This is a genomic window from Virgibacillus halodenitrificans JCM 12304, from assembly GCF_001310895.1.
Classification (GTDB): Bacteria; Bacillota; Bacilli; order Bacillales; family Amphibacillaceae; genus Virgibacillus_Q; species Virgibacillus_Q halodenitrificans.
The window spans coordinates 1-57,671 of sequence record NZ_BAZS01000019.1 but is presented as its reverse complement, the minus strand read 5'-3'; the positions used below and the strand labels follow the sequence as shown (position 1 = coordinate 57,671).

At 36.0% G+C, this 57,671-nt stretch carries 61 protein-coding genes and 1 pseudogene (1 of these 62 running past the window's edge); 16 read left to right on the top strand and 46 right to left on the bottom strand.

The genetic code is table 11. The annotated features are described in order from the left end of the window. The 8 genes from JCM12304_RS11165 to JCM12304_RS11130 all read right to left on the bottom strand — a co-directional run. Window positions 1-1,599: the 5' portion of a stage V sporulation protein D gene (locus JCM12304_RS11165; RefSeq protein ID WP_060680401.1), read on the bottom strand. The gene continues 342 nt to the left of window position 1, outside the view; the window shows 1,599 of its 1,941 coding nt (coding positions 1-1,599); its start codon is at window positions 1,597-1,599; the stop codon falls past the left edge of the window. Window positions 1,600-1,801: 202 nt separating this feature from the next. Continuing rightward, window positions 1,802-4,024 (bottom strand): penicillin-binding protein, encoded by a 2,223-nt coding sequence (locus tag JCM12304_RS11160; RefSeq protein WP_060680399.1) that lies wholly within the window; start codon window positions 4,022-4,024, stop codon window positions 1,802-1,804. Window positions 4,025-4,041: 17 nt separating this feature from the next. Continuing rightward, window positions 4,042-4,416: a cell division protein FtsL gene (gene ftsL, locus JCM12304_RS11155; RefSeq protein ID WP_019378526.1), complete on the bottom strand. Its 375-nt coding sequence runs from the start codon at window positions 4,414-4,416 to the stop codon at window positions 4,042-4,044. Then, window positions 4,416-5,393: a 16S rRNA (cytosine(1402)-N(4))-methyltransferase RsmH gene (rsmH, locus tag JCM12304_RS11150; protein ID WP_172675284.1), complete on the bottom strand. Its 978-nt coding sequence runs from the start codon at window positions 5,391-5,393 to the stop codon at window positions 4,416-4,418. The genes ftsL and rsmH overlap by 1 nt, the downstream gene beginning before the upstream one ends. Before the next feature lie 43 nt (window positions 5,394-5,436). Beyond that, window positions 5,437-5,868 carry a division/cell wall cluster transcriptional repressor MraZ gene (mraZ, locus tag JCM12304_RS11145; protein ID WP_019378528.1) on the bottom strand — a complete coding sequence of 144 codons (432 nt, stop codon included), beginning with the start codon at window positions 5,866-5,868 and terminating at the stop codon, window positions 5,437-5,439. 203 nt (window positions 5,869-6,071) lie between these two features. Beyond that, the gene (gene bshC / locus JCM12304_RS11140) at window positions 6,072-7,691 is read right to left on the bottom strand and encodes a bacillithiol biosynthesis cysteine-adding enzyme BshC (protein ID WP_060680395.1); all 1,620 of its coding nucleotides are present in this window, start codon (window positions 7,689-7,691) and stop codon (window positions 6,072-6,074) included. An 89-nt stretch (window positions 7,692-7,780) separates the two neighbouring features. Further along, a complete protein-coding gene (locus JCM12304_RS11135; RefSeq protein ID WP_019378530.1) occupies window positions 7,781-8,161 on the bottom strand; it encodes a DUF3397 family protein in 381 nt (126 codons plus the stop codon). Next, window positions 8,158-9,045: a 2-dehydropantoate 2-reductase gene (locus JCM12304_RS11130; RefSeq protein WP_060680393.1), complete on the bottom strand. Its 888-nt coding sequence runs from the start codon at window positions 9,043-9,045 to the stop codon at window positions 8,158-8,160. The genes JCM12304_RS11135 and JCM12304_RS11130 overlap by 4 nt, the downstream gene beginning before the upstream one ends. A gap of 189 nt (window positions 9,046-9,234) precedes the next feature. Here JCM12304_RS11130 and JCM12304_RS11125 point away from each other — a divergent pair, with 189 nt between their 5' ends. Next, window positions 9,235-9,714, top strand: a complete 480-nt coding sequence (locus tag JCM12304_RS11125) for an N-acetyltransferase (protein WP_019378532.1) — start codon at window positions 9,235-9,237, stop codon at window positions 9,712-9,714. A gap of 86 nt (window positions 9,715-9,800) precedes the next feature. On the opposite strand, the gene JCM12304_RS11120 is transcribed toward JCM12304_RS11125, so the two are convergent. The 5 genes from JCM12304_RS11120 to JCM12304_RS20375 all read right to left on the bottom strand — a co-directional run bounded on the left by JCM12304_RS11120 (window position 9,801) and on the right by JCM12304_RS20375 (window position 12,518). Then, window positions 9,801-10,283, bottom strand: a complete 483-nt coding sequence (locus tag JCM12304_RS11120; RefSeq protein ID WP_019378533.1) for an RsfA family transcriptional regulator — start codon at window positions 10,281-10,283, stop codon at window positions 9,801-9,803. A gap of 89 nt (window positions 10,284-10,372) precedes the next feature. Further along, the gene (locus tag JCM12304_RS11115) at window positions 10,373-11,131 is read right to left on the bottom strand and encodes an enoyl-CoA hydratase/isomerase family protein (protein ID WP_060680391.1); all 759 of its coding nucleotides are present in this window, start codon (window positions 11,129-11,131) and stop codon (window positions 10,373-10,375) included. Window positions 11,132-11,768: 637 nt separating this feature from the next. Beyond that, a complete protein-coding gene (gene rpmF / locus JCM12304_RS11110) occupies window positions 11,769-11,942 on the bottom strand; it encodes a 50S ribosomal protein L32 (RefSeq protein ID WP_019378535.1) in 174 nt (57 codons plus the stop codon). Window positions 11,943-11,988: 46 nt separating this feature from the next. After that, window positions 11,989-12,330, bottom strand: coding sequence for a YceD family protein (locus tag JCM12304_RS20380; protein ID WP_369813163.1), 342 nt, complete (start codon window positions 12,328-12,330; stop codon window positions 11,989-11,991). A gap of 8 nt (window positions 12,331-12,338) precedes the next feature. Beyond that, complete coding sequence (locus JCM12304_RS20375; protein ID WP_369813162.1) at window positions 12,339-12,518, bottom strand: hypothetical protein; 180 nt, start codon at window positions 12,516-12,518, stop codon at window positions 12,339-12,341. Window positions 12,519-12,735: 217 nt separating this feature from the next. Here JCM12304_RS20375 and JCM12304_RS11100 point away from each other — a divergent pair, with 217 nt between their 5' ends. Further along, on the top strand, window positions 12,736-13,947 hold the full coding sequence (locus JCM12304_RS11100) for a nucleotidyltransferase (protein ID WP_060680389.1): 1,212 nt from the start codon (window positions 12,736-12,738) through the stop codon (window positions 13,945-13,947). 300 nt (window positions 13,948-14,247) lie between these two features. Here the strand turns inward: JCM12304_RS11100 and JCM12304_RS20370 are convergent, their stop codons facing one another. Together JCM12304_RS20370 and JCM12304_RS20365 are read right to left on the bottom strand one after the other, a co-directional pair. Beyond that, the gene (locus JCM12304_RS20370; RefSeq protein ID WP_369813161.1) at window positions 14,248-14,709 is read right to left on the bottom strand and encodes a S16 family serine protease; all 462 of its coding nucleotides are present in this window, start codon (window positions 14,707-14,709) and stop codon (window positions 14,248-14,250) included. Continuing rightward, window positions 14,706-15,275, bottom strand: coding sequence for a PDZ domain-containing protein (locus JCM12304_RS20365; RefSeq protein WP_369813160.1), 570 nt, complete (start codon window positions 15,273-15,275; stop codon window positions 14,706-14,708). The genes JCM12304_RS20370 and JCM12304_RS20365 overlap by 4 nt, the downstream gene beginning before the upstream one ends. 182 nt (window positions 15,276-15,457) lie before the next feature. On the opposite strand from JCM12304_RS20365, the gene spoVV reads away from it, so the two are divergent. Further along, window positions 15,458-16,669 carry a dipicolinic acid transporter SpoVV gene (gene spoVV / locus JCM12304_RS11090; protein ID WP_060680387.1) on the top strand — a complete coding sequence of 404 codons (1,212 nt, stop codon included), beginning with the start codon at window positions 15,458-15,460 and terminating at the stop codon, window positions 16,667-16,669. A gap of 856 nt (window positions 16,670-17,525) precedes the next feature. On the opposite strand, the gene coaD is transcribed toward spoVV, so the two are convergent. The 7 genes from coaD to JCM12304_RS11055 all read right to left on the bottom strand — a co-directional run bounded on the left by coaD (window position 17,526) and on the right by JCM12304_RS11055 (window position 21,664). After that, window positions 17,526-18,005 carry a pantetheine-phosphate adenylyltransferase gene (coaD, locus tag JCM12304_RS11085; RefSeq protein ID WP_019378681.1) on the bottom strand — a complete coding sequence of 160 codons (480 nt, stop codon included), beginning with the start codon at window positions 18,003-18,005 and terminating at the stop codon, window positions 17,526-17,528. Window positions 18,006-18,018: 13 nt separating this feature from the next. Continuing rightward, window positions 18,019-18,606: a 16S rRNA (guanine(966)-N(2))-methyltransferase RsmD gene (gene rsmD, locus JCM12304_RS11080; RefSeq protein ID WP_077358355.1), complete on the bottom strand. Its 588-nt coding sequence runs from the start codon at window positions 18,604-18,606 to the stop codon at window positions 18,019-18,021. Between the two features lie 419 nt (window positions 18,607-19,025). Further along, complete coding sequence (locus JCM12304_RS11075; RefSeq protein ID WP_019378683.1) at window positions 19,026-19,301, bottom strand: YlbG family protein; 276 nt, start codon at window positions 19,299-19,301, stop codon at window positions 19,026-19,028. A gap of 65 nt (window positions 19,302-19,366) precedes the next feature. Beyond that, window positions 19,367-19,804: a YlbF/YmcA family competence regulator gene (locus JCM12304_RS11070; RefSeq protein WP_060680385.1), complete on the bottom strand. Its 438-nt coding sequence runs from the start codon at window positions 19,802-19,804 to the stop codon at window positions 19,367-19,369. Window positions 19,805-19,855: 51 nt separating this feature from the next. Beyond that, a complete protein-coding gene (locus JCM12304_RS11065; RefSeq protein ID WP_060680384.1) occupies window positions 19,856-20,089 on the bottom strand; it encodes a YlbE-like family protein in 234 nt (77 codons plus the stop codon). Window positions 20,090-20,100: 11 nt separating this feature from the next. Next, complete coding sequence (locus JCM12304_RS11060) at window positions 20,101-20,490, bottom strand: YlbD family protein (RefSeq protein WP_060680382.1); 390 nt, start codon at window positions 20,488-20,490, stop codon at window positions 20,101-20,103. A 103-nt stretch (window positions 20,491-20,593) separates the two neighbouring features. Beyond that, window positions 20,594-21,664 (bottom strand): CAP domain-containing protein, encoded by a 1,071-nt coding sequence (locus tag JCM12304_RS11055; RefSeq protein WP_060680378.1) that lies wholly within the window; start codon window positions 21,662-21,664, stop codon window positions 20,594-20,596. Between the two features lie 177 nt (window positions 21,665-21,841). Between JCM12304_RS11055 and JCM12304_RS11050 the strand changes: the two genes are divergently transcribed. Continuing rightward, on the top strand, window positions 21,842-22,207 hold the full coding sequence (locus JCM12304_RS11050; protein WP_019378688.1) for a YugN family protein: 366 nt from the start codon (window positions 21,842-21,844) through the stop codon (window positions 22,205-22,207). Between the two features lie 166 nt (window positions 22,208-22,373). Beyond that, window positions 22,374-23,432, top strand: coding sequence for a sporulation integral membrane protein YtvI (ytvI, locus tag JCM12304_RS11045; protein WP_019378689.1), 1,059 nt, complete (start codon window positions 22,374-22,376; stop codon window positions 23,430-23,432). 180 nt (window positions 23,433-23,612) lie between these two features. Here the strand turns inward: ytvI and JCM12304_RS11040 are convergent, their stop codons facing one another. The 7 genes from JCM12304_RS11040 to cyoE form a co-directional block, all read right to left on the bottom strand. Further along, complete coding sequence (locus JCM12304_RS11040) at window positions 23,613-24,068, bottom strand: DUF420 domain-containing protein (protein WP_019378690.1); 456 nt, start codon at window positions 24,066-24,068, stop codon at window positions 23,613-23,615. Between the two features lie 79 nt (window positions 24,069-24,147). Then, on the bottom strand, window positions 24,148-25,047 hold the full coding sequence (gene ctaG, locus JCM12304_RS11035; protein ID WP_019378691.1) for a cytochrome c oxidase assembly factor CtaG: 900 nt from the start codon (window positions 25,045-25,047) through the stop codon (window positions 24,148-24,150). Between the two features lie 691 nt (window positions 25,048-25,738). Then, window positions 25,739-26,062, bottom strand: a complete 324-nt coding sequence (ctaF, locus tag JCM12304_RS11030; protein WP_019378693.1) for a cytochrome c oxidase subunit IVB — start codon at window positions 26,060-26,062, stop codon at window positions 25,739-25,741. Between the two features lie 3 nt (window positions 26,063-26,065). Beyond that, window positions 26,066-26,689, bottom strand: a complete 624-nt coding sequence (locus tag JCM12304_RS11025) for a cytochrome (ubi)quinol oxidase subunit III (protein ID WP_019378694.1) — start codon at window positions 26,687-26,689, stop codon at window positions 26,066-26,068. A gap of 1 nt (window position 26,690) precedes the next feature. After that, window positions 26,691-28,544 carry a cytochrome c oxidase subunit I gene (gene ctaD, locus JCM12304_RS11020; RefSeq protein ID WP_019378695.1) on the bottom strand — a complete coding sequence of 618 codons (1,854 nt, stop codon included), beginning with the start codon at window positions 28,542-28,544 and terminating at the stop codon, window positions 26,691-26,693. Between the two features lie 44 nt (window positions 28,545-28,588). Further along, window positions 28,589-29,638 (bottom strand): cytochrome c oxidase subunit II, encoded by a 1,050-nt coding sequence (gene coxB / locus JCM12304_RS11015; protein WP_019378696.1) that lies wholly within the window; start codon window positions 29,636-29,638, stop codon window positions 28,589-28,591. A gap of 61 nt (window positions 29,639-29,699) precedes the next feature. Then, the gene (gene cyoE, locus JCM12304_RS11010) at window positions 29,700-30,611 is read right to left on the bottom strand and encodes a heme o synthase (protein ID WP_060680423.1); all 912 of its coding nucleotides are present in this window, start codon (window positions 30,609-30,611) and stop codon (window positions 29,700-29,702) included. 456 nt (window positions 30,612-31,067) lie between these two features. Here cyoE and JCM12304_RS11005 point away from each other — a divergent pair, with 456 nt between their 5' ends. After that, window positions 31,068-32,006, top strand: coding sequence for a COX15/CtaA family protein (locus JCM12304_RS11005; RefSeq protein ID WP_019378698.1), 939 nt, complete (start codon window positions 31,068-31,070; stop codon window positions 32,004-32,006). Window positions 32,007-32,156: 150 nt separating this feature from the next. On the opposite strand, the gene pyc is transcribed toward JCM12304_RS11005, so the two are convergent. The 3 genes from pyc to JCM12304_RS10990 form a co-directional block, all read right to left on the bottom strand. Further along, window positions 32,157-35,600, bottom strand: a complete 3,444-nt coding sequence (gene pyc / locus JCM12304_RS11000) for a pyruvate carboxylase (protein WP_060680376.1) — start codon at window positions 35,598-35,600, stop codon at window positions 32,157-32,159. Beyond that, window positions 35,588-36,769 (bottom strand): putative lipid II flippase FtsW, encoded by a 1,182-nt coding sequence (ftsW, locus tag JCM12304_RS10995; RefSeq protein ID WP_019378700.1) that lies wholly within the window; start codon window positions 36,767-36,769, stop codon window positions 35,588-35,590. Before ftsW ends, pyc begins: the two co-directional genes overlap by 13 nt. A 203-nt stretch (window positions 36,770-36,972) precedes the next feature. Continuing rightward, window positions 36,973-37,254: an Fpa/YlaN family protein gene (locus tag JCM12304_RS10990; protein WP_019378701.1), complete on the bottom strand. Its 282-nt coding sequence runs from the start codon at window positions 37,252-37,254 to the stop codon at window positions 36,973-36,975. A gap of 157 nt (window positions 37,255-37,411) precedes the next feature. Here JCM12304_RS10990 and JCM12304_RS10985 point away from each other — a divergent pair, with 157 nt between their 5' ends. Both JCM12304_RS10985 and JCM12304_RS10980 read left to right on the top strand, forming a co-directional pair. Next, a complete protein-coding gene (locus JCM12304_RS10985) occupies window positions 37,412-37,900 on the top strand; it encodes a hypothetical protein (protein WP_060680374.1) in 489 nt (162 codons plus the stop codon). Window positions 37,901-38,183: 283 nt separating this feature from the next. Next, entirely contained in the window at window positions 38,184-38,783 is a 600-nt protein-coding gene (locus JCM12304_RS10980; RefSeq protein WP_060680372.1) for a YhcN/YlaJ family sporulation lipoprotein, read from the top strand. A 39-nt stretch (window positions 38,784-38,822) separates the two neighbouring features. On the opposite strand, the gene JCM12304_RS10975 is transcribed toward JCM12304_RS10980, so the two are convergent. Further along, a complete protein-coding gene (locus tag JCM12304_RS10975; protein WP_060680370.1) occupies window positions 38,823-39,125 on the bottom strand; it encodes a YbyB family protein in 303 nt (100 codons plus the stop codon). 149 nt (window positions 39,126-39,274) lie between these two features. Here JCM12304_RS10975 and JCM12304_RS10970 point away from each other — a divergent pair, with 149 nt between their 5' ends. Continuing rightward, on the top strand, window positions 39,275-39,478 hold the full coding sequence (locus tag JCM12304_RS10970) for a YlaI family protein (protein ID WP_060680368.1): 204 nt from the start codon (window positions 39,275-39,277) through the stop codon (window positions 39,476-39,478). Between the two features lie 23 nt (window positions 39,479-39,501). On the opposite strand, the gene JCM12304_RS10965 is transcribed toward JCM12304_RS10970, so the two are convergent. After that, window positions 39,502-39,804: a YlaH-like family protein gene (locus tag JCM12304_RS10965; protein ID WP_019378706.1), complete on the bottom strand. Its 303-nt coding sequence runs from the start codon at window positions 39,802-39,804 to the stop codon at window positions 39,502-39,504. A gap of 170 nt (window positions 39,805-39,974) precedes the next feature. On the opposite strand from JCM12304_RS10965, the gene JCM12304_RS19590 reads away from it, so the two are divergent. Further along, window positions 39,975-40,142, top strand: coding sequence for a DUF5325 family protein (locus JCM12304_RS19590; RefSeq protein WP_019378707.1), 168 nt, complete (start codon window positions 39,975-39,977; stop codon window positions 40,140-40,142). A gap of 12 nt (window positions 40,143-40,154) precedes the next feature. Here JCM12304_RS19590 and JCM12304_RS10960 read toward each other — a convergent pair whose 3' ends face one another. Beyond that, window positions 40,155-40,964 (bottom strand): inositol monophosphatase family protein, encoded by an 810-nt coding sequence (locus tag JCM12304_RS10960; protein WP_019378708.1) that lies wholly within the window; start codon window positions 40,962-40,964, stop codon window positions 40,155-40,157. Between the two features lie 132 nt (window positions 40,965-41,096). Beyond that, window positions 41,097-41,297 carry a YkzI domain-containing protein gene (locus JCM12304_RS10955; RefSeq protein ID WP_019378709.1) on the bottom strand — a complete coding sequence of 67 codons (201 nt, stop codon included), beginning with the start codon at window positions 41,295-41,297 and terminating at the stop codon, window positions 41,097-41,099. Between the two features lie 222 nt (window positions 41,298-41,519). Between JCM12304_RS10955 and JCM12304_RS10950 the strand changes: the two genes are divergently transcribed. Then, on the top strand, window positions 41,520-42,137 hold the full coding sequence (locus JCM12304_RS10950; RefSeq protein ID WP_060680365.1) for a YktB family protein: 618 nt from the start codon (window positions 41,520-41,522) through the stop codon (window positions 42,135-42,137). A gap of 19 nt (window positions 42,138-42,156) precedes the next feature. Here JCM12304_RS10950 and JCM12304_RS10945 read toward each other — a convergent pair whose 3' ends face one another. Together JCM12304_RS10945 and JCM12304_RS10940 are read right to left on the bottom strand one after the other, a co-directional pair. Beyond that, window positions 42,157-42,438 (bottom strand): UPF0223 family protein, encoded by a 282-nt coding sequence (locus JCM12304_RS10945; protein WP_019378711.1) that lies wholly within the window; start codon window positions 42,436-42,438, stop codon window positions 42,157-42,159. Between the two features lie 20 nt (window positions 42,439-42,458). After that, window positions 42,459-43,412: an NAD(P)H-dependent flavin oxidoreductase gene (locus tag JCM12304_RS10940; RefSeq protein WP_060680363.1), complete on the bottom strand. Its 954-nt coding sequence runs from the start codon at window positions 43,410-43,412 to the stop codon at window positions 42,459-42,461. 199 nt (window positions 43,413-43,611) lie between these two features. On the opposite strand from JCM12304_RS10940, the gene JCM12304_RS10935 reads away from it, so the two are divergent. Further along, a complete protein-coding gene (locus JCM12304_RS10935) occupies window positions 43,612-45,081 on the top strand; it encodes an aminotransferase class I/II-fold pyridoxal phosphate-dependent enzyme (protein WP_060680421.1) in 1,470 nt (489 codons plus the stop codon). Between the two features lie 124 nt (window positions 45,082-45,205). On the opposite strand, the gene JCM12304_RS19080 is transcribed toward JCM12304_RS10935, so the two are convergent. Beyond that, window positions 45,206-45,313, bottom strand: a complete 108-nt coding sequence (locus JCM12304_RS19080) for a GapA-binding peptide SR1P (RefSeq protein ID WP_071649108.1) — start codon at window positions 45,311-45,313, stop codon at window positions 45,206-45,208. A 911-nt stretch (window positions 45,314-46,224) separates the two neighbouring features. Further along, window positions 46,225-47,085, bottom strand: a complete 861-nt coding sequence (locus JCM12304_RS10925; RefSeq protein WP_019378954.1) for a polysaccharide deacetylase family protein — start codon at window positions 47,083-47,085, stop codon at window positions 46,225-46,227. Between the two features lie 223 nt (window positions 47,086-47,308). Between JCM12304_RS10925 and JCM12304_RS10920 the strand changes: the two genes are divergently transcribed. After that, complete coding sequence (locus JCM12304_RS10920; protein ID WP_019378955.1) at window positions 47,309-47,689, top strand: thioredoxin domain-containing protein; 381 nt, start codon at window positions 47,309-47,311, stop codon at window positions 47,687-47,689. Window positions 47,690-47,720: 31 nt separating this feature from the next. Here JCM12304_RS10920 and lpdA read toward each other — a convergent pair whose 3' ends face one another. The 5 genes and pseudogenes from lpdA to JCM12304_RS10895 all read right to left on the bottom strand — a co-directional run bounded on the left by lpdA (window position 47,721) and on the right by JCM12304_RS10895 (window position 53,581). After that, window positions 47,721-49,130 carry a dihydrolipoyl dehydrogenase gene (gene lpdA, locus JCM12304_RS10915; RefSeq protein WP_060680359.1) on the bottom strand — a complete coding sequence of 470 codons (1,410 nt, stop codon included), beginning with the start codon at window positions 49,128-49,130 and terminating at the stop codon, window positions 47,721-47,723. Window positions 49,131-49,133: 3 nt separating this feature from the next. Next, complete coding sequence (locus tag JCM12304_RS10910) at window positions 49,134-50,441, bottom strand: dihydrolipoamide acetyltransferase family protein (protein WP_019378957.1); 1,308 nt, start codon at window positions 50,439-50,441, stop codon at window positions 49,134-49,136. A gap of 24 nt (window positions 50,442-50,465) precedes the next feature. Then, the gene (locus tag JCM12304_RS10905) at window positions 50,466-51,443 is read right to left on the bottom strand and encodes an alpha-ketoacid dehydrogenase subunit beta (RefSeq protein WP_019378958.1); all 978 of its coding nucleotides are present in this window, start codon (window positions 51,441-51,443) and stop codon (window positions 50,466-50,468) included. A 3-nt stretch (window positions 51,444-51,446) separates the two neighbouring features. Further along, window positions 51,447-52,489, bottom strand: a pseudogene (gene pdhA / locus JCM12304_RS10900) (pyruvate dehydrogenase (acetyl-transferring) E1 component subunit alpha). A gap of 399 nt (window positions 52,490-52,888) precedes the next feature. After that, window positions 52,889-53,581, bottom strand: a complete 693-nt coding sequence (locus JCM12304_RS10895; RefSeq protein WP_060680357.1) for a YkyA family protein — start codon at window positions 53,579-53,581, stop codon at window positions 52,889-52,891. A 170-nt stretch (window positions 53,582-53,751) separates the two neighbouring features. Between JCM12304_RS10895 and def the strand changes: the two genes are divergently transcribed. Next, window positions 53,752-54,303 carry a peptide deformylase gene (gene def, locus JCM12304_RS10890; RefSeq protein WP_019378961.1) on the top strand — a complete coding sequence of 184 codons (552 nt, stop codon included), beginning with the start codon at window positions 53,752-53,754 and terminating at the stop codon, window positions 54,301-54,303. 155 nt (window positions 54,304-54,458) lie between these two features. On the opposite strand, the gene JCM12304_RS10885 is transcribed toward def, so the two are convergent. After that, a complete protein-coding gene (locus JCM12304_RS10885) occupies window positions 54,459-55,229 on the bottom strand; it encodes a Cof-type HAD-IIB family hydrolase (RefSeq protein ID WP_060680355.1) in 771 nt (256 codons plus the stop codon). Between the two features lie 463 nt (window positions 55,230-55,692). On the opposite strand from JCM12304_RS10885, the gene JCM12304_RS10880 reads away from it, so the two are divergent. Together JCM12304_RS10880 and rnjA are read left to right on the top strand one after the other, a co-directional pair. Beyond that, window positions 55,693-55,902 carry a DNA-dependent RNA polymerase subunit epsilon gene (locus JCM12304_RS10880; RefSeq protein ID WP_019378963.1) on the top strand — a complete coding sequence of 70 codons (210 nt, stop codon included), beginning with the start codon at window positions 55,693-55,695 and terminating at the stop codon, window positions 55,900-55,902. 3 nt (window positions 55,903-55,905) lie between these two features. Then, a complete protein-coding gene (rnjA, locus tag JCM12304_RS10875; protein ID WP_019378964.1) occupies window positions 55,906-57,573 on the top strand; it encodes a ribonuclease J1 in 1,668 nt (555 codons plus the stop codon). Window positions 57,574-57,671 lie beyond the last annotated feature (98 nt).

Genomic DNA, 57,671 nt, shown 5'->3' with positions numbered 1-57,671 from the left:
ATACACAACAATTTCAGGGTCATCTGCCGGCGCAAACCCAATAAAAGATACAATGTGATTATTTTCTAAATATCTTCCATTTGGCCCCACTTTTTGCGCTGTTCCAGTTTTCCCACCAACACGGTATCCGTCAACATACGCTGGTCGCCCAGTACCTTTAGCAACTACACTTTCCAGAGCATGCCGTATTTCTTTTGAAGTAGCAGGAGAGATGACTTTTTCTTTTAATACGGGCTCATAAGTCTCGACAGTTTTTTCCGTCCTAGGATCAATCCATTCTTGGGCAATATGCGGTTGGTACAAATTACCCCCATTAATAGCAGCTGCAACTGCCATTACTTGCTGTATCGGTGTAACAGATACCCCCTGTCCAAACGAAGTTGTAGCTAGTTCTACAGGCCCTACATTTTCAGGTTTAAATAATATACCGTTACCCTCTCCTTGTAAGTCAATCCCAGTTTTCATTCCAAAACCAAAATTTCTTATATAGCTAAACAGCTTTTCCTCTCCCAATTTTTGTCCCAAGGTGACAAAACCGGGGTTACAGGAATTCTGGACGACTTCTAAATACGTTTGGTGACCATGCCCCCCACTCTTCCAACAACGTAACTTTGCTCCTCCAACTTTTATGCTTCCACTATCATTGTATTCATCTTCTTCCAAGTCTACAATTCCTTCTTCCAATGCTGCTGCAAGCGTTATAATTTTAAAAGTGGATCCAGGTTCATATGTGCTCCATATTGGGAGGTTCCGATCAAAGATTTTCGCATCAACTTGCTGATAATTTTCAGGATTGAAATTTGGTCTAGTAGACATACCAAGAACTCCACCAGTTTTAGGGTTAACAGCGATTGCCAGGGCTCCATCCGGGTTATATTTTGCTACTGCCAAATCCAGCTCTCTTTCCATGATAGTCTGAACCTTGTTGTTAATGGTAGTTTTTAAATTCAAACCATCCTTTGGTGGATAATAAACATCAGCTAAACTATCTAACCTTCTGCCCTTTGCATCGGAATAAAATGATAGTCTCCCCTTTTCTCCGCTTAATTTTTCATCATAAAAAAGTTCAAGTCCCATTAATCCTTGATTATCAATACCTGCAAAACCAAGGACATGGGAAAGATCATCTCCATTTGGATAATGCCTTTTAGAATCCTTCGCTAAATATACCCCAGCCATATCTAACCCTCGTATAGCAATTTCCTGTTCTTCCGAAATTTTTATCCCTGCTGGACGGATAGTAACACTTGATTTGTTTTGTGTTATATTTTCATATACTTTCTTTGTTTCTACTTGTAATATCTTTGAAAGTTTTTCTGATGTTTCCTGTGGGTCTTTTATTTGTCTGGGTATCACCACAATCGACGGTGCAGAAACATTTTCTGCAAGAACTTCGCCTTCCGAATCTAAAATAAGACCCCTTTCTGATTCAAAAACAATATCCCTTGTCCAAAGATCACTCGCTTTAGCCATCAGTTCATCACCAATAACAAATTGCACATACCCTAAACGTACATTAATAATCACAAAAAAAATTAAACCAAAAAGAAAAACAGTAACTATTCGCTTTTTCACTGTAACAGTTGATACACGTTTCATTTTCCATCCCCTTTTCCATAGGTAGGCTTGTATCAACTATATGAAGTAATAAAATCGAATAGAACACTGTTTTTGATCAAAGTAGAGTTCGCATCACCAGCTAAAAGCATACAGGAGAGCTTCACAGTCACATATTGACAATGAAGTTGTGTGAACTTTATTAATTAATTTATAAAAGGGTGAGAATGAAGAAATTATAAGATTAATCTGCGCCCGAAGTTTCTTCTTGGCTCTCACCTTCTGCATTTTCTTTAGTCGGTGGCTTAAATTCTACTCCTAAATAGTCTCCTTTTTTAAGTGGGGTACCAGCTTTAATATTTTGAGTTACGGTATAGCCATTACCAAACGTTTCTATTTTCAGCTCAAGAAGTTCAGCAATTTGAATTACATCCCGTAATGACCAACCAATAATAGAAGGCATTATCGGCTTATCAGTTACTAAGATAATATGATCATTCACTAGAACTTTATCCCCTTGTTTAACGCTTGCATCCGTAATTGTACCCTTTCCTGCAACCGTCACTTGTAAACCTTTATCTGTGAGGGCCTCCTTCATTTTATCAGCCGGCTTGCCAATAAGTTCTGGAATGGTGATTTCATTAATTTGTTTTTCCGGATCCTTATCCGGATCTATATTTAAATAATGTAAACTATTCTCCATCACATTAGTAAATATAAATGATACAGGCATGGATCCCGTTTCTGTTGGTTCAAGTTCTGGTTTTTTCACAGATACATAGATCATCAGTTGAGGGTCTTCTATAGGTGCCATACCCAAAAAAGAGAATATATGATTTTCTTTTCCTCGTAAGTATGCGCCTGTGCTTGATTCAGGATTAGGTATCTGTGCGGTTCCTGTTTTTCCTCCCACCGTATAATCATCAATTTGGTACATTTTACCCGTTCCATGTTCGCCATTAACCACTGATTCCAATAGCTTCAAAACCTTATTGGAAGTTTCTTTTGAAATCGGATTACCGACAACGTTAGGAGATTTTTCTTTAATATTTTTGCCGGTTGTTGAATTTACTATTTTTTTCATAACGTAAGGCTGCATCATTTTACCATCATTCGCTATAGCTGAAGCAGCTTTTAATTGCTGAATTGGCGTCAAGGTACTCCCTTGCCCAAAAGAGGTTGTAATCTTCTCAATGGAGTAATTGTATAGAATTCTTCCAGCAACCTCATTAGGTAAGTCGATACCAGTTTCTTTATCTAAATCAAACGCCTTAAGATACTCTAAGAATTTATCTGTTCCAATTTTTTCCCAAGCCAGCTTTGCTGCGGCAACATTAGAGGATCTTTGAAAACCTTCATCGTAAGTTATGATTCCCCAACCTCTTCCCCCATTATGATCGTTAATGGATTGGATCTGTTCGTTAGGTCGATAGCTTCCGGATTTGTATGTCTCGTTTCCGTTATAGACACCTTCTTCAATTGCTGATGCCCATGTAAACATTTTAACCGTAGAACCTGCCTCTACAGGAGTAGAAACTACATCATTATACCAATTTTCAACATCTGAAGGGCTGTTGGGATTATAACTAGGACGATTTCCCATAGCAACAATTTCTCCAGTTTTAGGATCCATTACTACAGCAGTGATTCGCTCAGGATTATATTCCTCTTCTACCTGACTTAAAGAATCTTCTAATAAAGTCTGGATCTTTTGGTCTATCGTAAGATAAACATCGTCACCGTCTTCCGGCTTGGTAATAACTTCGCTGGGATCTAGTAATTTTTTATTATACTTATCACGCTGATAAGAGATATGGCCGTCTTTACCACTCAACAAATTATTCATTTCTTTTTCCATGCCAGCAATTCCGGTAATTTCCCTTTTAACACCGTTTTCAGTCTCTTTTTCAGTCTCTCTAGCAAAACCTAGTATGTGGGAAGCGAATACTCCATTAGGATAGTAACGAATCGGTTCCTTTTCAAACTTAATCCCAGGGAGGTTCAGAGCAGCAATTTCATCTCTTTTTTGTTGTGATAGCTCTTTACCCTCTTTACCAAATTCAACCTGAAACCTTTCATCTTTTATCCCATCTTCAATAGTAGAACGAATTTCTTCTTCTTCTAAATCCAATAAAGGAGCCAGCAACTCCGCAGTTTTCTCCGGATTATCTACATGCTTAGGCTCCTCTGGGTTGGATGTATATGCTTTGTCCACGATGGCATACATTCGAAATGTAGGACGATCATAGGCAAGCGTCATTCCATTCTTATCATAAATTTTCCCTCTCTCTGAATCAATGGTATAGGAAGCTGTTCTCTTTTCTTCCGCCCATTTTTCCAAAGAGACACCATCAATTTCGCCTGTTACTTGAATATATAGAAATCTCCCCGTTAGTACGAGAAAGATACCAACAAAAACAAGCATGAGAATACCCGCCATAAAGTGAGTTGTTTTGTGTTTCTTCATACTAACTTACTCCTTGATTAGTTGTTAAATGCGTGTGCTTGTTTCACTTCCGCATTTTGGATTTTTAAACCGTTTTTTTCTGCAATTTTGGTAATTCTCTCCGGCCTGCTTAGTTCCTTCATTTCATAAAGTAATCCTTCGTTCTCCACTTTTTGAGTTTGAACAGTTTTTTCTAACTTCTGAATGTCTCTGTTTAGTGCATCGGTATTTGATGAAAAGGAAACAATAAACACTCCTGCAGCTATAAGCCCAGCTCCCACAATTGAAAAAATTGCTTTTTCTCCTTTGGTTATCCATCCTTGTTTCTTTACTTTTACAGCAACCTTTTGGTCTTTTTTCGGTGTCTGTTCCGGATTAGTATGTTGCCAACTACGGGCATAATTAGCACTCATTATTTTTTCCACCCTTCCTCATACGTAAATTCTTCTTTCCATGGTTTTATTTTCTTTATTATTCGTAGCTTTGCGGAACGAGATCTTCGGTTTTCTTCCAGTTCTATCTCGTCTGCGCTAATCGGCTTTCTATTTAACAAAGTGAATGGAGCTTCATGTGATTCTGGTATTATAGGCAAGTTTTTTGGTGTTTCCTTAGCAGTACTCCATTTTTTAAAAGCTTGTTTGCATAATCTATCCTCAAGCGAATGAAATGTAATTACCACAATTCTCCCGCCTACTCCCACTACACGTGCCGCTTGATGAAGCGCATCATTAAAAGCTGTAAGCTCATCATTAACTGCAATTCGTAAAGCTTGAAAAATACGTTTTGCAGGATGACCTCCTTTTCTCCTTGCAGCTGCAGGGATTCCTTCTTTTATAAGTTCAACCAGCTGGTGGGTCGTTCGAATTTCCTTTGTCTTTCTGTATGCCTCAATTTTTCTTGCAATTTGCTTAGAAAATTTTTCTTCCCCGTATTTAAAAAAAATTGAAACTAAATCATTGTAAGACCATGAATTAACTATTTCATAGGCATTTAATTCTTTCGTTTGATCCATGCGCATATCGAGTGGCGCATCGTGCTGATAGCTAAATCCTCTATCTCCCCGGTCAAGCTGGGGTGAAGATACACCAAGATCAAATAATATCCCATCAACATGTTCAATTTGATTGTTCAATAATTCTTCTTCTAATCCTCGGAAGTTTGAATGAATAAATAGTATTCTATCCTGGTATACCTTTAATCTCTCTTTTGCCGCCTGCAACGCATCTAAATCCTGATCGAAAGCTATTAACAATCCATTTTCATTTAACTTTGAAGCGATCTGTTCAGAATGACCTCCGCCGCCAACTGTGCAATCAACATATGTACCATCCGGCTTTATGTTCAGACCATCAATTGTCTCTTTTTTTAACACACTATAATGTTCAAACACACATTCACCCACTTTTTAACAGTCCAGTTCTAATTTTTTTATATTAAATATCAAAATCCAAAAGATTCTCAGCAATCTCTGCGAAAGATTCCTCAGAATCAGAGAAATAATCCTCCCAATTTTCGCTTGCCCAAAATTCAATTCGATTAGAGACGCCAATCACAACACATTCTTTTTCCAATACTGCATAATTTCTCAATGGTTGAGGAATATTTATTCTTCCCTGCTTATCCACTTCACATTCAATAGCACCAGAAAAGAAAAATCGGGTGAATGCTCTAGCGTCCTTTTTTGTTAATGGAAGCTTTTTTAACTTTTCTTCTAATATTTTCCACTCATTCATCGGGTAGGCAAACAGACATTTATCCAGCCCACGGGTGACAACAAAACGATCGCCAAGATCATCACGAAACTTAGCAGGAACTATTATTCTTCCCTTTGTATCGATGTTGTGTTGGTATTCACCCATAAACATAGAGTCCGCCCCACCTTCTTTCCCCTATATTACCACATTGCCCCACTATCCACCACTTATTTATAAAAATTTCTCATATTAAATCTCAAAATAGATTGTTTCTGTTGTTTTGAAACAGAAAAAAATGCTGTCATATCAATGATATGACAGCATTTTTTATCTTCAATTTATTTTGGTGGAGACTTGTGGGGGATTTACTCTTCTTATAAATAAACAAAGTAATGTTCATTATCAAAAGAACAAGACATGGCAGTTAAATCTTTTATAAATTGTTGCCCATGTTTATTAAGAAACGGAAGAGGTGTCCACATTCTTTCCTGCAGACTCCCGGAGGGTTGAATAAAAAGTGTAATTAAATCCAACTCCCATAATTCTTTCTCATATTTTTCTTCCAGGGCTTTGATCATTCTTTTTTGCAGAAAATTAATATTCTCATCCAAATAAACAAGGTTCTTTTCTGAAAGTTGGCCAATATCATCACGAATCCCCCAAGCTAATTCCCGGAGACGATGATGAGCATGCTCAATAACATCCTTAACTTCTGTGGAAATATCTTCAATTTTAGGATCGCTTTTTTCTGCTAACCAATTATCTTTAAAATTTTGAAGATCTATATTTATTATTTGTTCAGCCGTTAAATTATATTTCTTTATTAATTTATCTATATTTCTTTCTATAAATGTAAAAGAAAGCCTTGGGATAACCGGTGGCATTTTTATATCTAAGGTTTTAAACGCTTCTTTTAATTCAGCCCAATAACTTATCTCTCCCGGCCCACCAACAAATGCTAGTGTTGGAAATAATAGCTCCTGCATAAGTGGACGTGTGACAACATTGTTACTAAGCTGTTCAGGGTGTTCTTTGGCAATTGATAGAAGTTCTTCTGTAGTAAAACGTACTTCATTCTGTTTTCCTACCCACTCCCCGTTGTCTGACCGGCTAAGTAAAATTCTATCTCCATGAAGATGATAGAAAAGATGAGCATCATTTAATTCTGAACCAATAGATGAAGAATAACCCATTTGTTGCAATTTTTCTGCAGCTTGGTACACCGCTTCAGAAATTACAGGTTGATATTGAATCATTTCTTTAAAATGAATAGATTCAATTCTACGAAGAAGTGAGTTTCCTGAGTCAACAAGTACAAGGCCTTCCGATCTAAACAAATGATAGACAAACCTGGCAAAGAAGTCCACATACGTTTCTGAGTCATCTAAACATCGCCTTACCCATTCATAAAGTCCCTTCGTATGAAGCGTCTCCGGCAGCTGCTCAAAAAGCTGGTCGAGCCAATTTTCAGCCCTCTCATGGTTAATTTGCTTATGGGATACTGAACTTTTAGTATAAGTATGTTCGGAAAGCGTATGTTTACTCAGCTTGGAATTTTCAGGTAAATAAACATGATTAATCTCTGCAAAATCATGATCCTCACCCGCTACCCAAAATACAGGAATCACAGGTACGTTTAATTTCCTTTCCTGTTCCTTCGCATACTGAATAACTGAAATAATTTTATTGATAGTATACATAGGCCCTGATAGCAAGCCTGCTTGCTGACCTCCTATTACCGCCATACTATTTTCTTTTTCAAGGCGGCGAATATTAGCTAAAGTTTCTTCAGGTGCCTCCCATTGCTTATTCATTGTATGCAATACTTCACTAAGCTGGACACGATCAAAATGGCGACCCTTCAAGTCTTTAACTCTCTGCTCTGTACCTTTGAAGGGGTGATAATCAAAAAAACGTAATATATCTTCATCATTTTTTCTGTATTTTTCAACAAGCTTATTTTGTTTATGTAATGTTATAGGGTCTATATGCATTGATCCCATGCTCCTTTTATTCATTATCCAATACGTATTTTACATAATTCATTCCTAAATTTCATATGATCTGCCTATACTAACATGAATTAGTAAAATATGCGTAGGATAATCCCTACCATCGATAACAGCAAATATGCAAACAAGAATAGCAGGAATGTTATTCTCCAGGTTAGGATAATGGCTTTAAAAATAACGATTTCCGTGTTATATCTCCATTGATAGAAAATAATTATACATAAAACAGATAATACGAGGACCGCTAAATACCCCAAATGAGTATGGCCAACAATAATTTTAAATAACATTGCTACTGCGATAATATATAATATGGTCGTTACATAGACGGTTATATGGACGGCCTTTATCTTTGTTTTACCAACTTTACGAGCAATTAAATATGTAACCCAGGTTGCAAGGATCGGTAAAGCAACAAAAATAGAAATAAGATATATAATGAATTCCTTCATTTATTCAGAATTCCTTTCTTCTTTTCTAAAGCTTTTAAACTATGATATATAAATGAAGTGTATGGTATTTTGGTATTTGAACATTGCTTTAACAGATAACCAGAGATCGCTTCTATTTCAGTTTTTCTTCTCTCCTTAATGTCTTTATACATGGAAGACGTGTTTTCCCCAGTGTTTTTTGCAACCCGCTGAACCTCAGACCATTGTTTATCTTCATTCAAGTTTAAAATAAAACTTGCTTCTTCACATAATTGCTTAGCCAAAAATCTAATATATTCATTTTGAATTACTTGTGAATTTTTAACTTGAAAAAGAGCTGTTAATGGATTAATTACTGCATTAAGAATCAACTTTTCTTTTAGCAATATAGACCAGTTGTCCCGATAAACCATCGGAAAATCATGTTGTTCAAGCTCAGATAAAAGCTGTTGTAATTCATTGTTAGCTACTCTACTGTATGACGCCAACTTAATAACACCTTCCCCAGTATGCTTAACGGTATAATCATTAACCTTTTCAGCTCCATGCTCTACCGCACCTATACTAATTGGTTGACTTAAATTACTAATTTTTTCTATATGTGACATCCCATTTTGTAGAAAAACCAACAAAACTTCATTACCCAGGCTAGAAAGGTGTGGCAAAATTTCTAAGAACTGAAACTGCTTGACACATACCATAATACAATCTTGATCCTTTATATTATGTATAAGTTCACATTGTACTTGCCGTCGATCAAACTTATCTGAAATCCTTACCCCGTGTAAATCTATCAGTAATTTTTGTTTTGTCCGTCTAACATATACTGTGACATTATGTTCTTCAGCTAAATAGCCACTTAATAATAACCCTATAGCTCCGCCACCAATTACGCCGATATTCATATCCACAACCCCTTAATTTATGTATGAACAGTATAGCAATAATAATTATATCCGAATATTCATTAAATCGGTAATAATTTGTAATATCATTCTTTTATTTGAATCTGTTCTTTTTTATATTATAATGAAAGAGGTATATAGTGAGGAACACTAATTATTGTTTAAATGGGAAAGAGGGGGAGAAATATCATGAATCGTATAAAAGTAGAAAAATTGCTTATTAACTTTAAAACCTTAGAAAAGTTCAAATATTTCAAAGAATATGGCAACCAGGAATTATCGATGTTGGAAGACCTTGAAAGTAATATGGTAGAAAATGATAGTGATTCACCATTTTACGGAATCTACTTTGGAGATAATTTGGTGGCGAGAATGAGCCTTTATACAGTAAAAGCAAAATACGATCAATATTTTGAGCCGCCACAGGATTATTTAACACTATGGAAGCTGGAAGTACTACCCGATTACCAAGGGAAAGGTTACGGTAAAGCATTAGTGGATTTTGCGAAGAGTTATAACTTACCAATTAAAACAAACCCTAGAATAAATTCTCATGGTTTCTGGGAGAAGATGGACTTCCAAAAAGCACATTACGACATGGAAAGAGACCTTGGAGAAAACCCACTGATATGGCTACCAGAAGGTGTAGAGGAACAGGAAAATAAATAATCCAAAAAAATCCTTGCAGAAGACATGAACGACTCTTATGTAGTGCATTCATGTCTTTTGCTATTTTAATGAATATTATATAATTGCTACGATTCCGCATTCACCCAAGTCCAGAGCTTCCCCATTTCCTCCCATGCATGTTCGTAACGCAAAAGTTTTTTCTTCAACTTCTCATTCTCTATCTTTAAGTCAGCTACTTGTTTGTCTTGATCCTCACGGAGAATTCTATCTTTCCCTTCTTCAGACAGACTTAATTTCATCTGTTCCAACAAAGATATCGCAGTTTGAATTGTTTCTTTCGAATTACCTTCAAGAATTTTACCTTGATAAATATCTTTCCTATTTTGTTGCTTTCTTTCATCTTTTGCCAACTGAATGGCATGTTGATAATGTTTTCGTATAGTCGCATTCCACCTGAAACCACATGCTGCAGATGTGCGAGACAATTGCCTGGCTACATCCTTAAACGCTTCTAGCTGTGTCTTTCCCTCTCTAATATACCTTATAACAGTTTCAGCTAAAACGATATCTTCATCTTCGGTCCAAGCATCCTGACGTGAAGCATTCATTCTATCCCTCCTTATTCGTTTGCTATAAATGTATGCAAAGAATAGTTCTGATAGAATAAATGTTTATGTTTTTACACAATTATACTCTATTAGCGGGTTAAAAATTTATTAACTGCTTGAATATGTTCTTCAGACTCCCATAAAATTGCACAATTTCTCACTTCTTCCGCCATTACAGATGATAATCCAATACTTGATAATTTCTTTTTAAATTGTTTCTTAAGTACTTTCATTTGCTCATACGATTTTGAAATATAAGGTTCTAGTAGTTTCTCGGTGTTTTTCCATTCCTCATCCGCAACAATATGTTGAATCCATCCACGTTCTTTTAAATAGGGAGCTTCAAGAACAGTTCCCTCTAATAACCACTGAAACGCAAAGCTGGGTTCTACTTTTTCATACAATAAGGTTCCTCCCCCCCAACCTGGAACGATTCCCAGTTTGGATTGAACAAAGCCAAATTTGCTGCCTTCTTTCGCGATTCGGAGATCACACGCTGTAGCGATTTCACAGCCACCTCCTAATGCTCCACCGTTCAATAAGCAAATAACCGGAACGGGAAATGTCATAATTTCAGCCAGTACTTCCTTCATAGGATAAAGATGATTGAAGGCCTCATCTGAAGATAGATTACCATGTAAACTAGTCAGATCCCCACCAGAACAAAACATCTTTTCCCCTGCACCAGTAATGACGAGAAACTTAATTGTGTCTTTCTTTGCCTCTAATATGCAGCTCATAAACTCTTCTGTCATCTGCTTTGATATTGCGTTATGTTTTTCAGGTCGATTCAAATAAATCTCTCCATAGTTCTTCTGATGAGAGGTATATGTAATATGTTTTTCCACGAATTTCTCTCCTTAATTGCGTTTTCATTTATAATATCATATAAACTGTTTACCTTATCAAACCGAGATTAACAATGCATTTTAAATAATGATTTACTGCAATGTTGGGATACAAACGTATGTTACTCATTCACAGTTGGAGGGAACTGCGGACTAGAGTAATCTCATTTTAAAGAAGTGGATGGACCCATTGATTTCCGCTACAGGGGGACGCTTACCACCGGCATGGCTTCAGCCGCTTCCTCCGCTACGCTCCGTTTAGTGTCTTCAGCTCATGCTATTCCGATACGAGTCGCGGGCCAACAGGACAAGGAAAGCTTCTAAGAGAAACATCGCACGCAGAAGAAGCGGGTTTCTTTTTCAAGGAAGTGGTTTTCTTCCGAGGAAGCTGAAGCGTTGCCTACGGAAAGCGAAGTGTATTTTCCGAAACGGCCATTAAAAAGCAACCAAGTTACTTCAGAGTTTATCTATTTCCCGAATCATTGAATAACCTTAACATATATATTAGAACCTTAAATAAACTATAAAGCAACTTGATAGTACTGTAATTTATGTCGTATTTCCTCTAATTGTAACCCCCTAGCACTTCAGGAAATAAAAAAACAGACCATCGAAATGATCTGTTTTTTAAAAAATATTAGTTGTTTACAACTTCTTTGCCATCATATTGACCACATGATTTACAAACATGGTGCGGTTTAGTTAGTTCTCCACAATTAGAGCACTCAACCATGCCAGGTACGTGTAATTTTTTATGAGTACGACGTTGATTTTTAACCTTTTTAGAAGTTCTTCTTTTAGGTACTGCCATGACTTACACCTCCTTCACATAAAAAACAAAACGAGAACAATGATTCTTATTTGTCTTTCTTATTTTTTTCTAATAATGTTTCTAACTTTTTAAATCGTGGATCTATCGTTTTTTCCTTTTTTTCCTCTGAAACAAATTCCCAATCCTGGCCTTTTTTTGGAGCGCCTTGCTGGTTATTCTCCCCATCGGAAAACACGCGAAAAGGTACCTCTAATAGAATATTTTCCTTTATTAAAGGAGTTAAGTCAAGCACTTCTCCCTTAACAGGATGAATTTCATCTTCCTCTTCTTCTTCCGTATAGTAAGAAGATGTAGTAAAAACTTCATCTGCCTTAATATCAAAAGGATACGGTACATCCACCAATGTACGTGCACATGGTAATGTCATTTCACCCTCTATATGAAGAGTGAAAAATATCTGCTCTCCATGAAGATAGCATTTACCATGGACCTTACAGGATCTATATGACGTATATCATTGTTCATCGTTTCTAATTCAGAAACATCAACCTTTTCATCAAATTGAAAAGGATCATTATAAGCATTTTTTCTAATCTGTGCTATTGCAAACTTCATTATTATCACCTCAAGGCAACAAGAGTAATTTTAAAAGAAAATTGGACTTTTGTCAACATATTTTCTTTACAGAATACAGACAGCCATTTAATACGTCTTCCAATAATATAATCGTTAACTCATCTATCGTATTAGCAGGGTTCTTCATTCTATAATGCATGCACACCTCCTTTATTTTTGTTACAATATTACCATTATATAGTAGGAGTGTTTGTTTATGGATGCCTGTGGATTAATTGTTGAATATAACCCTTTTCATAATGGTCATTTATATCATGTCCAGCAAGCGAAAAAATCCTCTAAAGCAGATTGTATTATAGCAGTTATGAGTGGTTCATTTCTACAACGAGGTGAACCGGCAATAATAGATAAGTTTCACCGCACTCAAGCTGCGTTGGCATCGGGTGTGGATTTAGTAGTAGAATTGCCTTATTCATATGCTGTCCAAAATAGTGACTTCTTTGCAAAAGGAGCCGTACACACATTGGATAAACTGAAGGTTTCCAGTATTTGTTTTGGTAGTGAGTCTGGTGATACCTCCAATTTTATAACAAGTTACAAAATGTTTAAAGAAAAAGAGGCTATCTTTCATGAGGTTGTACAACTATATTTAAAAAAAGGAATTTCCTTCCCTGAAGCAAGCAAGGCTGCCTATAAACAGATAGGCTTATCTACCAATGAACTCGATTTGACAAAGCCAAATAATATACTTGGATTTGGTTATATTAGAGCTATATTTGAAGGGAATCTTTCCATCAGCCCAATTACAATCAAACGTACAGGCAGCAATTATCACGATCAAATGATTAATAACTCTGTCGCAAGTGCCACTAGTATACGGAAGGCATTATTTCAACAGGAAAGTCTCACAGAGAAAATCCAAGGAACATTGCCAGTTTCAACTTGTGAACAGTTGATAAAATATAAAAAAATAACTGGCTACTGGCATACATGGGAAAATTACTTTCCTCTCCTTCAGTATCGTGTATTAACAATGTCATTAGATGAGATTAGAAAGATTCATGGCGTGACCGAAGGAATTGAATACAGAATTAAAAAAACGGCAAAAACGGCAACTTCTTTCTCTGGATGGATGGATGAACTAAAAACAAAACGCTACACTCGTACAAGACTACAACGCATGTTCGTCCATATTCTTACAAATACAAAAAAAGAAGATCTACTCCCTATCCTTGACGATCAATCTGTATCTTATGTCAGGCTACTGGGATTCAATGAGACAGGTCGAAAATACATAAATTTGAACAAAAAGAAGATACAAGTACCACTTGTTACAAAGTTAACTAAAAACATGGATATTTCCTTAAGCTTGGAGGAAATAGCCAGTAACGCTTATTATAGTATCCTTCCTCCGAGCATTGCAGAGACACTACGTAAACAAGAGCTGCAGCCACCAATTATTATATAAAACAGCTATTTTTCCAATGAAGGCATGTGTTCTATCCTAAAAAATATAATATTTTTTAGCAAATCTCATTTACCTTCGGAGTGCAAGATAAATGCGAGCTCGTGATTATTTCATTTTAAGGAAGTGGATAACCTCTTTGATCTCCGCTACAGCGGACGCTCTCAAAACTCCGTGCACAAGCGCGATATCTATGTATATGAGAATCAAATAAAACAGTCGAACGTTTCGGATTGTATAATATCTCGAAAAACGTTCGACTTTTCATTTACTAAGTAATTTAATTACATAATCTATTACTAATTATTTAGAAGCAGGTTTCAAGCCTTTCAAATAATCGACCGCATCCTGAAATGTATTAACAGGGACAATTTTCATCGATGTGTCTATTTCAGCTGCCTTTTCCTTTGCAACTTGGTAGTTCGAATCTTTATTACCATTTTCATTAGGAGCAAAGAAGATATCTGCACCTTCTCTGTCAGCTGCTACCACTTTTTTATCAATACCACCAATTCTTCCAACGTTGCCATTATAATCTATTTCACCTGTTCCGGCAATTTCATAACCTCGCGTGAAATCTTCCTCGGTTAATTGATCAAATATTTCAAGTGAGAACATTAATCCAGCACTCGGTCCACCGATCCTACCACTTGAAAAGTGGACTTCCGGGTCAACCGTAACACTACGGTCTGTAACCAATCGAATACCAATTCCTACTTTACCATCAAGTTCTTCGTATGCATCCAATTTTATATCTTGTGTCATTTCCTTCTCTCTCTAACAAATTTGATAGTGACAATATCTCCGGCTTTCTTACCTTCTACAAATGTGATTAAGTCTTCGGCTTCTTTAACTTGCTTGTCATTAATACCAACAATCCTATCACCCATTTCGAGGATACCGTCAGCTGGCATTCCATCTATCACCGTTACAACATAAACGCCATTAAATTCAATTTCTATGCCTTTTTCTGCAGCTTTACATGCAACTACTGTTGAAGCTTCTTGTGAGTTTTCCATCATTTGAAGTTGTGCATGCATATACTCGTCTTCGGTAACTCCTTCAGGACGAACATCCTCTAATGGCATGACCTCCTGATTTGGAAGAATCTTAGCCCAAATAAATTGTAATGGAGTAGCCTGTCCCCCGCTTATAGTCACAAGATGCATATCTCCTTTACTTTTATAACCCTCCTCAACCTCTACAATAGGATTTAGTGCATCTGCACTACCTGGTTTGTATATGTAGTAAGGAATTTTAAATGCTGCCAAAAAATAAATAAGGATAATAATAATGAACAGAAAAAATAAATGTTTCTTTGTAAATCTCATTTACATGCTCCTTCCAACTCTTAACCAATAAAAGTGTATGGCATATTTTCGCTATGTATGTGCGTATATTGATAAAGACTTGTACTACTCAAATAAAATTATTATAGAACAAGCTAGAATTATTCTACTACTATCATAGAGGGATGTACAGAGCAATGGGTCATGATATAGGAGGCAGAGGATTGAAACAAATAACGAAAACACTATTATTAGCGAGCCTGTCCACTTTTATAGCTTTTTCACTGATAAGGTTCCCAGATGAAGCTTTCAAGGCTAGTATTAGAGGATTAAATATGTGGTGGGAAGTAGTTTTCCCTTCTTTACTACCATTTTTCATTACCTCCGAATTATTACTTGCATTTGGGGTAGTTAAGTTTGTAGGTATTCTTTTTGAACCAATCATGAGACCATTGTTTAACGTGCCAGGTGTTGGGAGTTTTGGATGGGTGATGGGTATGGCAAGTGGATATCCAACTGGAGCAAAAATAGCCAGTAGATTACGTGAGGAAAAACAATTAACTCGGATTGAGGCTGAGAGACTCGTATCGTTTACAAATGCCTCAAGCCCCTTGTTCATCATTGGAGCCGTTTCGGTAGGTTTTTTTCATGATGCAAAGCTGGGCGTATTGCTAGCTGCTGCACATTATATTGGCAATGCACTAGTTGGATTCTGTATGCGATTCCATGGTTTAAAATCTTCCAGAGAAACAAAGCCAAAAACAAATGGAAATTTTTCACTTATTAAAGCGTTTCAAGAAATGCATCACACTCGCCTAAAAGACCCCCGCCCGATTGGAGAGGTGTTGGGAGACGCAGTTGTTAATTCCATAAAAACACTTGTCATGGTTGGAGGATTCATCATCTTGTTCTCCGTACTTACTAAATTACTGTTTTTAGTTGGCATTACCCCATTTTTAGCCATATTTTTTAAGGTGTTTCTGCAAATAATAGGACTTCCTATAGATATGGCTTTACCATTATTCTCCGGCTTGTTTGAAATAACGATTGGTGCTCAGAGTATTTCAGGTGTTTCAACAGACTCTATACTAGCAAAAGCGATTTTAATAAGCTTTATTTTAGGGTTTAATGGCTTTTCCGTACAAGCCCAGGTTGCAAGTATTCTCGCGAAAACAGATATCCGTTTTACTCCTTACTTTTTCGCTAGATTTCTTCATGGAATTTTTGCAAGTATTATTGTGATTATTCTTTATAAGCCTCTTTATTTAAATAAACAAGCATTCGGAACAGATGACATCCCTGTTACTCAACAAGGTCAGGCTCAATTATTCTGGTTGGATTTACTGGAACTCCTAAAACAATTTGGGCCAATTTTCACTATCCTTTCTTTGGCTATCGCTTTTATTATTCTTTATCGCCGTGGTAAACAGAGTTAGCAATGTCCTTTACACAACAAGGTTCTACTGCAATTGTTGGGGTACAAACGTATTTCTTCATTCATAGTTGGGGGAAAATGCGACGTAGTGGATATGATTTTCTAATCTCGCTACGGGAAAATATTACGCTTTCTGCGGGCGGCCTGCGAGCCTCCTCGAACTCGGGCCTGCAGGATGCTGGTTACAAAGGCGTTGTCACAGGACGTGACGAACTTAGCCTTTGTTCCTAATTAGTTACGTTCTCCGGGGTCTCGCTAGTCTCGCTTTTCCCGCTGGAGTCTACATATTTCCCCTCCGCTAGGATGAGTCAGGATTATCAAAGTTATAATATATTTGTCACAAAAAAGTTGAGCAAACTCTAAACTTAGATAAAAGTCTATACCAATTGATTGAAATGGAAGATGGCAATCTAAGAACGCCACGTCCTGTGGCAACGATTGCATGACCAACGTCCTTGAAAAAGAAATCCGCTTTTTCTGCGTGCGATGTTTCTCTTAGAAGCTTTCCTTGTCCTGTTGGCCCACGGCTCCTGCCGGAATAGCATGAGCTGAAGACCCTGCACGGAGCGTAGCGGAGGAAGCGGCTGAAGCCATGCCGGCGGAAAGCGTTCATCTGGAATGGAAATCAATGGTGATAGATGATCTGCTAAGGGTATTTAGCCCCCATAATCCTGCTACAAGTTGAATACTTTCACACCTTCGAGCACAAGAGCGAAATGTATTTTCCGAAGCGGCCGCTTAAAGTACTATCAAGTTACGTCGGAGTTTATCTATTTAACGAACCATTGAATAACCCCCACAAATATTTTAGAGCCAACAAAAAAAGATGTTGCTTTTTATCACAACATCTTCTTCTTTTATTTATACTTTGTAATTAACGCCTGCTCTACTGGTTTTGGAACCAAATCTGAAACATTTGCTTTATACTTTGCCACTTCTTTTACTATACTTGAACTTAAGAATGAATATTGATTATTTGTCATCATAAAAAAAGTTTCAATTTCTTCATCTAACTTTCTATTCATGGAAGTAATTTGCATTTCATATTCAAAATCACTGACTGCTCTAAGCCCTCTAATGATAGCCTGAGCGTTTTTTTCTTTTGCATAATCCATCAATAATCCATCAGAAGAATCCGCTATCACATTCGGCAGATCGATAGTGCATTCCTCAATTAATTTTATCCGTTCCTCAACAGAAAATAATGGGGCTTTCGATTGGTTATTGAAAACTGCTACAATAATTTGGTCAAAAATCCTTGCTCCACGCTGTATAATATCCAGATGCCCATAAGTAAGCGGATCAAAACTACCAGGGCAAATTGCTAACCTAGTCAATATAAAATACCTCCTATGCGTCATTTCTAAATATAGTTATTGTAATAGTACCACCATATTTTTGTTGCTTAATTAAAGATAGTGATTTATGTAATGGATTCAATACGGTAGAATGATCGTGTTCACAATAGATCATAGCTCCCTTATTTAGTATCTCTAAGCTGACTATTTCATTTATTAATCCTTCATAATCTCCTTTTGCGTAAGGCGGATCCAATAGTATTAAATCAAACTGAAGTCCTCGCTTGGATGCAGCGTGTAACGCACGAAATGCATCTGCCCGAAATACTTCTGTTTCTTTTTCCAAGTTAAGCGCTTTAAGATTATCATGAATGATATGTATAGCCTTCGGTGACTTATCAACCAAAATCCCCCATTCCATTCCCCTGCTCAATGCTTCAATGCCGAGTGCTCCACTGCCGGCGAACAAATCAAGAAATTTACCTCCTTCAAAATATGGACCCATTATTTGAAAAGTCGCTTCCTTAACTTTATCAGTTGTCGGTCTTGTATTTTTACCTGGAACTGCTTTTAATTGACGTCCTTTATATTGCCCAGCTATAACTCTCATAGTCACACTCCCTTTGGCACTATTCGACATTAATCCTATCATAAAAGGGAAGAGATGAAAATAATTTAAATTCGATAACAAAACATGAACTTTGATGTATAAATTTATCTTTCTTGTACATAATAAATTATTGAGACAGCTAAAGGTTAGCTTGGTTGTTTCATAACTCGAAGAAGACTTACACTTCCCCATAAGATCTTCTTCGGTTTCTCCTCTCCCTTTGCCTTTTTGTTTTCTAAAAGGAAAACAAAGGGACCTGCAGAAAATATTTCTGCAGGTTTTTCTTTTTGTTAAAAGCCTTTTGAAAAAATTGAGGTATAAAAGTAACTATATCTAGTTATACATAGTTTGGGAGGAAAGCGAATTAGCCTCCTTTATTAATTATTAGACCTCTTCACCCATTAGAGCAAAAAAATATGGACAACATATTGTCCATATTTTAAAAAACATTATATACCCATTTTATAATCATATTGTTTTGCTTTATCTGGTTTTGCATTTTCGTAGTTTGTTTCTATAAAGGGTTTATAAGAACGGTCTACTTTTGATACAAAGGCTAACTTAAGTAATTTTTGTTCGGTTTTTTCAATTTCATCCTGATTTACGTAAATTACAGCATATTTCATTCTCTTTGATACATAAATTAAATGTCCATACCTCTTTATTTGTTTAATATTTTTCAAATGTTGAAACCAGACTATTAAACTTTGGCGATCCACATTCATATCATGCCCTCACTTACAAGTTATTTGCAACTTAGTTTATCAGAGTAACCATATAAATTCAAAGATCAGGAGGCACAGCCACATCCTCCACCGCTTCCACAACCACAGCCACTATCTGTTAAAGCTGCCCCTTCCTGAGGAGCTTTCACTTGTTCACTTACACTCTGAGCTACATATCTACTAATCTCATCTAATAATTTTTGCAGGTTTCTTTCGGCAATTTTAAATTCAGCCACCTTATCGTTCATATCCATTTCTCGTTTGGCTGCTCGTACCTTTTTCATGATTTCATTATAATCAGGGTGGTATCTGCCAAATCGCTGGACATCGTCATACTGTTCTTTTATATGTTGAAAATCTCTAATTAATTTCTGAGCTTCTTTATCTTTATGAAGAGCTTTCTGGGAATTAGTATAGGCTTCCATTATGTCTGAATCCATTACCATACTCCCCAATTGCTCGGATTTATCTAATATATCTACATATTCCATAGTAGCTATCATTTATTACACCTCCACTACTATAGTATCATTTAAGACAAGTTCTGAAAATGTTTAATCCTTCATTGCTCCAGCAAATTGAATAAGCATCTCAAGCATTTGCACTTGATGATTTAATTTTTCAACCCGCTGAGGAAAAGTCTTTCCATAAAATCGTTTCGCTTCTTTATCTATATGAGTCAACATGGAAGGTTCTCTGGACAAATAGCGGTACCACATAGGATTAAGACGTACGAATCTTGCTAACTGTGGATTACTTTTTAGATACTCATAGCATTGTGGATGCATTGAATTTCCTCCTAGTCTCGATACCAATTAATAGGATTTTGGTTAGAAGTACCAGTGCTCTTCGTAGATTGGAACTGACTGATTATTTCCTGAACAGTCGTTATTGCATTGCTTAATTGATTGGCTTGTTTCTGTATTTTTTCTATATCCATATTTTCAGCCATTTTAAGAAATTGGTTGAATAACTCCTTGTTTTTTTTATCCCCATCTTCTTCTTCAGCCTCAGGCTTTTCTTCAATAAATTGATCCCAATAGGAATCTTCTTCTCCTAGCAATGCCCATTTTTCATAATACACTTGTAGTGACTTTCCACTTCGTCTAATTTCCTTTAATAACTTAGGATGCTTATTTATAAACCGTTTAAAATTAACAACTGATGGGTGCAAATCTGATTCATTCATCTTGCTCACCTCATATTAAATAGACATTTATACTATTTAATTTATGTTAAATTCTAAGAGATGTGCCTGACTTCCCACTCAGAATCCCAGACTAACAAAATACCTATAAAGGTTTAGCAAGGAAATTTTGTGTAAAATACAATCGATATACCCCTACTCCCAAATGGGTGTATTCTTCTTTTAGCAATGCTTGACGATGCCCTTCACTATTTAGCCATCCTTCTATAGCCGCTGGTGCATCCGGATATTGAGCAGCAATATTTTCACCAGCTGCAGTATAGAAGACCTCTTTTTCAGCTAAGCGCTCTTTTAATCCATTGCCATTTTGACTATAATGTGAAAAGTATTTATTTACTTCCATGTCTTTACTATGCTTTAACGCTACTTGACTAACTGATTCATCCCACTTCAGGACAGACTTGTTGTATTGATGGCGTAGAACATTTGTAATTTCGAAAATTTGCCTTTCCATACCTTCCTCTATTTTTAACCATTGTCTATTATTTAATATAGGGCGCTCAGGAATTTGGCCACGATATTCCAGTTCATAGGGACGGTGCAATAAGAGTATATCTGCAGTTAAAACTCTAATAGAGGATAACTTTTCCGTAAATGTGTCAAAATAAGCTTGCACAAATATATCATCGTCTACTTTTATTAATGGACGCATTTTAAGATCATCTTCATTTAATTTAAAAGTGTAGGATGCGAAATTTTCACTATAATTAACATGCTCTTCAAAAGGGTATTTCTTATTTATCTCATCATAGGTCTGATTAATGACAAAAGGCTTTGACCCCAATTCAGAACCAGTTGCATATATTGTTTTAACTTCTTCTCCCAAGACTCCAAATTGAATATATTGACTTGAATCATCGGTATAGACCCACCAAGTATAATCATATGCACTTGGATCTTTTCTCTTTGGCTCCCCAAACTGTTCTTGTAACTGATCAGTCCCTTTTCCCACCCATTGAAAAAGGTCCCCTTCCAACGGTATTTCTTTTTGCATATTTGGAGTTCCCTCTTTAGCTTTTAAAAGGGTAGATTTCTCTTTTGTAATCCTTACTGATTCAGTAATTAATTTTTCACCTGGAGCATCTTTTCCTTCCATTACATAAAATACAATAACTGCGAGAATGGTTAATATAACTGTAATTTGAATAAACCGCATAGAATGGTCCCCTTCTCTTCTTTTTTGTTATATATATGCACAATATACTATAAACATTCTCTTAACTCTATTATCTCTAAAGAAGATATAATCAAAAATCTTATGCGTTTTCAATTGCATGTTCACTTATTTCGTACTATTATAGTGTAGGAAGGACAATTATGTGAGGTGGATAAGATGAGATTAGAGAATACTGGTATTGAGGACGTTGTTATCGATTTAAAACCACTCGATCATTTAACAGGAAAACATGCTTTTATTCGAGCTGGGCAATGGGATTATGATCGCGTAACGTATGATTATAAAATAGAATCAAAAGAAAAAAACATTACATATTACATCCGAATTCAAGGCTACTCTATTGAAGGAGATGTAGATAGAGGCAATGCTGTAATTAAACTAATGCCTCCACTTTTAGGAAAACACTATTACCCGCATGGGGTTGAATATGGCGAGGAAGAAGGATTCCCTGCTAACCTTGTGGAACGAGCAAACAACATTATTACTAAAGTAAAAGATGAAATTCAACAATATAAAAAATAAATTCAAACTGACCAACTACTCAGATCAAATGTTAGTAGTTGGTTTTTTATTCAATTTAATATAATACAAAGAAATTTTCTGTTCAAATTGGAAATTTAATGCTATATTCTTTATAGAAATAGCTGCCATTATATTGGCTACATATGAAAGGAGACATTAATTAACGTTGATCCGCACACTTACAAAACGCCATTGGACACTAATATTTATAGCCGTACTGCTAGTACTTTTCATAATCTTTATTCTACCCGTCTCCATTCCTCTTATTGTTGCTTTTTTTACAGCACTATTGCTTAACCCTACAATTCGTTTGCTGCAAAGAAAAACGAAGATTAGCCGAAAAGCAGCGGTTTCTATAATATTTTTACTTTTTTTACTGCTGGTTGGAATCGCTGGAACCTTTATTGTTACAAAAGCTGTGACTCAAGTTGTAAATTTTGTAGAGGATGTACCTAGTCATTTTAATCAATTGAATGATATGTATGAAGAGTGGGAGAAAGATCTTCAACAATATACGAATAACCTTCCTCCAGAATTCGTAAAACAGATTTCTGATAGTATTGAGGAAAACTTAACAGCACTTAGCAATACAGCGAAAGAAAAAATAACATTAGATAACATTGCAGAGATTTTCAGTAAAGTACCCCAATATTTAATTAGTTTTATTGTTTATCTTATTGCTCTCTTTCTTTTCATGTTGGAATTGCCTTTACTTAAAGCAAAAATGTATAATTTGCTAACAAAAGAAACTGCTGAAAAAGTTTCTTTTATGAACAGACGTTTAGCTGATGTATTACTTGGATTTCTTAAAGCTCAATTTCTAGTAAGCCTTCTGATTCTAGCAGTATCATTAGTCGGATTATTTTTAATCACTCCAGAAGTTGCGATAATGATGTCGCTTATTATTTGGATCGTTGATTTAATACCCATTATCGGCTCTATCATTATACTGGGGCCATGGGCTTTATTTCTATTACTGGCAGGTGATACATCACTAGGTATTCAACTTGCTGTTCTTGCAATCATTTTACTTGCTGTTCGACGTATTGTTGAACCTAAAGTGATGGGGCAACATATTGGGCTATCTCCATTGGCCACATTGATCGCCATGTTTATTGGACTAAAATTATTAGGTTTACTAGGTTTTATATTAGGTCCATTATTATTTATAGCATTTAACTCCGCAAAAGAAGCAGGTATTATAAAATGGAATACAAAAATATAGGAGGAAGAGCAATATCGCTCTTCCTCCTTTTCATATAAAGACGGTTAATACAAAATGTAGGATGGTAGATTCCCTAACTTTATAAAGATGTTTGGAGAAATATTTGTAATACCTTTCAAGCACTCGGTAATAGAACTATACTCACTCTTATTCTTTGTTTATCAGCAGGGTTTGCTATTCCTATGTTCCCAATATCGCTTTTATCATACTTGTTGTTTCTCCGCCTTCAAAAATAATATAAAGTAATAAGTAGACCATTACTCCAGTTATTGCACTAAAAAGCCATATGATACTTGTTACAGGACCAATTTTTCTGTGCTTAGTAATCTTACGTTTAAAAGCTAACATTAGTGTAACGACGCCAAAAACTGCACCAATTGTTGCTAAAGTTATGTGAAATATAAGAAAAACAGTGTAGTAAATTTTATACTCATCAGGACCACCAAAACTTGTATTGCCGACAAATACTGTTCTTGAAACATATATAATAAAGAACAGTAATGCACTGATAGCAGCAGACACCATGACTTTTTTATGTGTTTTAGCATTTCCTTTACTAATTAATATCCATCCTATTACAACTAAAATTGCACTTAATGCGATAAAAAAGGTACTTATTGTGGGTAACAACGGCATGTCTTTCCTTCCTTTCATTCTTCGGTTATGTAGAAAACACCTTACCTCACAAAGGAAGCAAGGTGTTTAATCGATTGGGCTAACTATTCGTCTCTGCCGGAATAGGATCAACCTTAAGACTTTCTTGATTAAACCACGTAAAGAAAATACGAGCAAGTATATAGCCATATGTTATTTCTTGCATAATCTTCATAATAATTCCACCAAGTTGCTGATCTTCAAGAGTACTCATTGGTGAAAACATTTCCGGTCCAGAAATAGCATAAGATATCCCCTGCAATACATTTCCAGGCACACATAACGACATTGCCTGTATCCAAGCTCCATCTTGGCTGTAAGCAGCAAATAAAGCATGATCAGCGAATATGATTAATACACACGCAGGAGTGATCAATACTCCATTGGCAAAAATATAGCCAATTTTTAATAATGGTGACATTGTATCCCATTCTTTAATAGGAGATAAAATGGGCCACCAAACAATAAAGGCTGCAATGAGGATCACTAATGAGATCGAAGTATGTGCAATTTGTGACGATTTGGCAAAGTCAAAAACTGCTGGTACATGATATAACGAAAATAAGCTGTTAAATAATAATAAAGAAATAATCGGTTTCGTTAATACTTTTAATACTGGGTTTATAAGCGGAGCATATACCACTTTTTTCCATATCCAAACAGGTATTCCTTTAATAATTAAAATAGGAAAGATCAAATAATATATTGCCATTTGTGCCATATGTGCAGTAAGCATAATATGTGTTAAGAGATCAACTGGAGATCCTTTTACAATATAAAGCAATAATAGAGCAATATAAAAATAAACCTGTTGTTTATTAGATGGCTTTTCCACTATTCCCCACTTAGATCTAAAGGGGCCGGTAATTAAAAAATATGCCACTCCAAGACCGATAACAAATAGGAAGAAATAAGGACTCCATAAAGCACGGAAACCAAATATTTGTAATTCTAACCACATAGATAATCACTCCATTTAGGGTTTATCTCTATTATTATAACTTACATGATCATTGAATACACGTATAGAATGTGACGATTTTAAAACTTTCCTTAAATATAAAGGACTATAATAACTGACTGGAATAGGCAACCATATATTATTAAAATAAAGCGCAATAAAAATTGATTGGAGTGGAATGCGGCAATCTAAGAACGCCACGTCCTGGGACAGGGGCTGCTAACTCGTCCCAACGAAAACCCTTTGTGGCGACGATTGCATGATCAACGTCCTTGAAAAAGAAATCCGCTTTTTCTGCGTGCGATGTTTCTCTTAGAAGCTTTCCTTGTCCTGTTGGCCCGCGACTCCTGCCGAAATAGCATGAGGCGAAGACCCTGGGCGGAGCGTAGCGGAGGAAGCGGCTGAGGCCATGCCGAGCGGTAAAGAAGACACTGTGAGGTTACGAACAGATGTCACGCTTTTACCCGGAGGTTTGAAAGCGTCCGCATGCAATGGAAATCAATGGGGCTTACCTCTGCAACTATTTCAGTGAGCTTTTCAACAACACAGTTATTTCACATAATCTAAACACGAGTAGTTAGTTCGCATTTTATCTAAATTGCGATATTTTTATTTTTAACACTCCAACTTACTTCTAAAATATTTAAAAGACCAAAAGAAAAAGACCGGTATGTTTACCGGTCTCTTCTGTTTACCACCATGCAATTGTTAATAGTGTAGCAACAGTTAATACTGCCGCCCATACTCCACCATAAATCATCATAGATGGGAATTCGTGATCTTTATCTTTCATGTGCATGAAATAATAAAACTGAAATGCAACTTGAATAATTGCCAATAGTAGAATTACTGGGATAATAAACATTTTATCCATTGCTTTTGTAGCAACCAAGGTAAAGGCAATTATGGTAAATCCAATCATTAAAGCAAAGGAAATCAATTGCTTTTTCATTTCATCTTTATTTCTTTTCTTTTGAAACGAATTAACACTGTTGGTATTGGTGTTCTCTGACATAATTTAACCTACCTTTCCCATTAGATAAACTACTGTAAAGATAAATACCCATACAACATCAATAAAGTGCCAATAAAGACTGAATGTATAATATTTTGGAGCATTATATAAATTCAAGCCTCTTTTTGCATTTCTAACCATTAAAGCAATTAACCAACTAAGTCCAAATACAACGTGACCACCGTGGAAGCCAACTAATGTATAGAAGGCTGACCCAAACGCTGAAGAGCGGAATGTAAAACCGAATTCGTGAATATAATGAGCAAACTCATAAATTTCACAACCAAGGAAACCCATTCCTAGAAAAGCAGTAATAGCAAGCCATAATTGCATTTTCTTAAAGTCATTATTTTTCATATGATACATCGCATATACACTTGTTAATGAACTTGTTAATAACAGCATTGTCATAATAAATACAAGCTCTAATCCAAATAAATCAGTTGACGTAGGGCCACCCGCAGTGGAATTTCTTAATGCAAGGTAGGTCCCAAAAAAACTGGCAAACAAAACTGTCTCTCCGCCAAGGAAAAACCATAAACCAAAGAATTTATTCTTTCCTTCAAGGGTGGCTTTTTCTGGTTCTTGCGGCATTACTTCTGGACTTAAGGAATGATCGTGACTCATATTAGTCAGCCTCCCTTTCAAGATCTTCTTTCTTAATGTGATAGCCATGGTAGTCCTTCAAAGATCTGATTAACATACAAATCAATGCTGTACCAATACCAGCAAAAACTGCCAATAACCATGCACTGTGATCAACCTGGTAAATAAACCCAAAACCAGCTACAAAGAATCCTAATGACATGATGAAAGGAAGAATAGATCCATCAGGCATATGAATATCTCCAAGCGGTTCTGCAGGTGTCATTTTGCCTTTACCCTCTGTTTTCTCAATCCATAAAGGATCCAAACCACGAGTAAGTGGCGTTTGTTTAAAGTTATAGAATGGAGGTGGTGAAGGAATTGCCCATTCCAACGTACGACCATCCCATGGGTCAGCAGGAGCTTTTTCCCCTTTAACTGCAGTGTAAATAATGTTGATTAGAAGAATTATTACTGCAACCCCCATTAAAAATGCGCCAATTGTACTTATAAGGTTACCAGTATCTAGCCCTTGATCTTCAAGGAATACCCAGTAACGACGTGGCATACCCATTAATCCAAGGAAATGTTGGATAAAGAATGTCAAATTAAAACCTATTAAGAAAATCCAAAATGCAGCTTTACCCATACCTTCATGTAGAATGCGGCCAAACATTTTTGGATACCAGTAATGTATACCTGCCAGGATTCCAAATACAGAACCACCAACAATAACATAATGGAAGTGTGCAACAACAAAGTAGGTATCATGATACTGATAGTCAGCTACCGCAGAAGCTAGCATAACACCAGTCATACCACCAATTGTAAATGAAGGAATAAATCCTAGTGCCCAAAGCATTGCTGAGTTAATAGTAATGCTTCCTCCCCACATAGTTGCAAGCCAGTTAAATATCTTAATACCTGTTGGTACTGCAATAGCCATCGTTGCAATTGCAAAGATAGAGTTTGCGACCGGACCTAAACCAACCGTAAACATATGGTGAGCCCAAACCATAAATCCTAAGAAAGCGATTAAGATTGTGGCAAAAACCATCGCAGTGTAACCAAATAATCTTTTCTTTGAAAATGTAGAGAATATATCACTAAACAAACCGAAAGCAGGTAAGATCAATATATATACTTCCGGGTGGCCGAAGATCCAGAATAAATGCTGCCAGATTACGGTATTACCACCTAAAGCAACATCAAAGAAAGCTGAATCAAACATACGGTCAAACATAAGCAGGAATAATCCTACTGTTAGAGCCGGGAAAGCAAAAAGAATAAGAACACTAGTTACAAATGTAGTCCAAGTAAATAATGGCATACGCATATAAGTCATTCCAGGCGCACGCATGGTAACAATCGTTACTAAGAAGTTAATTCCACCCATTAATGTTCCCGCACCGGATATTTGCAGGCCAAGTGTGTAGAAATCTACTCCATGCCCAGGTGATTGAATGGATAGTGGCGCATAAGAAGTCCATCCTGCATCAGGAGCTCCACCTAAGAACCAACTACAGTTCAATAAAATTCCACCAAACATAAATAACCAAAAACCTAATGAATTTAAAAACGGGAATGCAACATCTCTAGCACCTATTTGCAAAGGCATGATGGCATTCATTAACCCTAAAAACAGCGGCATAGCTGCCAAGAAGATCATGGTTGTTCCATGCATTGTAATCATTTCATTATATAAACCAGCACTTAGAAAGTCATTTTCTGGTTTAATTAGTTGAATACGAATAAATAATGCTTCAATACCACCAAGCAGGAAGAAGAATCCGCCACCAAATAAATATAAATGCGCAATTTTTTTATGGTCGACTGTTGTTAAATAATCCCACAAGAAGGCTCCGAAGCCTCTTTTTTGAGTAGCTGCTATACTCAAGGTTCAAACCTCCCTTAATTTCTCTCTTAAGAATTTAAATATTACTATTTGCCTGCGCTTTCAGGAGTAATATCAGATGGTTTTAATTGCATCAGATAGGCTGAAATTTTCTTTGCTTCTTCTTCAGAAACAGCAGGATAATTACCTGTCATTTTATTTCCAGGCTTAATGGATTCAGGGTCCATTATCCATTTAACAAGATTTTCCTCGTTTGGCTCAAGGAAGCCAGCAATTTTAGATCGGTTTCCAAAGTCAGTAAGATTAGGTCCAACAGCTGCAGGTGAAGATCCTATAGCATGACAACCCATACAACTCTTTTCTTCAAATAAATCCTTACCTTCTTGCGCTACTGCGTCTTGTGGCTGTGCTTTCGGGTCGACATCTTGCATATCAGATACCCATTTGTCAAACTCTTCTGGGCTCACTGCAACTACTTTAAAGTCCATTAGTGAATGTGAAGGCCCACAAAGTTCAGCACATTTACCCCAATAAACACCTTCTTCTTTTGCCTCAATATACATTTTGTTTACGTTCTCAGGGTTAACATCCATTTTTCCTGATATACTTGGTATCCATAATGAATGGATTACATCAGAAGAAATCATATTCAGATAAACTTTTTCTCCTGTTGGAATGTACAAGTCTTGACTTGTTTGAATCTCTTCCCCTTTGTAATTGAAATGCCACCAATACTGGTTTCCAGTAACTTCAATATTTACTCCGTCACCGGACTTTGACATGTCTGCCAATTCAAATGTTGCCGCAACAGTTGGAACTGCAAGAATCAATACCAAAATAATTGGTATTACTGTCCAAATTGTCTCAAGTGTCTTATTACCTTCCACTTGTTTTGGTATGTAATTTTCCTGTCCTTTCTTTTTACGAAAGCGAACTAGGGCAATAACATATACCACAATTACAACCACAAACACAAACACCATGACAAGTGTTGATAGCAAAATCAAATTCATTGATGTTTCTGCTCCAGTCCCTTTTGGTACGAGAGCGGTTAAGTTTTCTTTACCGCAACCAGCCAAGACTATTGCTAAAAAACTTAATAGGAATAATGCTTTAGTTTTTCCCATCCCTTTCATGAATTCATACCTCTCTTTCTCCTTGTTGATTCCTTATTTATGTTAATTAATTAAGGACAATTTAGCTAAATGGTGTTTTAATTGTAACAACGACCATCATTAAAAATAATACAGTAAGATAGTTTAAAGAATAGATAAAAATTAGGTTTGCCCATTTCAGATCATTCTTCATAAAAAAACCACTTATTCCGATAAACAGCCAACCAACGTTAAGTAATGTAGCAATTACCATAAAGGTTGTACCTAGTGAAGCCAAGTAAAATGGTAGAGGTAGCAAACAGGCAATATAGATCACAATTTGTCGCTTTGTAATTTCAAATCCATGAACTACGGGGAGCATTGGAACACCTGCTGCTTTGTATTCCTTTGTCTTCTTCATCGCTAAAGCAAGGAAATGAGGCGTCTGCCAAATAAACATTATTAAAAATAACATTAATGGTACGATATGAAAATGAGGTTCAATTGCTGCCCAACCTATTAATGGAGGTGCCGCACCAGAAAAGCTGCCAATTGCAGTATTCAAGGTATACCTTCTTTTCGACCACATAGTATATAATACCACATAAACAAACCATCCCACAAAAGCAAATAGTGCTGCTTGTATTGTTGTCAATGATAGAAGAATTAAACCAAATAGTGTAGACAATAATCCAAGTAACAATGTCGTGTTTAATGATATGCTGCCAGTTACTGTTGGCCTATTCTTTGTCCTGGTCATTAAAGGGTCTATATCCACATCATACCAGTTATTCAGAATACCTCCACCGGCAATTACTAATGCACTTCCTGAAATGGTTAAAATAAATACGTCAAGATTAACCAAAAACGTGCCATTTGTGTAGTGAAGTGCTAACCAAAAACCTGCAATTACAGTAATTAAATTCGAGTTAACAATTCCTATTTTAATTAGCGCTTTAAAATCTTCTATAAAATGAGTGCTTTTCTTTTTGGAGAGTACAGTTGTACTAACCATTTGCGAAGAAGGTGTTTCTGCTTTGTTCAAAATTCTCCCCCCCTACAAACCCCTTCTATAGGCATGATAAGACCAAGCATACTGATGGAGTTACCATAATACTATTCCCCAAAAGTACCTTGGATATAAATTAATTATAATTGTATCATGGAATTGTATTACAATCTAATTAACTCACCTTGATTGCGAACGCGACGTAAGTATAGTTAATATTCAGATTTGGACATGGTAATACAAAGCATAACAAATATCCCCTACACTATTTCTAGCAAACAAATGACAACAATGCAAGGTTTTTTTAGTTTTACATAGTGAAAACAGTAGAAAAAGAGAAAGAGTATAACAATTGTGTGTCATTTATCATTTTCCAATCATATTTCATTGCATTGTGTATTGACTTAATATTATTATGAGATGTAGCTAATTTACTAATCAACATTGAAGTGAGGCTTTACTATGATAAAAACATTAAAGTGGTTATCTATTGTGTCGACTGTTGGTATGCTCTTTCTACTATTAGGCGGAGCTCTAGTAACTAAAACAGGGTCTGCCGACGGCTGTGGAGACAGTTGGCCACTGTGCGAAGGAGAGTTTCTCCCTTCCAACATAACACCAGAATTGGTGATTGAATTAAGTCATCGCCTAGTAACAGGCGTTGTTGGTTTCGCTGTAGTAGCGCTAACAATTATGGCATGGAAATATATAGGGCATATTCGTGAGGTTAAGTTTCTCACATCATTATCCGTTATCTTTTTGATAATTCAAGCATTAATCGGAGCTGCCGCCGTACTTTGGGGCCAATCAGATTTCGTACTGGCTGCACATTTCGGTATATCGTTGATTTCCTTTGCGGCAGTGTTTCTTGTCATGCTGCTCATTTTTGAGATCGACAGGAAGTTTGATGCCGCATCATTGGTTATTCAAAAGAAACACCGAGTGGAGATTTATGCTATTACCATCTACACCTATATTGTCGTATATACAGGTGCCCTTGTTCGCCACGCAGAGGCTAATTTAGTTTGTGCTGACTGGCCTTTTTGTACCAATACTTCACCTTTATCATTTCAAAGCTATAGTTTAGAACAGTGGATTCAAATGGGTCACCGTTTAGCCGCCGGCCTACTATTCATTTGGACTATAACTCTAGTTATAAGAATGGTAAAATATTATCGAACAAGCAGAATAATGTATTGGGGATGGTTAACATCATTAGCATTAATCACCCTACAAGTGTTTTTTGGCGCAATGATCATTTTCACCCTGTTAAATCTGGGAATAGCTCTAATGCATGCGTTAGTAATTTCCTGTTATTTTGGGATGTTAAGTTATTTTGTACTTTTATCTTCACGAAGTGCCAAATATGAAAAATCACTCCATGATGTCAACAGTAATTAAATTATAAAAAAGATGGCAATGTGTTTTAAACATATTGCCATCTTTTTTCTTACTTAAGTAGTATACAAAATACATGAGTTTCTAGTTTATCGTTCCCAGAAGAGGGAATGCCCAGATCTTTGCAAAGCATCCGTAACTATATTTGTTTTATTACTCAAACTCAATTAATAAATCATTAACAGCGATAGCCTCTCCATTCGCAACATAAATCTCTTTAATTACCCCCGAAAATGGCGCCTGTACTGTTGTTTCCATCTTCATAGCTTCTGTAATCAGGAGGTAGTCTCCTTTGTTAACCTGATCACCTTTTTTACAAAGAGCTTCTATAACTGTACCCGGCATCGTCGCGCCAATTTGCTTATTATTTGTCTTGTCAACCTGTGGTCGAGCTGTGATAGCTCCCTTTATACTTTCATCTTTGACAACAACTTCACGAGCCTGGCCATTTAATTCAAAATACACTACTCTTGTTCCATCTATTTGTGGCTCTGAGATAGATACCAATTTTACAATTAACGTCTTTCCTTGCTCAATTTCCACTTCAATTTCCTCACCCAATCTCATGCCATAGAAAAAACTAGGTGTATCCAGTACCGACATATCACCATATGTTTCGTAAAAACGATGGTAATCCATAAATACTTTAGGATAAAGAGCATATGCAATCATATCAAAACTAGTTACTTGTCGATCCAATGTTTTAAACAGATTTTCTTTTAATGCTGTAAAATTAACAGGATCAAGTAATTCGCCAGGACGAACTTTTATAGATTCTCTCCCTTTTAGAATTATCCGCTGCAATTCTTGTGGAAAGCCTTGGTATGGTTGGCCGATATAGCCTTGGGCAAATTCAATAACAGAATCAGGAAAATCAATAGATTCTCCTTTTTCATAAATATCATCTTCTGTCAAATCATTTTGCACCATAAATAATGCCATGTCGCCAATCACTTTTGAAGAAGGAGTTACTTTTACGATATCCCCAAACATGTCATTTACCTGTCGGAACATCGCTTTCACTTCATTCCAGCGATCACCTAAACCAACTGCCTTTGCTTGTTGTTGTAGGTTACTATATTGCCCGCCAGGCATTTCATGAAAATATACTTCCGAATGAGGTGCTTTCATTCCACTTTCAAAGTCCTGGTAATACTCTCTAATACCTTCCCAGTAATGAGAAAGTTTTTCATATGCGTTCACATTTATATTCGGTTGTCGTTCAGACCCTTGCAATGCGTGGTATAGTGATTGTGCACTAGGTTGCGATGTTAAGCCTGCCATAGAACTTGCTGCTACATCTACAGCATCTATTCCTGCATCAATGGCACGAGAATAAGTCAAAATACCGTTCCCACTTGTATCATGTGTATGAAGATGAATTGGTAGATCAATAGATTCCTTTAGAGAGGTAATTAATTGATAGGCTGCTTCTGGTTTAAGCAGACCAGCCATGTCTTTAATCCCTAAAATATGCGCACCAGCTAGCTCAAGCTCCTTAGCCAGATTTACGTAGTAAGTGAGATCATATTTCGAGCGGCCTTTATCAAGAATATCTCCTGTATAACACATGGAAGCCTCTGCGATTTTACCATTCTCTCTAACCGACTCTATTGCAAGCTTCATACCTTCGACCCAATTTAAGCTATCAAAGATTCGAAATACATCTATACCGGCTTCTGCACTTTTGCCGACAAATTCTTTAATTAAGTTATCAGGATAGTTCTTGTAGCCAACTGCATTGCTTGCCCGCAATAACATCTGAAATAATACATTTGGCATTTCCTTCCGTAAATTCAGCAATCTCTCCCAAGGATCTTCTTTTAAGAAGCGATAAGCAACATCAAAGGTAGCTCCTCCCCACATTTCCACGGAAAACAAGTTTGGCAATAATCTTGCTGTTGGTTCAGCAATCCTTGTTAAATCCTTTGTTCTAACTCTTGTAGCTAATAAAGATTGGTGTGCATCACGAAAAGTTGTATCAGTAAGCATAACTTCTTTTTGTTCTTTTAACCACTTGGCTAACCCCTCTGGTCCCTGTTCATCAAGTATTTGTTTCGTTCCTCGTGGTACAGGTTCCAAATGATTCACAGAAGGTACTTCCAACTTTGGAAAAACTGGCTTCCGTTTCTTTTCCGCACCATCCATTCCATTTACAGTTGTATTAGCAATATACGTGAGCATCTTTGTCCCTCGATCTTTCCGCTTAGGAAAAACAAATAACTCAGGAGTTTGATCAATAAAAGTGGTATCGTATTCACCCGTTAAGAAATTTTTGTGCAATATTACATTTTCCAAGAAAGGAATATTCGTTTTAATACCCCGTATTCTAAATTCTTTCAGATTTCTGACCATTTTTTGTGCAGCTTGGTCAAAAGTCAATGCCCAAGTTGAAACTTTTACCAATAATGAATCATAGTGAGGGGAAATGACCGCACCTTGGAAACCGTTACCAGCATCCAACCGTACACCAAATCCTCCGCCTGTTCGATAAGCCATAATCTTTCCAGTATCAGGCATAAAGTTATTTAACGGGTCTTCTGTAGTTACCCTTGATTGAATAGCAAATCCATTTGTTACAATTGCTTCCTGGGAAGGGATTCCTATTGAGTTATCGTGAATGTTTCTTCCTTCTGCAATCTTAACTTGTGTTTGAACGATATCCACACCAGTTATCATTTCTGTAATAGTATGCTCTACTTGTACTCTCGGATTAACTTCAATAAAAAAGAATTCGTTATTTGTTACTAAGAACTCTACAGTTCCCGCATTGATGTAACTAACATTTTTCATTAAATTAACAGCAGCATCACAAATATCCATCCGCAACTCTTCGTTCAACGATAGACTCGGTGCTACTTCCACTACTTTTTGATGACGCCGCTGTACAGAACAGTCTCTCTCATACAGATGAACAATATTTCCATCTTTGTCACCAATAATTTGTACTTCAATATGTTTTGGGTTTTCAATTAGCTTTTCTACATATATTTCGTCATTACCAAATGCGGCTTTAGCCTCTGATTTTGCACGATCATACGCATCTTCAAGACCTTTTTCGCTTCTAACAATGCGCATCCCACGTCCTCCACCACCCAGTGAAGCTTTAATAATTATAGGGTAGCCGAACTTTTGGCCGAAATCTTTCACTTCCTCCATTGAACTTACAGGGCCATCAGTACCCGGGATGACAGGAATACCTGCTTTAACCGCTTGTGACCTTGCTCTCACTTTATCGCCGAACATATGTAGATGCTCACTTGTAGGACCAATGAAGATTATTCCCTCTTCTTCACAACGTTTGGCAAAGTTTATGTTTTCGGATAAAAATCCATAACCCGGGTGTATTGCATCAACACCAACACTTTTGGCTAGTTCAATAATTCCTTCAATATCCAAGTATGCATCAATAGGTTTTTTGCCTTCACCGATTAAATAAGATTCATCGGCTTTATAGCGATGATAAGAACCTGAGTCTTCTTTTGAGTATATAGCTACTGTCCTAAGATTCAGTTCCGTACAAGCACGAAAAACTCTTATTGCTATCTCTCCACGATTTGCTACAAGTACTTTATTAATTTTATTTACTTCTGCCATGTTCTTCCTCCTCTATTTTGATATATATGTGGTTCCGTCTTTTTATGTTCAGTAACTGGTGTTCGTTCTGCTTTCTTCACTGACATGGCAATATTATTCATTATTCCCATTGAAATCATTAATACAAGAAGAGAAGAACCTCCATAACTCACAAACGGAAGTGGTACTCCGGTAATTGGTAAAACCCCGCTAATTGCACCTAAATTAATGAATGCTTGAAGTCCAATCATGGATGAAATACCTATAGCTAGTAGGGAGCCAAAACTATCTTGACATTTGCTTGATATAAATATTCCACGTAAGACAATGGTTGCTATCATACCAATTACAATCATTACACCTACAAAACCAAGTTCTTCAGCAATTATGGCCATAATAAAATCAGTATGTGCTTCCATGAGATAACCAAGCTTCTGTACACTCTGCCCCAAACCTTCTCCAGTAATTCCACCGCCACCAATTGCTAAGTATGACTGAATAAGATGATATCCCCCATCTTCTGGTGCCTGAAATGGTTGATAGGCCCCAGTAAATCTGGATATTCTGACATCCGTTACCATATTTGGAATGGCAATTGCCAAAATTACCAAGCCAATCCCTATCAATATAAATAGATGCTTGAAACGAATGCCTGCACTGAAAATTACTGAACAAGCTATTAGAAATATAATAGACGCTGTACCAATATCCGGTTGCAGCACTATTAAGGACAAAATAATCCCCGTTAAAACAAGCGGCGGGAGAACTCCTTTTGTAAATTCATTAATATACGACTGTTTTTTTGAATACACAGAAGCTAAATACATGATAAGGGCAAGTTTAGCAAGTTCTGCAGGTTGCAGACTTATTGGTCCAAATGAAAACCAAGATTTCGCATTGTTAATTGTAGTACCAAAAAGCAAAACACCTACCAATAAAAGAATCACAAATAAAATTATTATCTTCATTAATTTCTGATAATACTTATAAGGAAATATACTACAAAAGATAAATCCTGCTAAGCCAATTACAAACCATTGCAATTGTTTCATCAGATAATGAGTACTTTCATATCCCTCTACAATAGAAGTTACCATACTGGCACTATAGATCATCACCATACCAAAGGCAGCTAGAAGAATGGGTGTAATTATTAATGTAAAATCATAATCTTTTAATTTCTGTATCATCTTACTTCTCCCTACTATGTAATGATTAAGATGAAATAGAAAAATATGATAACACATTTAACAATAGTATAACACATTGTTGTATTATTTTTCTACTCTCATCTAATTTTTGAGTTTATATAAACAAAAAAACCTTGCCAAATATTATGTAGGCAAAGTTTTTGCTAATTTAACATTAACGCCTTTTTGTGTACATTAGTATGTCACAATGAGTTTTGCGCTGCTTCATGTAGTATATTAAGCTGCCTCTCAAGGTTTTCGAGAAGTGCTTTGCCTTCATCTTCGCTGATCAAGTCTAAACGAACAGCAAAATCAATTTCCCTGGATAAACCGAACATCTGCGTGTCCAACACTTCTTCATACAACGGGCACTGAGGCATTGTTAAATTTTCTATTTGAACTTCTATTAATCGTAAAATTTTGTCAGCATCAGCCTTAAGAAGGGCGTGGGCTTTTTCACGATGATTTACTGTCATCTCAGGCATCAAATAAATCCCTCCATTTAAAAAGACTTCCTTCTATATTATATTATCGTTTGCTTGAAAAAATTGCAAACAAAATATTATTTTTTAAATCCAATGAAATGAAATATTAATGTTATTCTGCTATTCTTAGTAGAGACTTAATTAATGAGGTGAAAAAATGATTGTACCAATTATTGGAAATGTGACATATTCTATCACTCTTGATCCTACTGTATGGATTTTTGACGACAGGAAAATATTGCTAGAGGAATTAACCGAAAATAAACTCTCAACAGCAGAGGAAACAGATGAAATCGAGAAGGCTTCTAAACGTTGGGAAAAGGAATTGGACCCACAATTTCATAAGCCTCCGGTAAATCGTAGCATAAAACAATTTGAGAGAGAAAAGATACTCACTAGCTCGTATGTAATGCCATTAAAGGATTTTATTAACAATGCCGAAATAAAAACCGATGTAGAAGATGTAACGCTTGTTACAGAAAATGGAGATTACAATATATCTATTGACGATCTAAAGGAAGGATACTTTCTTTTTGCCATAGATGGAAAACCATTAAAAGAAAATGGCCCGGTGCACTTTCTTTATCAAGATGGAGTTAATATCAACGATCCAATCGTAGGCATTAAAAAGATTGTTATTAACTAACAAGAAAGAAAGCTGTTCACATACATGTGGCAGCTTTTTTTATTTAGGAAATTAGGGATTTTGAACCTGTAGTTTTAATTATTGGATTAGTTCCGTCTTCTCTCTCCCTGTTAGCTCGTAAAAAAAGATACATCCAAAAATTAAAACTCAAATTCTAAACATTGTGGATTCAAACCAATGATTTATCTAATATAAATATCTCTTAAGCTAAACCCCTGTATAAATTAAACCCTTCTATCTAAAAATAACTAATATAGCAAGTGATAAGAAGGAGTGATAAATAATGCAGAAAAAGCTATATCTTGTTCAAGTGCTGATAATTATGTTTGTTATAGCCGGATGCCAACAAAATGAAGAAGAAGCCTTGGAGAGTAAAGAGAACAACCAGCAGTTCTTACAGGTTAAAAACTCAGAACCAACTGATTTACAAAACCTCTCCAATAAAGAAATAGCCGACCGTCTCGCAAATATCGCCAGCGATGTTCCGAATGTCCGAGGGGCATCTGCGGTTGTGGCAGGTCCGTATGCTGTAGTGGGTATTGACGTTGATAAAGATTTAGACAGATCTCGTGTTGGAACTTTAAAATATTCAGTTTCAGAAGCTCTTTACCATGATCCTTATGGTAAAACCGCAGTCGTAGTTGCTGATGCAGATGCAACAGAAAGAATTCGTAATATGGGAAATAAAATTAAACAAGGTCACCCTGTTCAAGGTGTTGTAGATGAACTCGCAGCCATCGTTGGTAGATATATGCCTGATTTTCCAATTCAGGATGATCAACCTGTAGACCCAGACCAAAATAAAGAAGTACTACCTGAAGAAGAGCAAAAACAATTAGACCAAATTCAAGAAGAACAATCAAACCATCAGAAGAATAAATAATAGAAAGAAGATTGCCTGATAAAGCAGGCAATCTTCTTTCTAATTTTGTTCATTTTCACTTGTATTCTCTTTCTTATATTCATTATAATATTGAACACCAAATTGTGAACCCTCAGATACCATTTTTGAGTTTTCTAATTGAGCTAAATCTTTTGATTCAGACTGATCAGGCACACCAGCATCCTCAAATGGCTCTTTTAAGTTATTATTCAGCAACTTATTTTTCATTCCTTTTGCCTTGTACATTACTTTATCACGGTTATTTTTGTCTTTCAGATACATACCAGTTGCAGCAATAGCACCAGTTGCACCTACAGCGGAAGCAATAAATCTTTTTTTCATGAAATCGTCCTTTCTATTACAATGTGGTCTTACTTATTTATTCCCCGATATGAAAGAATAAAACGTGAATCTGTATTTCTTCATTCAATGTTCTTATGTTAAAATAAAATAAAAGAACTATTTAGAGGCTTGAAATTAGAGGTGACATTATGCAAGTTAAATGCTCCATTTGTGATACAGTTGAGTCAATTGAGGATGATTCTTTACAAGCTAAACGTCTGAGAAATAGAAGAATTCATATGTATTTATGCCAAGATTGCTATGAGCGTATTGAAAAGAAAACATATGAACGACATGCCACTGGGGATTTTCAATTGTATAAAGAGAAAAAAAAGAAAAATGATTTCATATAAAAAAACGTCTTGAAAGACGTTTTTTATTTGGTAGCTGTTCGTTGCTTATGTAGTCTATATCTATAAATGCCCAACACCAAAGCGATAAGGATTAAGCTCTCCGTAATAGGAAGATTCATGATGCTAAATATCGTCAAGATGAACGTTCCAATTGCAAGCATAATATAAACAATAATGGTTTTTAAAATAGGTAACTCTCGAGCAAACCCTAACTTAAATGATATGGAACCAAATACTAAATTTAATATGTAAAAAATCCAAAATATATGATCTGTACCGAAAAAATGTATAAGTAAATCCAAAATAAGACTGTAATTCGTCTCCATCATTCTCCCCCATTAATCATTATCCATTTTAATTCTTAAAAACCTTTTACCATCATACTAAATCTTTTTGGTTCATGCTAGTTATTTCACATATATTTCACTAATTGTTCTTTTTGAATATCTTAGCATTTTGAGATATACTGTGTTTTGAAAGAAATTGAGGTGGCCTTATGAAAGGAATTAATATTTCAAAACTATTGTTAGCAATTTTAGTGATCTCTATGTTTGTTGCTGTTGGTGTTGCCATTGCTTACCGCAACGTTTGGCTTGTTTTATTATTTATCTTCCTAGGTTTTGCTATTATGGGTTATGGATTATCCAGAAGGAAAAGAAAGTGATTCATTTATGAATCACTTTCTTCCTTTTCTTAAATAATCATCAAGGATAATATGCTGGACACGTGGGTTACAAGTAAAAACCGAATTACTTTTAATCATATTTAACTTATCACCATTAATATCCGTAGTTATTCCTCCAACCTCATTCACTATAATAACTCCAGCTGCTATATCCCATGGAGATAGTCTCATCGTCAGATATCCATCCATGATACCTTCTGCAACGTATGCAAACTCTAATGCTGCTGAACCGTATGTTCGTGTTCCCCGTACTTTCCTAACCAATTGCTGCATCGTTTGTTCTCTTACTAATCTATTTTCGCATAACCAGAAATGGTTTAGCCCTAAGATCGCTTCTTCAATCTTAACTGATTCAGATAATAAAGGAAGCTTCTCTTCATTTTTATAAGCACCTTTATTTCGGATTGCACTATACAGAACATCCTCCATTACATTATAGATAAGCCCTATTTCCCCAACTCCATCTTGATAAATACCAATAGAAATAGCAAAATTTCTTTTTTGATGAACAAAATTCATTGTTCCGTCAATAGGATCAATAATCCAAACTGTGCCATTCAGTGAATCGATGTCATCGCCAAATCCTTCCTCACTTAAAATTAGATGATCAGGATAAGTGTCTTTTATTTTTTCCGCAAAAAATAATTCTGTTTCCTTATCCATTTCAGTTACTAAATCGTTTGGATTGGACTTCGTATTGATTGTTAATGGATCGTTAATTTTCGTTCTAATCGTCTCTCCTGCTTCAAGAACCCAAGACTTAGCTTGGTCAAATATTTTGTCTAATTCTACTGTGTTCATATCGCATCCCCTATCTACTGTTTATTCTATACTATCAAATTAAAAGGATTTATTCATTGTCTACGATTTTTCTTAAGAGAAATAAAATACCTTCAACATTGTATTAAACTGTTGAAGGTTTATTGGAGTTCTTTACTCATTCTCAATTTTTAGCAGCTGTTCTCTAAGCTGCTTCAATTTTTCTTTTGATTTAATAATTTGCACTTTATCTTCTGCTTTCAGGGCATCATGGAGAGTTACCAATTCATAATCAATTTCCATACGGATGACAGGTAATTTTTCCTCAGCTTCTTTTCGTCTCAGGGCCTCCATTACATATTTCACTTGATTCACAACCTTTCAGCATCCTTTTAATATGTTTATGACTGTCTTACAATTTTGTTCAATAAATTTTCTGAAAATCAGTTAGTTGACTTATCAATTCCCAAATTTCGATGTTTTTAAACATAAACCAACTCACACAAAGGATATAAGTTCACTTACTTGACGTATTGCTATAAAAATTTAATAATAATTATTATAAATAGTTCAGGAAAAAGAGAAGGGAAGATATAAATGAATTTTGATGGTTTTAACCAGCATGATTTCGATACATTTTCAATAAATGGCTTAGATGAGCGAATGGAAGCAATACAATCAAGAATCCAACCAAAGTTTCAAGAATTAGGTAGCTATATGGTTGATTATTTATCAGCGCAATTAGGAAACGAAGTATATCTGCACATTGCCAAACATGCTAGAAGGACAGTAAATCCGCCAAAAGATACCTGGCTTGCCATAGCCGATAATAAACGCGGTTATAAGAAACATCCCCATTTTCAAATTGGTCTGTTTGATGACCACGTATTTATTTGGCTTGCTCTTATTTATGAATTGGATCACAAGAAAGAAATTGCACAAACATTTCTGGATAATTACCAAACATTAGAGAAACTTCCAGATTATTACAGAATATCACTTGACCATACAAAGAAGACTTCAATTAGCCTCAAACAGCTTGAAAAGAAAGACGTGGAACGTTTCCGTGATGTAAAAAAAGCTGAATTTTTAATAGGTCAACATCTTCCTAGTACGGATTTACGTGTGAAAAATGGGGACAAATTTATCATTACTGTAAAAGATACTTTTAACAGTTTAATTCCTTTTTATCAAATGGCATTGAGAAGTAAATAAAAATGAAAGAGGGGCATACTTAAGCATGTCCCTCTTTCATTTTTATGATACCTTGCTCCGTCTCTTTTAATTTTTTTACTACTTGAAAACTGGAATAGCCTGATTGTTGCTGGAAATTTGCAAACAGTTTTTTCTCTTCACTTTTTGAAGGGACTATTTGTTTGAACTTACGATATAACAATGCTATATCCTGTCTGGCGGCTCCTTTTTCATATGCTTGTTCTATTAATGAAAAAAATTGTACAACGTCAATTATTTCTTGGGTTGTCCAACTATCATCGATTGGATAGTGATAACTCATATTGAACCTCCTGGTTAGTCTTATAATTTTTCTTTTATTTTTTCTGCTTCCAGTACCATTGTTCCGATTAACTCTTTAACTGACGGTAAATCATGTATTCTGGCTGCTCCTTGTCCACTCCAGCCAAAACCTTCCTCTGCCTTACCATCATAAATATAACGTTTATTGGCATCGCCACTAATAAAATTCTTTAAGGCTTCATATCCCCCGTCTTCCTTTTCGACATTTAGAATCTTGTCTGTCCATGGGTTCTTTAAAGCTCTAGCCGGCGTTCCTAAGGTACGCTTAATAACCACAGTGGAGTTTTCATCGGCGTCTATGATTGCTTGCTTATAAATTGGATGGGCATGAACGCATTCCTTCGTAGCAATAAAGCGAGTCCCCATCTCTATTCCTTCCGCTCCTAAAGCAAGAGCTGCCAACATTCCTCTACCATCCACTATTCCTCCAGAAGCAATAACAGGAATGGATACATTTTCAACTACTTGGGGAGTTAGTGTAAAGGTTCCCACATCACTTCGCCCAAGATGGCCACCACCATCTTGACCTACAACCATGACAGCATCTGCTCCCAATTCTTCTGCCTTTTCTGCCTGTCTTCGAGCAGCTACGAGAACTAGCTTTTTAATAGGTTGTTCTTTCACCATATCAAGTACCTTTTTAGGATTCCCACCTGTCACAGATATAACAGGCACTTTTTCTTCAATTGCAACCTCGACCATATGCTCAAAAGGTCTACCGTGCTCTCCAATGGCAAAGTTTACACCAAAAGGATTTGTCGTCATTTTTCTTAATTTGCGAATTTCATTTCTTAATTCGTCGGTGCTTGATAAACTCATAGCTGTAATCTGTCCTAATCCGCCCGCATTAGAGACGGCTGCTGCCAAATCAGCATATGCAAGATATGCTAGTCCCCCCTGAATAATCGGATATTTAATACCCAGAAGTTTCGAAATTCTAGTTTCCCATTTCATAAGGCTTACCTCCTAAAAGTTTATATTATGTGCCAGCTCATTAATTAATAACTTAAAAATCTAACCATAACTTTAATTATTACTATGTTACCATCCCTACCCATAATAAGGCTATCGAAAAATCGAAGTAGAATTATAGGATATTATTTGCTATAATACTCTAGTTATTTATACTGAAGAAATTGAGGTAAGAAAGATGATTAACCAACATAAAACACCTTTATTCACTGGACTACTGAATCATATAGAGAAGAACCCAATTGCGTTTCACATCCCAGGTCATAAACAAGGGAAAGCTGCAGAGCCTACATTCCGCAATTTTCTCGGAGACGCTGTATTCTCAATTGATTTAATTAATATAGAGCCTTTGGATGACTTGCATCATCCTCATGCAATAATTAAAGATGCACAAGAGCTTGCAGCTTACGCCTTTGGTGCTGACTATACTTATTTTTCTGTTCAAGGAACGAGTGGAGCAATAATGACTATGGTATTAAGCGTATGTAATCCGGGTGACAAAATTATTGTTCCAAGAAATGTGCATAAATCTGTTACATCAGCAATAATTTTTTCTGGTGCCATTCCAATCTTTATACAGCCAGAACTCGATGAGAAACTCGGTATTTCTCATGGTATTACCCCAAATTCAGTTAAAAAAGCAATTAAAGCTCATCCAGATACAAAAGCAGTACTAGTAATCAACCCTACTTATTTCGGTGTCGCTGCTGATTTAGAGGAAATCGTACGCATTAGTCATAAATATGATATACCAGTGTTAGTTGATGAAGCACATGGTGTGCATATACACTTTCATGAGGAGCTTCCTCTCTCAGCTATGCAAGCTGGTGCTGACCTTTCAGCTACGAGTGTTCACAAACTTGGCGGATCTCTAACGCAAAGTTCCATTTTGAACCTTCAGGGAACACGCGTATCTCACAAGAAAGTACAAACAATCATGTCGATGCTGACAACTACCTCCACATCTTACTTATTATTAGCATCCTTAGATACTGCCAGAAAGCAACTTGCTACTAATGGATTTACATTAGTAGATGAAGCACTAAGATTAGCAAATGATACAAGAAAACAGATAAACAGCTTAAATTACGTTTACTGTGCAGCACATGAAATCATTGGAACGGAAGCTGCCTACAGTTTCGATCCTACAAAACTTATTATATCTGTAAAAGATTTAGGGATTACAGGTTATGATGCAGAGGTATGGCTAAGGGAGAATTTCTCTATAGAGGTAGAGTTATCCGATCTTTATAATATTTTATGCATTATTACTCCAGCAGACACAAAGGAATCTGCAGGAAAATTAGTTCATGCACTAAAAAGGTTGGATGAAAGCAATACAGAGACAATTTGCGGTAAAGATGTACAAGTATCCATCCCTGATATACCGTTATTAGCTTTAACACCAAGAGATGCCTTTTATGCAGAGACAGAAATTATCCCTTTTTGTTCTGCAGCGGGTAGAATCAGTGCGGAATCCATTATGGTCTATCCTCCGGGGATACCGATTTTCATCCCGGGAGAAATTATTACAGAAGAAAATATAAATTATATCCACAAAAATATACGTGCTGGACTGCCTGTGCAGGGGTTACAGGATGAGACACTGGAGACTATACACGTTATTAAAGAGCATAAACCCTTTACTTAGTTATAAGAGCCACTTGATAGCTATTTGATTGAAAAAGCGATATGTTTTAAATAACATAATTCTATTAATAAAAAGGCTGCAATTTATAAATTGCAGCCTTTTTATTAATATACTTTATCTAAAATTATTTATTTTCATTACAAGTCGGACATGTTCCATAAAGGGTAGTTACTTTCTCTTCATTATAATGATCGATTACTGTCTGGCAATCTTGACAAACAATTGTGCCCATCTGGTCCACTCCTTTTCCGTAAATTATGTTAGCGTATACATATTATAATATGTCACATTTCATTTTTCAACCCCAAATTAGTATATCACATTAAATAATATGTTATCTCCATGTATCCAATAACTAAAATACCTACCTCAGTAACATCACATACTTTATACACATTTAAAAATAATTTAATTTGATAAAATACGATGACACCACTTTCAAAATATAACTTATTTCAAATATTAAAAACAACAACGGAAATTTTTTCGTCACTACTGCAACTATTGAGGAGACAAACTTATTTTGTTTCTTCGTAGTTGAAGGAAACTGCGACGTAAATTTATTGATGGAAAACTCAGTGAAATATTTGAGGAGAAGTGCCCCATTGATTTTCGTTGCATGCGGACGCTTTCACACCTCCGGGTACAAGCGCGACATCTGTTCGTTACCTCACAGTGTCTTCTTTGCCGCCCTCCACTCCAATCAATTTGTATGAGCTTTAATATTTCAAATGCGGAGTGGGCCTTTCACTTGTACTTGACGATATAAAGTGACCTTTTTACATCTAATACTAAATTCATTTATCGCTAAAAAGTAACACTTTAGCGGAGGAAAATACGGAGACTTCTGGGGGAGATGAGGCATCGGTGAGACCCCGGAATGCGATAGCATGAGGAGGCTCATCAGCCGCCCCCGAAAAGCGCAGTATTTTCCGTAGCGGTAATGCAATCAGATTCAATATTTCAGTGAGCTTTCCAACAACAAAGCTATTTTTCACACTTTAAACACCACAAGTTAAGTCGCAATATATCTATTTACCTCATTATGGAATAATCTTTGCTGTATAAAAACTTTTTTGCAAACAAAAAAACCTGCAATAGGACGATTTTCCGCTAAAAAATCTGTCCAATTGCAGGGGTACTTCACATATTTTTTGTTTTAATCAATGCAGGATCCACCATTTTATATCCTTTATCTCGGAGTCCTTTAATGATTCCAGGTAATGCAGTGTTCGTCCATTCTCTGTCATGCATTAGTAGATTCGCTCCTGGTTTAAGTAAGGAATAATCTACCCCCACTTCTGGACCTTCTCCACTGATCATTGCTTGTTCTAATTTATTAGCATCCATATATGGTTCAAAATAATCGTAACCATAGGTCCAATTCATTAATGTCATACCTTCTTCAGCAGCTAATTTCCTCGAATAATCAGTATTCGCTCCATGAGGTGCACGGAAGAATAATGGACGTTCTCCAATAATTTCCTCAACACGATCACTTACAGATAATATTTCCTCTCGCTGTTCTTCTTTTGTTATTTTTTTAAGATTTGCATGAGTTTTAGTGTGATTGCCAATAATAAAACCCATATCGTGTAATTTCTTTAGCTTCTGAGCGCCTTCCTCTGATTCAATAAAATGACCATTCACAAAAAATATAGCATTTACATTAAGTTCCTTTAGTTTATTGGCCATTTCCAATGAATACTTATCGGGTGCATCATCGATTGTAATTAACACTACTTTTTCTTCCGCACTGTCAATAGGAACAATGGATGCTTTTTCTGTTACTTCATACTTTGGTTCTTTCACTTCCTCTGATACTTCTTCTGCTTCTTTACCTTCTTCTTCCTTTTCTTCACTATCAGAATGTTGGTCTTCCTGTTGCTCAGCTTTGTCTTGATCAGTGCTTTTTTCTTGTGTACTTTCTTCAGGCGTACTGCTACATGCTGACAATAATACAATAGCGATTACGATGAAAACTAATACTCCTACTTTTTTCATCCTTCTGCCTCCCCCTAAGATGTCCTTCTACAAATTAGTATAAGCCAAAAAGAAACTAATTTGAAACATAACCTTTTTATACAACAGATATATTACTAATAAGACAGTCCAATTTCTATTATTTTACCATCTGATAACACGACTAAATTAGACATATTTTTTTGTTAAACTAAGAATATATGATAATAACTACTTTTATTTTTCCCAAAAGGGCGTGATTAGCTTGAAAATTAAGCTCATAGTTATATTAATATTCATTCTAATTCTAATACCATTTTCCGGCTGTGCAAAATCGAATAATAAAGTTATAGATGTAGTTACTTTTCAGCCACTAGATTATGATGTATCACTATTTTCTGATGCAAAAAGTGATCATAATAGAAATCTGTATATTGATGCGATAATTGAATTAAAAGCTAAGTATCCAACTGCTTTTAAAAATGTACAGACAGGAGAAATGACTAAAGAGGAAGCTGCACGGTTATCAGAAATCGAGGAAACAACATTGATTATTAGTAAAAACGGTCAAACTGTTTCTCGCCTGTCAGGTGATCAAGATAAATCAAAGATTGTGAATACATTGGAGAAATTTGTAGAAAAATAAGACCACTAAAAAGAGCATTTCGCTCCTTTTTTTATTTCATCATATGAACTGGTGTACCTAAAGCAACTTCAGCTGCTTCCATAGTAATTTCTCCAAGTGTAGGATGTGCATGAACAGTAAGCGCAATATCCTCAGCTGTCATTCCTGCTTCAATTGCTAATCCTAATTCGGCAATCATATCACTTGCATTAGGTCCAGCTATTTGAGCTCCAATTACTAACCCGTCTTCTTCACGAGTTATTAGCTTCATAAAACCATCACTATTATTTAAGGATAGAGCCCGACCATTTGCAGCAAACGGGAATTTAGAAGCCTTTACTTTGTATCCTGCATCTTTTGCATCTTTTTCTGAATAACCCACTGTAGCCAGTTCGGGATCAGAGAATACAACTGCAGGCATTCCGATATAATCAACTTCTGATTTTTCTCCACTAATTGCTTCCGCAGCAACTTTACCTTCATAGGAAGCTTTATGCGCAAGAGGCATTCCTTCAACAATATCACCAATAGCATAGATATTGTCTACAGAGGTACGACATTGCTTGTCAATTTTAATACGACCTTTATCGTCTTTATCTATACCAACCTGTTCAAGCCCTATTTCCTCTGTATTAGGACGTCGACCTACAGTAACAAGTACATAATCTGCTTCAATTGTTTCTTCTTTACCTTTAGCTTCATATGACACTTTAACACCGTCAGAAGTTTCTTCAGCACCATTGGCCATTGCTTCTGTAATTATTTTTACGCCTTTTTTCTTCAAGCGTTTTTTAACGGTTTGAGTCATTTGCTTTTCAAATCCACCGAGAATATCTTTTGTACCTTCCAGTATTGTTACCTCAGTACCGAAATTAGCGTAAGCTGTTCCAAGTTCAGTACCAATATAACCTCCACCGATAACAACCATTTTCTCAGGGATTTCATTTAGATTTAGTGCTCCTGTTGAATCAAGCACACGCTCAGAGAACTTGAATCCTGGGATTTCTATAGGTGTTGAACCTGTAGCAATAATACAGTTGTTAAATGTATAGGTCTGAGAATTTTTTTCATCCATTACTTTTGCTGTATTTTTATCAACAAAATAAACCTCACCTTTAACGATATCAACCTTATTACCTTTTAAAAGTCCTTCAACACCTGATGTTAATTTATTTACTACTTTTCCTTTCCATTCTTGAACTTTAGAAAAATCAACTGTTACGTTTTCTGATTTAATTCCTAACTCTTCGTTTCCATGAGCGTACTCTGTTAGATGTCCGGCTTGAATAAGTGCTTTTGATGGGATACACCCAACGTTAAGACATACACCACCAAGGGTACCTTTTTCTACAATGGTGACTTTTTGGCCAAGCTGTGCAGCGCGAATAGCGGCAACGTAACCGCCTGGGCCTGCTCCTACAACCATTGTATCTACTTCAATTGGAAAATCTCCTACTACCATAATTTACGCCTCCATCATAATTAATTGTGGATCGTTCAATAGTCGCTTTATTTGATTTAGAGCCAGCTGTGCGGTTGCTCCATCGACAATGCGATGATCAAAGCTTAGTGATAATGCAAGGACAGGTGCAATCACAATTTCTCCATCACGTACAATTGGCTTCTCGGCAATTCGACCAATACCCAAAATAATTGCTTCTGGATAATTAAGAACTGGTGTAAACCATTGTCCACCGGCAGAACCAATATTTGTAATTGTATTTGATGCACCCTTCATCTCTTCAGATGTTAGTTTACCACTTCGAGCCTTTTCTGCCAATTCATTAATTTCCTGTGAAATAGCAAAAATAGATTTACGATCGGCGTCTTTAACTACTGGAACAAGCAATCCTTTTTCAGTATCTGCTGCGATACCAATATTATAATAATGCTTGTGAATAATTTCGTTTGTTTCATCATCCACTGCTGCATTTAAAATAGGAAATTTCTTAGATGCAGAAACTAATGCCTTAGCTACATAAGGAAGATAAGTTAATTTAATTTCCTGTTCAGCAGCTACAGCTTTAAATTTCTTACGATGCGCCACAAGCTCAGTTACATCAACCTCATCCATTAAAGTAACATGAGGAGCTTTTGTTTTTGAATTAACCATTGCGCTTGCGATTGCTTTACGGATACCACTCATTTTTTCTCGTGATTCAGGATATTCCCCTTTAGGTGCAGAAGCTGGTTGAGATGTGCTTTCAGTGGCTTCTGCTTCACTAGGCTCTTCTTGCTCATTAGTTGTAGCTTGATCACCACTAAGATATTTATCTACATCTTCTTTCAGAACCCTGCCATTTTTCCCGGAACCAGTTACTTCATGAATATCTATTTCATGATCGCGTGCATATTTCCGTACAGATGGCATAGCAATAACACGCTCATCTGAATTTGAAGTCTCTGACTTTTCTTTTTTAGGAGAAGTGCTCTTTTCTTCTTTCTCCTCTTTCTTTTCTTCTTTTTTACTATCTTCGGAAGTTTGCTCTTCTGATTCTTTTTGTTCCTCTTCTTCTGGCTCGTCAGATTCATAACCTTCAGCATCAAATGTAATCAACGAGTCCCCAACAACTGCAACAGTACCTTCATCTACATGCAGTTTTTTAACTGTGCCGTCCACAGGAGATGGAATTTCTACGACAGCTTTATCATTTTGCACTTCACATAAAACATCATCTTCTTTAATTTCATCGCCTTCTTTGATAAACCATTTAACAATTTCACCCTCATGGATTCCTTCACCAATATCAGGCAATTTAAATACATATGCCATTATGACGACCTCCTGTTCGTTTTATTAAAAATTCAATACTTGATTTACTTTTTCTATAATATCCTTGTGATTTGGCAACCATACTTCCTCGGCAGCAGAAAAAGAATATACAGTGTCAGGTGCAGTTACACGAAGCACTGGTGCTTCTAAATGTAATATAGCTCGTTCTTGAATTTCAGCTACTACATTAGCAGCTACTCCGGCCTGACGTTGAGCTTCTTGCACTACTACTACACGGTTTGTCTTCTTAACAGATTCAACAATCGTATCAATATCAATTGGCGATACAGTTCGCAGATCAATTACTTCTGCGTTAATACCGTCTTTCTCCATTTCCTCTGCTGCTTTTAAAGAAGCGTGAACCATTGCGCCATATGCTATTAATGTTACATCTTTACCTTCTCTTTTTACATCCGCTTTACTTAAGTCAATAGTATATTCTTCTTCAGGTACTTCACCACGGAAAGAACGGTATAATTTCATGTGTTCTAAAAATAGAACAGGATCGTTATCTCGAATAGATGAAATTAAAAGTCCTTTGGCATCATAAGGCGTGGAAGGAATTACGACCTTTATACCAGGTTGCTGAGCAATTAAACCTTCTAAGGAATCTGCGTGTAGTTCTGGAGTATGAACTCCACCTCCAAATGGTGAACGAATTGTAATTGGTGAAGTATGTGTACCACCTGAACGATATCTCATTCTAGCCATTTGACCATTAATTGAGTCCATTACTTCATATACGAAGCCGAAGAATTGGATTTCCGGCACTGGTCGATAACCTTGCAACGCCAGCCCAATTGAAAGACCACCAATGCCTGATTCGGCTAGAGGCGTGTCAAATACACGTTCTTCTCCGAATTCATCTTGTAGTCCTTCTGTTGCACGGAACACGCCACCATTTTGGCCAACGTCTTCTCCAAAAACCAACACATTTTCGTCGTTTTTTAATTCTGTGCGCATTGCGTCAGTAATTGCTTGAATCATTGTCATTTGTGCCATGATTTACTTCGACTCCTTTTCTTTGTATTCTTCCATTTGCTCCTGCAAATTCACTGGAAGTTCTTCAAACATATTTCCGATAAAGTCGGTAACCTTTTGTTTCGGATACTCATCGGCTTTCTTGATTGCTTCTTAATATCGTCTTTCGCTTGTTCGATAACTTTATTTTCTTCCTCTTCAGACCATAAATCCTTACTTTCTAAGAAAGTACGGAAACGAACAAGTGGATCTTTCTTTTCCCATTCATTATCCAAGTCTTCAGTACGATAACGGGTTGGGTCGTCACCTGCCATTGTATGAGGACCATAACGATAAGTAAGTGTTTCAATAAGCATTGGACCTTCGCCGTTTATTGCACGTTCACGAGCATGCTTTGTTGCTGCATATACGGCAAGGACATCCATGCCATCTACTTGTACACCTTCAATACCCGCTGCCACTGCTTTTTGTGCAAGTGTTTTTGCGTTTGTTTGCTTTTCAACAGGCACAGATATTGCAAAATAGTTATTTTGAACAAAGAATAGAGCAGGTGCTTTGTAAGCTCCAGCAAAGTTAATTCCTTCATAAAAATCACCCTGAGATGTTCCCCCATCTCCAGTGTAAGTTACAGCTACTGATTTTTTACCACGTTTCTTCATTCCAAGAGCCACACCTGCTGTTTGTACATATTGAGCTCCAATAATAATTTGTGGACTCAATGCATTTACGCCTTCAGGCATTTGATTTCCATGGAAATGTCCTCTTGAAAATAAGAATGCTTGATATAGTGGCAAACCATGCCAAATTAATTGTGGAACATCACGATATCCAGGAAGAATAAAGTCTTCTTTTTCCAGTGCGAACTGACTTCCAAGCTGAGAAGCTTCCTGACCTGCAGTAGGAGCATAAAATCCTAAACGGCCTTGTCGATTTAAAGCAATGGACCGTTGATCCAATATACGAGTGTATACCATTCTGCGCATGAGCTCTTTTAAATCCTCATCTGATAGATCGGGCATATCATCTTTATTAATAATTTCTCCATTTTCATTAAGAATCTGGAACATTTCGAACTGACTTTCAACACTTTCCAATACGTGTTTCAAAATAGTTCACCTCTTCCTTTCCTTATAGCTTAATAATTGTAATCTTTTCTAGCCTTCCCAAAACGACAAAAAAACTGCATAACTCCTACTTATTCATGTACCCTTTCTTGATTTAACTTAATCATCTTCTAAGATAATCCAAACTGTTATATAAATCAAGAGAAAATAATTAGTACAACAAATATCTATTCCTATCCTATCTTACATATTATTTTTGGTCAAACAGTTCGGCTTCTTACTAATCTAATCAGTATAATATTTACAGAAAGCACAAAGCACTGTTACATTGGTTTGTGCACACTGTATTAATACAACAAAAAAACTGCACCTTTGTTAAGATACAGTTCCGATATTTCAGTATTATTTTTTCTCAGCTGAATCATCTCCAGCAGGATTATCTTCATAGTTTACATTCATCTCAGCTAGTTCATAAAAGTCTTTTTTGATTGCATTATACTCAACAGTATATTCGTTGAACTTTTTGTTATAGTTTAGTACTTTTTCGTAACTTTGATTAATTTTTTCTATCTTTTTAGTTAACTCTTGTTGTTCAACATCTTCTTTTTGTAGCATTTTATACATTTCTTTTTCCAGCTTTAATGACGTATTGTAAGCTTTATTAAGTTTAGAATAAACATCATATCGGTTATTCATTACTTCAACTAATTCCTGACCTTTTTTCTTTAATTTAGAATCCTCCAATTTACCAATTAGCTCTTCAGCTTTTTTAAATTCTTCTTTTGAAGATTCCATACTTTCTTTTTCAGTAGCGATTTTATCTGAGCGTTCATTAATTACACTAATAGCTTTCTCTGACAAATTTTTAATTTTATCAAAATCATCCATACTCAAATCAATAATCTGATTATATAATTCCTGTTCTTTCTTCTCTAAGTCCGTAATAGGTTCTTGTTGTTCTTCAAAAACTTCTTCCTTATTCACGGCTTCTTCCAATTGACTGTGGATTTTCTCTTCTGTACTCTTCCCACTACAAGAAGCTAATAAAATCAAGCATATAACAAGTATAAAGCCTATTGTTTGTACACGTCTCATCCCATAGTACCTCCTATAATTCCTGGTTGTTTTTTTAGTATAACATAGAATAGATAACAGCCTGTCTAATTCAAATATAGATGGTTCTATTTTTAATCTATGATTAATAAGGTCATGTTATGATAAAATAGGAAGCAAGTTCAAATGATAAGAAATGGGAGTGGCATGAAATGATAACTATGAAAGACATTGTTCGAGAAGGGCATAAATCGTTGAGAACGGTGGCTGAAAGTGTAGAAACACCGTTAAATCAAGAAAATAAAGTATTATTAAATGATATGCTTACCTTTTTAAAAAATAGTCAGGATGAAGAAATTGCTGCTAAATATGACTTACGTGCGGGAGTAGGACTTGCAGCTCCACAATTGGGGATTAACAAACGTCTGATTGCTGTTCATTTTGAAGACCCTGATGGCAAACACTACAGCTACGCTCTTGCAAACCCGAAAATAATTAGTCATTCTGTAGAAAAATCTTATCTCTCATCCGGAGAAGGTTGCTTGTCTGTAGACAGAAATGTGGAGGGTTATGTCCCTCGGAATGCCAGAATCACTGTGAAGGCAATCGACAAAGAAAATAATCCAATTAAATTAAGGCTAAAAGGTTATGCTGCCATCGTGGTACAGCATGAAATCGACCACCTTAATGGGATCATGTTTTATGATCATATAAATAAAGAGAACCCTTTTATAACTCCTGAAAATGCGAACCCAGTGGAATAATAGTAACTAAATCAGTAGTATTAGTAGTATTAGTAGTATTAATGGGTTTGAAAATTTATATACAATTACAAATATCTAGCAAAGCTAGTCAATATTGAGTAGCTTTGCTTTTGTTATGCTGTATCTTTTGAAATGAAGATTAAACAAAACTTACTTTAAATGAGACCTAAATGTTTTAATCCATTATAAATTCCATTTTCATCTACATTATCAGTTACATAATCTGCAATTTCTTTAAGAGGTAGTACGCCATTTCCCATAGAAACGCCGATGCCTACTTCCTTTATCATCTCAATATCGTTAAGCCCGTCCCCAAAAGCAAAAGAGTTCTCAAGTTTCAACCCGCTTGCTTCCACAATTTTTTTTACTCCGACTGCTTTGGAGCCTCCCCCAGGCAAAACATCACATGAGTAATCATGCCAGCGAATAAAGTGATAGGCATCATCTTTGGGTATAAATGGAACTTCTTCGTTTTCTTCACAAAATAATAATGCCTGGTATATTTTATTTTTATCCTTAAATGTAAGGTCAACCTCCGGGTAATCATGTTTTAAGCTACCAAGACTTTTACTGATAAAAGGATGTTCATTTTCAGAAGCTTTCATTTCCTTCTCATTCATAAAGACCATTGGGAAGTTTTTGGTGGATGCTTGCTCATAAAGCATAGTTAATTCTTTTTGACCCAGAGGGTTCTCATAGATAACCTTTCCTTCGAACATGACATATTGACCATTAAAACTAACGAAAGAGTCAACCCCAAGCTCTTCTCTTAGCGAAGTAAACATAAAGGGAGCCCTTCCTGTTGCAATAGCAACATAGACATCATTGTTTTTCAATTCTTCAATAGCTAGCTTTGTTGACGAGGGAATTTCTTTTTCATGATTTAAAAGCGTTCCATCTATATCAAAAAAGACAATTTTTTTCATAATATACAACACCTCTTCAATTAATGTATAAGAATCTATTCTCTGTAAAAAATAAGTATAACAATGATTTAACTAAAGTTCAGTAAAGGACGCAAAAAAAAATATTTCTATAAATAATGTATTTTTATTTCAAAATTCCTTAAATCATACTATACTATAAATAAGAGGGATTGGACGGTAGAATGTTTTGCTGCTTTTCTTAATATATGAAAGGAGCTGTATGTCCCCATGTTAAAACGCCTAAAAGAAAAGCTTAAGAAACGTTGGAAAGATTTTTTAGGCCAAGGACGAGTACCTACAACTTGTGAGAAAGACTGCCAATAAGAGTACCAATCGCTAAGGGGAAAGTTGTTAAAATGGGAGTACGGATTTAACAAACAATATTAATGACGGATAAGACGGATTAGAAAATATATGTGTTTTCATATTAAAATAGAAATGAAAAATTGATAGGAGAGATGAGATGATTTTTAAAGTTTTATATCAGGAATTACCTGGTGAAATACCTGTTCGTGAAAGAACATTAAGTACCTATGTAGAAGCCGAGTCTGTGCGGGAAGTTCGGTCTAAATTAAGTGATCGTAATTATAATATTGAGTATGTTCATGAACTGGATAAGGCACATCTGGAATATGAAAAGCAATCTGAACATTTTAAATTGGAGAATGTATAAACAATGAAGTTTGTAAAAAATGACCAAGCAGCAGTTTTTGCACTAGGTGGTCTCGGGGAAATTGGTAAAAATACGTATGGTGTCCAATTCCAGGATGAGATTATTCTTATTGATGCCGGCATCAAATTTCCCGAAGATGAACTATTGGGAATTGATTACGTCATCCCTGATTATACCTATTTGGTGCAAAACCAAGATAAAATAAAAGGATTGTTCGTAACGCACGGACACGAAGACCATATTGGGGGGATTCCATATCTTCTCCGTGAAATTAATGTGCCTATATATGCCGGTAAACTCGCGCTCGGCTTAATACGTAATAAACTTGAGGAACATGGTTTATTACGAAATGCAAAATTAAACCCATTAAAAGAAGACGATATTATTAAATTCCGAAAAACATCCGTTAGTTTCTTCAGGACAACACATAGTATTCCTGATTCATTTGGTATTGTAGTTAAAACCCCTCCTGGTAACATCGTACACACTGGTGACTTCAAATTCGACTTCACCCCTGTAGGAGAGCCAGCAAATCTTACCAAAATGGCAGAAATAGGCAAAGAAGGCGTACTTTGCTTACTTTCAGATAGTACCAACAGTGAAGTACCGGGCTTTACCATGTCCGAACGAGTTGTTGGCGATAGTATAAATGATATATTCAGTAGAGTAGATGGAAGATTGATATTTGCTACCTTTGCCTCTAATATATATCGGTTACAACAAGTAGTAGAAGCTGCTGTCAAACATAATCGAAAAGTAGCTGTCTTTGGCCGTAGCATGGAATCAGCAATCAATCTTGGACAAGAATTAGGTTATATTCAGGCTCCTAAAGATACGTTCATTGAAGCAAATCAAATTAATCGTTTTCCAGCCCAGGAAGTAACAATTTTATGTACTGGTTCTCAAGGTGAACCAATGGCTGCCCTTTCTCGAATTGCGAACGGGACGCATCGACAAATTCAGATTATACCTGGAGACACTGTTGTATTTTCCTCATCACCAATCCCTGGAAATACAGTAAGTGTTGGCAGAACAATTAATAAATTGTATCGTGCAGGAGCAGATGTTATTCATGGCAAGCTAAGCAACATTCATACATCTGGTCATGGAAGCCAAGAAGAACAAAAGCTAATGCTCAGACTAATTAAACCGAAATATTTCTTACCAATTCACGGGGAATACAGAATGCTCAAGGAACATATTAAACTTGCCGCTGCTTGTGATGTAGACCCTTCACAGTCCTTTGTTATGGACAATGGGGATGTTCTAGCACTTGGTAAGGATAGTGCAGCTATTGCAGGTAAGATCCCTTCTGGTTCCGTGTATGTAGATGGAAGCGGAATTGGCGATATAGGAAATATCGTATTACGAGATCGAAGAATTCTTTCTGAAGAAGGTCTGGTAATTGTAGTTGTAAGTATTAATATGAAAGAATTTAAAATTGCATCAGGTCCTGATATTATCTCTCGCGGCTTCGTATATATGCGAGAATCTGAGGATTTAATTAATGAAGCACAAAAACTTGTTGCTAAACATTTGAATAAAGTGATGGAAAGAAAAACGACCCAATGGTCAGAGATCAAAAATGAGATTACTGATACAATCGCTCCATTCTTATATGAAAGAACAAAACGTCGACCAATGGTATTACCAATTATTATGGAAGTATAAATATAGAAAAAGACACGAACAAATTTATGTTCGTGTCTTTTTATTTAGTTAAATATACTAGGGTTATGCAATGCTTCGGAAAATAGATAAACTACGAA

Coding starts and splice junctions, on each gene's coding strand:
- JCM12304_RS10885 (WP_060680355.1), bottom strand. CDS start 55,229: ATGAAAAAAATTGTCTTTTTTGATATAGATGGAACGCTTTTAAATCAT.
- JCM12304_RS10960 (WP_019378708.1), bottom strand. CDS start 40,964: ATGAACACAGTAGAATTAGACAAAATATTTGACCAAGCTAAGTCTTGG.
- JCM12304_RS11135 (WP_019378530.1), bottom strand. CDS start 8,161: ATGAAGGAATTCATTATATATCTTATTTCTATTTTTGTTGCTTTACCG.
- JCM12304_RS20375 (WP_369813162.1), bottom strand. CDS start 12,518: ATGAAGTTTGCAATAGCACAGATTAGAAAAAATGCTTATAATGATCCT.
- JCM12304_RS10945 (WP_019378711.1), bottom strand. CDS start 42,438: ATGAGTTATCACTATCCAATCGATGATAGTTGGACAACCCAAGAAATA.
- ftsW (WP_019378700.1), bottom strand. CDS start 36,769: ATGATACAGAAATTAAAAGATTATGATTTTACATTAATAATTACACCC.
- JCM12304_RS10905 (WP_019378958.1), bottom strand. CDS start 51,443: ATGGCACAAATGACAATGATTCAAGCAATTACTGACGCAATGCGCACA.
- JCM12304_RS10970 (WP_060680368.1), top strand. CDS start 39,275: ATGCAAGTTAAATGCTCCATTTGTGATACAGTTGAGTCAATTGAGGAT.
- JCM12304_RS10925 (WP_019378954.1), bottom strand. CDS start 47,085: ATGAAAAAAGTAGGAGTATTAGTTTTCATCGTAATCGCTATTGTATTA.
- JCM12304_RS10910 (WP_019378957.1), bottom strand. CDS start 50,441: ATGGCATATGTATTTAAATTGCCTGATATTGGTGAAGGAATCCATGAG.
- rpmF (WP_019378535.1), bottom strand. CDS start 11,942: ATGGCAGTACCTAAAAGAAGAACTTCTAAAAAGGTTAAAAATCAACGT.
- JCM12304_RS10990 (WP_019378701.1), bottom strand. CDS start 37,254: ATGCCTGAGATGACAGTAAATCATCGTGAAAAAGCCCACGCCCTTCTT.
- JCM12304_RS20380 (WP_369813163.1), bottom strand. CDS start 12,330: ATGACATTACCATGTGCACGTACATTGGTGGATGTACCGTATCCTTTT.
- coxB (WP_019378696.1), bottom strand. CDS start 29,638: ATGAAAGGGATGGGAAAAACTAAAGCATTATTCCTATTAAGTTTTTTA.
- JCM12304_RS11060 (WP_060680382.1), bottom strand. CDS start 20,490: ATGAATGAATCAGATTTGCACCCATCAGTTGTTAATTTTAAACGGTTT.
- JCM12304_RS19080 (WP_071649108.1), bottom strand. CDS start 45,313: ATGGGCACAATTGTTTGTCAAGATTGCCAGACAGTAATCGATCATTAT.
- JCM12304_RS10980 (WP_060680372.1), top strand. CDS start 38,184: ATGCAGAAAAAGCTATATCTTGTTCAAGTGCTGATAATTATGTTTGTT.
- JCM12304_RS11070 (WP_060680385.1), bottom strand. CDS start 19,804: ATGATAGCTACTATGGAATATGTAGATATATTAGATAAATCCGAGCAA.
- JCM12304_RS11120 (WP_019378533.1), bottom strand. CDS start 10,283: ATGAATGCTTCACGTCAGGATGCTTGGACCGAAGATGAAGATATCGTT.
- bshC (WP_060680395.1), bottom strand. CDS start 7,691: ATGCATATAGACCCTATAACATTACATAAACAAAATAAGCTTGTTGAA.
- JCM12304_RS11040 (WP_019378690.1), bottom strand. CDS start 24,068: ATGCCGTTGTTACCCACAATAAGTACCTTTTTTATCGCATTAAGTGCA.
- ctaG (WP_019378691.1), bottom strand. CDS start 25,047: ATGTGGTTAGAATTACAAATATTTGGTTTCCGTGCTTTATGGAGTCCT.
- lpdA (WP_060680359.1), bottom strand. CDS start 49,130: ATGGTAGTAGGAGATTTTCCAATTGAAGTAGATACAATGGTTGTAGGA.
- JCM12304_RS11160 (WP_060680399.1), bottom strand. CDS start 4,024: ATGAAGAAACACAAAACAACTCACTTTATGGCGGGTATTCTCATGCTT.
- ctaF (WP_019378693.1), bottom strand. CDS start 26,062: ATGTCAGAGAACACCAATACCAACAGTGTTAATTCGTTTCAAAAGAAA.
- JCM12304_RS10965 (WP_019378706.1), bottom strand. CDS start 39,804: ATGGAGACGAATTACAGTCTTATTTTGGATTTACTTATACATTTTTTC.
- JCM12304_RS10950 (WP_060680365.1), top strand. CDS start 41,520: ATGAATTTTGATGGTTTTAACCAGCATGATTTCGATACATTTTCAATA.
- JCM12304_RS10975 (WP_060680370.1), bottom strand. CDS start 39,125: ATGAAAAAAAGATTTATTGCTTCCGCTGTAGGTGCAACTGGTGCTATT.
- JCM12304_RS10880 (WP_019378963.1), top strand. CDS start 55,693: ATGATTTTTAAAGTTTTATATCAGGAATTACCTGGTGAAATACCTGTT.
- cyoE (WP_060680423.1), bottom strand. CDS start 30,611: ATGGTTAGTACAACTGTACTCTCCAAAAAGAAAAGCACTCATTTTATA.
- def (WP_019378961.1), top strand. CDS start 53,752: ATGATAACTATGAAAGACATTGTTCGAGAAGGGCATAAATCGTTGAGA.
- JCM12304_RS20370 (WP_369813161.1), bottom strand. CDS start 14,709: ATGACACAAGATATAAAATTGGATGCATACGAAGAACTTGATGGTAAA.
- JCM12304_RS11065 (WP_060680384.1), bottom strand. CDS start 20,089: ATGCATCCACAATGCTATGAGTATCTAAAAAGTAATCCACAGTTAGCA.
- rnjA (WP_019378964.1), top strand. CDS start 55,906: ATGAAGTTTGTAAAAAATGACCAAGCAGCAGTTTTTGCACTAGGTGGT.
- JCM12304_RS19590 (WP_019378707.1), top strand. CDS start 39,975: ATGAAAGGAATTAATATTTCAAAACTATTGTTAGCAATTTTAGTGATC.
- mraZ (WP_019378528.1), bottom strand. CDS start 5,868: ATGTTTATGGGTGAATACCAACACAACATCGATACAAAGGGAAGAATA.
- pyc (WP_060680376.1), bottom strand. CDS start 35,600: ATGGCAGAAGTAAATAAAATTAATAAAGTACTTGTAGCAAATCGTGGA.
- JCM12304_RS11025 (WP_019378694.1), bottom strand. CDS start 26,689: ATGAGTCACGATCATTCCTTAAGTCCAGAAGTAATGCCGCAAGAACCA.
- rsmD (WP_077358355.1), bottom strand. CDS start 18,606: ATGTCGAATAGTGCCAAAGGGAGTGTGACTATGAGAGTTATAGCTGGG.
- ftsL (WP_019378526.1), bottom strand. CDS start 4,416: ATGAGTGCTAATTATGCCCGTAGTTGGCAACATACTAATCCGGAACAG.
- JCM12304_RS11075 (WP_019378683.1), bottom strand. CDS start 19,301: ATGAATGTGGATCGCCAAAGTTTAATAGTCTGGTTTCAACATTTGAAA.
- JCM12304_RS20365 (WP_369813160.1), bottom strand. CDS start 15,275: ATGAGATTTACAAAGAAACATTTATTTTTTCTGTTCATTATTATTATC.
- JCM12304_RS11125 (WP_019378532.1), top strand. CDS start 9,235: ATGAATCGTATAAAAGTAGAAAAATTGCTTATTAACTTTAAAACCTTA.
- JCM12304_RS11130 (WP_060680393.1), bottom strand. CDS start 9,045: ATGAATATCGGCGTAATTGGTGGCGGAGCTATAGGGTTATTATTAAGT.
- JCM12304_RS10940 (WP_060680363.1), bottom strand. CDS start 43,412: ATGAAATGGGAAACTAGAATTTCGAAACTTCTGGGTATTAAATATCCG.
- JCM12304_RS11050 (WP_019378688.1), top strand. CDS start 21,842: ATGAGATTAGAGAATACTGGTATTGAGGACGTTGTTATCGATTTAAAA.
- JCM12304_RS11055 (WP_060680378.1), bottom strand. CDS start 21,664: ATGCGGTTTATTCAAATTACAGTTATATTAACCATTCTCGCAGTTATT.
- JCM12304_RS11005 (WP_019378698.1), top strand. CDS start 31,068: ATGATAAAAACATTAAAGTGGTTATCTATTGTGTCGACTGTTGGTATG.
- JCM12304_RS10895 (WP_060680357.1), bottom strand. CDS start 53,581: ATGAGACGTGTACAAACAATAGGCTTTATACTTGTTATATGCTTGATT.
- JCM12304_RS10985 (WP_060680374.1), top strand. CDS start 37,412: ATGATTGTACCAATTATTGGAAATGTGACATATTCTATCACTCTTGAT.
- JCM12304_RS11100 (WP_060680389.1), top strand. CDS start 12,736: ATGGATGCCTGTGGATTAATTGTTGAATATAACCCTTTTCATAATGGT.